This window comes from Paenibacillus agricola, assembly GCF_011440305.1.
In the GTDB taxonomy this organism is placed as follows: domain Bacteria; phylum Bacillota; class Bacilli; order Paenibacillales; family NBRC-103111; genus Paenibacillus_S; species Paenibacillus_S agricola.
In genome coordinates this window covers 346,028-403,698 of sequence record NZ_JAAOIW010000003.1, presented here as the reverse complement: position 1 = coordinate 403,698, position 57,671 = coordinate 346,028, and the positions used below count along the sequence as shown (strand labels likewise).

General features: G+C 46.4%; 56 protein-coding genes and 2 other annotated features (2 of these 58 running past the window's edge). Of the genes, 51 read left to right on the top strand and 5 right to left on the bottom strand.

Translation table 11 applies throughout. From position 1 onward, the window contains the following. A protein-coding gene (locus tag G9U52_RS09815) for a divergent polysaccharide deacetylase family protein (protein ID WP_166148841.1) crosses the window boundary here: on the top strand, nucleotides 1–513 show its 3' portion. Its footprint begins 276 nt before the window's first position; 513 of the gene's 789 nt are visible here — the last part of the coding sequence; its start codon lies off the left edge, out of view; the stop codon is at nucleotides 511–513. On the opposite strand, the gene G9U52_RS09810 is transcribed toward G9U52_RS09815, so the two are convergent. After that, entirely contained in the window at nucleotides 510–1,217 is a 708-nt protein-coding gene (locus tag G9U52_RS09810; RefSeq protein WP_166148840.1) for an N-acetylmuramoyl-L-alanine amidase family protein, read from the bottom strand. The genes G9U52_RS09815 and G9U52_RS09810 overlap by 4 nt on opposite strands. A 253-nt stretch (nucleotides 1,218–1,470) precedes the next feature. On the opposite strand from G9U52_RS09810, the gene lonB reads away from it, so the two are divergent. The 16 genes from lonB (at nucleotide 1,471) to hemG (ending at nucleotide 19,821) form a co-directional block, all read left to right on the top strand. Next, nucleotides 1,471–3,174 (top strand): ATP-dependent protease LonB, encoded by a 1,704-nt coding sequence (gene lonB, locus G9U52_RS09805; protein WP_166148839.1) that lies wholly within the window; start codon nucleotides 1,471–1,473, stop codon nucleotides 3,172–3,174. Between the two features lie 141 nt (nucleotides 3,175–3,315). Then, nucleotides 3,316–5,649 (top strand): endopeptidase La, encoded by a 2,334-nt coding sequence (gene lon, locus G9U52_RS09800; RefSeq protein WP_166148838.1) that lies wholly within the window; start codon nucleotides 3,316–3,318, stop codon nucleotides 5,647–5,649. 42 nt (nucleotides 5,650–5,691) lie between these two features. Beyond that, a complete protein-coding gene (gene yihA, locus G9U52_RS09795) occupies nucleotides 5,692–6,312 on the top strand; it encodes a ribosome biogenesis GTP-binding protein YihA/YsxC (protein WP_166148837.1) in 621 nt (206 codons plus the stop codon). Nucleotides 6,313–6,331: 19 nt separating this feature from the next. Continuing rightward, a complete protein-coding gene (locus G9U52_RS09790; protein WP_311764840.1) occupies nucleotides 6,332–7,036 on the top strand; it encodes a DNA alkylation repair protein in 705 nt (234 codons plus the stop codon). Nucleotides 7,037–7,312: 276 nt separating this feature from the next. Further along, complete coding sequence (locus tag G9U52_RS09785) at nucleotides 7,313–7,900, top strand: non-ribosomal peptide synthetase module (RefSeq protein WP_166148834.1); 588 nt, start codon at nucleotides 7,313–7,315, stop codon at nucleotides 7,898–7,900. A gap of 292 nt (nucleotides 7,901–8,192) precedes the next feature. Further along, nucleotides 8,193–8,594 carry an adenosylmethionine decarboxylase gene (speD, locus tag G9U52_RS09780; RefSeq protein WP_166148832.1) on the top strand — a complete coding sequence of 134 codons (402 nt, stop codon included), beginning with the start codon at nucleotides 8,193–8,195 and terminating at the stop codon, nucleotides 8,592–8,594. 316 nt (nucleotides 8,595–8,910) lie between these two features. Then, nucleotides 8,911–9,438, top strand: coding sequence for an S-adenosylmethionine decarboxylase (locus G9U52_RS09775; RefSeq protein WP_166148830.1), 528 nt, complete (start codon nucleotides 8,911–8,913; stop codon nucleotides 9,436–9,438). 172 nt (nucleotides 9,439–9,610) lie between these two features. Further along, entirely contained in the window at nucleotides 9,611–11,005 is a 1,395-nt protein-coding gene (gene hemA, locus G9U52_RS09770; RefSeq protein WP_166148828.1) for a glutamyl-tRNA reductase, read from the top strand. A 21-nt stretch (nucleotides 11,006–11,026) separates the two neighbouring features. After that, on the top strand, nucleotides 11,027–11,851 hold the full coding sequence (locus G9U52_RS09765; RefSeq protein ID WP_166148826.1) for a cytochrome C assembly family protein: 825 nt from the start codon (nucleotides 11,027–11,029) through the stop codon (nucleotides 11,849–11,851). 37 nt (nucleotides 11,852–11,888) lie between these two features. Next, complete coding sequence (locus tag G9U52_RS09760) at nucleotides 11,889–12,605, top strand: precorrin-2 dehydrogenase/sirohydrochlorin ferrochelatase family protein (RefSeq protein WP_166148824.1); 717 nt, start codon at nucleotides 11,889–11,891, stop codon at nucleotides 12,603–12,605. 13 nt (nucleotides 12,606–12,618) lie between these two features. After that, nucleotides 12,619–13,566 carry a hydroxymethylbilane synthase gene (gene hemC, locus G9U52_RS09755; RefSeq protein WP_166148822.1) on the top strand — a complete coding sequence of 316 codons (948 nt, stop codon included), beginning with the start codon at nucleotides 12,619–12,621 and terminating at the stop codon, nucleotides 13,564–13,566. A 1-nt stretch (nucleotide 13,567) separates the two neighbouring features. Beyond that, a complete protein-coding gene (gene cobA, locus G9U52_RS09750; RefSeq protein WP_166148820.1) occupies nucleotides 13,568–15,103 on the top strand; it encodes a uroporphyrinogen-III C-methyltransferase in 1,536 nt (511 codons plus the stop codon). Between the two features lie 36 nt (nucleotides 15,104–15,139). Next, nucleotides 15,140–16,132 (top strand): porphobilinogen synthase, encoded by a 993-nt coding sequence (gene hemB / locus G9U52_RS09745; protein WP_166148818.1) that lies wholly within the window; start codon nucleotides 15,140–15,142, stop codon nucleotides 16,130–16,132. A gap of 227 nt (nucleotides 16,133–16,359) precedes the next feature. After that, entirely contained in the window at nucleotides 16,360–17,424 is a 1,065-nt protein-coding gene (gene hemE, locus G9U52_RS09740; RefSeq protein WP_166148816.1) for a uroporphyrinogen decarboxylase, read from the top strand. Then, nucleotides 17,425–18,360, top strand: coding sequence for a ferrochelatase (hemH, locus tag G9U52_RS09735; protein WP_166148814.1), 936 nt, complete (start codon nucleotides 17,425–17,427; stop codon nucleotides 18,358–18,360). A gap of 6 nt (nucleotides 18,361–18,366) precedes the next feature. Continuing rightward, nucleotides 18,367–19,821, top strand: a complete 1,455-nt coding sequence (gene hemG, locus G9U52_RS09730) for a protoporphyrinogen oxidase (protein WP_166148812.1) — start codon at nucleotides 18,367–18,369, stop codon at nucleotides 19,819–19,821. 16 nt (nucleotides 19,822–19,837) lie between these two features. On the opposite strand, the gene G9U52_RS09725 is transcribed toward hemG, so the two are convergent. Next, nucleotides 19,838–20,521, bottom strand: a complete 684-nt coding sequence (locus tag G9U52_RS09725; protein ID WP_207952875.1) for a Crp/Fnr family transcriptional regulator — start codon at nucleotides 20,519–20,521, stop codon at nucleotides 19,838–19,840. A 98-nt stretch (nucleotides 20,522–20,619) separates the two neighbouring features. On the opposite strand from G9U52_RS09725, the gene hemL reads away from it, so the two are divergent. Beyond that, complete coding sequence (gene hemL, locus G9U52_RS09720) at nucleotides 20,620–21,924, top strand: glutamate-1-semialdehyde 2,1-aminomutase (protein ID WP_375790242.1); 1,305 nt, start codon at nucleotides 20,620–20,622, stop codon at nucleotides 21,922–21,924. A gap of 136 nt (nucleotides 21,925–22,060) precedes the next feature. Here hemL and G9U52_RS09715 read toward each other — a convergent pair whose 3' ends face one another. Continuing rightward, nucleotides 22,061–23,887, bottom strand: a complete 1,827-nt coding sequence (locus G9U52_RS09715) for a phosphodiester glycosidase family protein (protein WP_243767242.1) — start codon at nucleotides 23,885–23,887, stop codon at nucleotides 22,061–22,063. A 176-nt stretch (nucleotides 23,888–24,063) separates the two neighbouring features. Between G9U52_RS09715 and G9U52_RS40835 the strand changes: the two genes are divergently transcribed. From G9U52_RS40835 to G9U52_RS09675, 9 genes are all read left to right on the top strand, one after another. Continuing rightward, the gene (locus G9U52_RS40835) at nucleotides 24,064–24,186 is read left to right on the top strand and encodes a hypothetical protein (RefSeq protein WP_279538585.1); all 123 of its coding nucleotides are present in this window, start codon (nucleotides 24,064–24,066) and stop codon (nucleotides 24,184–24,186) included. A gap of 1 nt (nucleotide 24,187) precedes the next feature. Beyond that, nucleotides 24,188–25,069, top strand: coding sequence for an RluA family pseudouridine synthase (locus tag G9U52_RS09710; protein WP_166148808.1), 882 nt, complete (start codon nucleotides 24,188–24,190; stop codon nucleotides 25,067–25,069). A 94-nt stretch (nucleotides 25,070–25,163) separates the two neighbouring features. Beyond that, a complete protein-coding gene (locus tag G9U52_RS09705; RefSeq protein ID WP_311764839.1) occupies nucleotides 25,164–26,132 on the top strand; it encodes a LysM peptidoglycan-binding domain-containing protein in 969 nt (322 codons plus the stop codon). A gap of 164 nt (nucleotides 26,133–26,296) precedes the next feature. Further along, nucleotides 26,297–26,659 (top strand) — a binding site (T-box leader). A 57-nt stretch (nucleotides 26,660–26,716) separates the two neighbouring features. Continuing rightward, the gene (locus G9U52_RS09700; RefSeq protein ID WP_166148806.1) at nucleotides 26,717–29,386 is read left to right on the top strand and encodes a valine--tRNA ligase; all 2,670 of its coding nucleotides are present in this window, start codon (nucleotides 26,717–26,719) and stop codon (nucleotides 29,384–29,386) included. A 39-nt stretch (nucleotides 29,387–29,425) separates the two neighbouring features. Beyond that, nucleotides 29,426–30,808, top strand: coding sequence for a bifunctional folylpolyglutamate synthase/dihydrofolate synthase (locus G9U52_RS09695; RefSeq protein ID WP_243767275.1), 1,383 nt, complete (start codon nucleotides 29,426–29,428; stop codon nucleotides 30,806–30,808). 7 nt (nucleotides 30,809–30,815) lie between these two features. Further along, nucleotides 30,816–32,207: a UDP-N-acetylmuramate--L-alanine ligase gene (murC, locus tag G9U52_RS09690; RefSeq protein WP_166148804.1), complete on the top strand. Its 1,392-nt coding sequence runs from the start codon at nucleotides 30,816–30,818 to the stop codon at nucleotides 32,205–32,207. A 170-nt stretch (nucleotides 32,208–32,377) separates the two neighbouring features. Continuing rightward, a complete protein-coding gene (locus G9U52_RS09685; protein WP_166148802.1) occupies nucleotides 32,378–32,602 on the top strand; it encodes a DUF1450 domain-containing protein in 225 nt (74 codons plus the stop codon). Nucleotides 32,603–32,746: 144 nt separating this feature from the next. Continuing rightward, nucleotides 32,747–33,253: a ferritin gene (locus tag G9U52_RS09680; RefSeq protein ID WP_166148800.1), complete on the top strand. Its 507-nt coding sequence runs from the start codon at nucleotides 32,747–32,749 to the stop codon at nucleotides 33,251–33,253. A gap of 104 nt (nucleotides 33,254–33,357) precedes the next feature. Continuing rightward, nucleotides 33,358–34,749 (top strand): SPOR domain-containing protein, encoded by a 1,392-nt coding sequence (locus tag G9U52_RS09675; RefSeq protein WP_166148798.1) that lies wholly within the window; start codon nucleotides 33,358–33,360, stop codon nucleotides 34,747–34,749. A 1-nt stretch (nucleotide 34,750) separates the two neighbouring features. Here G9U52_RS09675 and G9U52_RS09670 read toward each other — a convergent pair whose 3' ends face one another. Continuing rightward, entirely contained in the window at nucleotides 34,751–36,061 is a 1,311-nt protein-coding gene (locus G9U52_RS09670) for an N-acetylmuramoyl-L-alanine amidase (RefSeq protein ID WP_166148796.1), read from the bottom strand. Between the two features lie 179 nt (nucleotides 36,062–36,240). On the opposite strand from G9U52_RS09670, the gene G9U52_RS09665 reads away from it, so the two are divergent. From G9U52_RS09665 to G9U52_RS09580, 18 genes are all read left to right on the top strand, one after another. Further along, entirely contained in the window at nucleotides 36,241–36,453 is a 213-nt protein-coding gene (locus G9U52_RS09665; RefSeq protein ID WP_243767241.1) for a DUF4321 domain-containing protein, read from the top strand. A 67-nt stretch (nucleotides 36,454–36,520) separates the two neighbouring features. Beyond that, complete coding sequence (locus G9U52_RS09660) at nucleotides 36,521–37,126, top strand: Maf family protein (RefSeq protein WP_166148794.1); 606 nt, start codon at nucleotides 36,521–36,523, stop codon at nucleotides 37,124–37,126. Between the two features lie 55 nt (nucleotides 37,127–37,181). Next, nucleotides 37,182–37,871: a RadC family protein gene (gene radC / locus G9U52_RS09655; protein WP_166148792.1), complete on the top strand. Its 690-nt coding sequence runs from the start codon at nucleotides 37,182–37,184 to the stop codon at nucleotides 37,869–37,871. Between the two features lie 32 nt (nucleotides 37,872–37,903). Further along, on the top strand, nucleotides 37,904–38,938 hold the full coding sequence (locus G9U52_RS09650; protein ID WP_166148790.1) for a rod shape-determining protein: 1,035 nt from the start codon (nucleotides 37,904–37,906) through the stop codon (nucleotides 38,936–38,938). Nucleotides 38,939–38,960: 22 nt separating this feature from the next. After that, a complete protein-coding gene (gene mreC, locus G9U52_RS09645; protein ID WP_446430477.1) occupies nucleotides 38,961–39,830 on the top strand; it encodes a rod shape-determining protein MreC in 870 nt (289 codons plus the stop codon). Between the two features lie 7 nt (nucleotides 39,831–39,837). Further along, complete coding sequence (gene mreD / locus G9U52_RS09640; protein WP_166148786.1) at nucleotides 39,838–40,362, top strand: rod shape-determining protein MreD; 525 nt, start codon at nucleotides 39,838–39,840, stop codon at nucleotides 40,360–40,362. A 69-nt stretch (nucleotides 40,363–40,431) separates the two neighbouring features. Then, nucleotides 40,432–41,082 (top strand): septum site-determining protein MinC, encoded by a 651-nt coding sequence (gene minC, locus G9U52_RS09635; RefSeq protein ID WP_166148784.1) that lies wholly within the window; start codon nucleotides 40,432–40,434, stop codon nucleotides 41,080–41,082. Between the two features lie 20 nt (nucleotides 41,083–41,102). Next, complete coding sequence (gene minD, locus G9U52_RS09630) at nucleotides 41,103–41,897, top strand: septum site-determining protein MinD (RefSeq protein ID WP_166148782.1); 795 nt, start codon at nucleotides 41,103–41,105, stop codon at nucleotides 41,895–41,897. Between the two features lie 7 nt (nucleotides 41,898–41,904). Further along, nucleotides 41,905–43,056 (top strand): FtsW/RodA/SpoVE family cell cycle protein, encoded by a 1,152-nt coding sequence (locus tag G9U52_RS09625; protein WP_166148780.1) that lies wholly within the window; start codon nucleotides 41,905–41,907, stop codon nucleotides 43,054–43,056. 145 nt (nucleotides 43,057–43,201) lie between these two features. After that, nucleotides 43,202–43,990, top strand: a complete 789-nt coding sequence (locus tag G9U52_RS09620) for a M23 family metallopeptidase (protein ID WP_166148778.1) — start codon at nucleotides 43,202–43,204, stop codon at nucleotides 43,988–43,990. Next, entirely contained in the window at nucleotides 43,983–44,876 is an 894-nt protein-coding gene (locus G9U52_RS09615; protein ID WP_166148776.1) for a M50 family metallopeptidase, read from the top strand. Before G9U52_RS09620 ends, G9U52_RS09615 begins: the two co-directional genes overlap by 8 nt. Before the next feature lie 22 nt (nucleotides 44,877–44,898). After that, entirely contained in the window at nucleotides 44,899–46,140 is a 1,242-nt protein-coding gene (locus tag G9U52_RS09610; RefSeq protein ID WP_166148774.1) for an Rne/Rng family ribonuclease, read from the top strand. A 98-nt stretch (nucleotides 46,141–46,238) separates the two neighbouring features. Next, nucleotides 46,239–46,328: a sequence feature (ribosomal protein L21 leader region), on the top strand. Between the two features lie 15 nt (nucleotides 46,329–46,343). After that, nucleotides 46,344–46,655, top strand: coding sequence for a 50S ribosomal protein L21 (gene rplU, locus G9U52_RS09605; protein ID WP_166148772.1), 312 nt, complete (start codon nucleotides 46,344–46,346; stop codon nucleotides 46,653–46,655). Nucleotides 46,656–46,666: 11 nt separating this feature from the next. Continuing rightward, on the top strand, nucleotides 46,667–46,999 hold the full coding sequence (locus G9U52_RS09600; protein WP_166148770.1) for a ribosomal-processing cysteine protease Prp: 333 nt from the start codon (nucleotides 46,667–46,669) through the stop codon (nucleotides 46,997–46,999). Nucleotides 47,000–47,013: 14 nt separating this feature from the next. Continuing rightward, on the top strand, nucleotides 47,014–47,325 hold the full coding sequence (gene rpmA / locus G9U52_RS09595) for a 50S ribosomal protein L27 (protein WP_166148768.1): 312 nt from the start codon (nucleotides 47,014–47,016) through the stop codon (nucleotides 47,323–47,325). Nucleotides 47,326–47,387: 62 nt separating this feature from the next. Beyond that, a complete protein-coding gene (locus G9U52_RS09590; protein ID WP_243767240.1) occupies nucleotides 47,388–48,059 on the top strand; it encodes a Spo0B domain-containing protein in 672 nt (223 codons plus the stop codon). A 12-nt stretch (nucleotides 48,060–48,071) separates the two neighbouring features. Further along, a complete protein-coding gene (gene obgE / locus G9U52_RS09585) occupies nucleotides 48,072–49,373 on the top strand; it encodes a GTPase ObgE (RefSeq protein ID WP_166148766.1) in 1,302 nt (433 codons plus the stop codon). Nucleotides 49,374–49,706: 333 nt separating this feature from the next. Next, complete coding sequence (locus G9U52_RS09580) at nucleotides 49,707–50,750, top strand: anthranilate phosphoribosyltransferase (RefSeq protein ID WP_166148764.1); 1,044 nt, start codon at nucleotides 49,707–49,709, stop codon at nucleotides 50,748–50,750. A 127-nt stretch (nucleotides 50,751–50,877) separates the two neighbouring features. Here the strand turns inward: G9U52_RS09580 and G9U52_RS09575 are convergent, their stop codons facing one another. Continuing rightward, entirely contained in the window at nucleotides 50,878–51,381 is a 504-nt protein-coding gene (locus tag G9U52_RS09575) for an NUDIX domain-containing protein (RefSeq protein ID WP_166148762.1), read from the bottom strand. A gap of 197 nt (nucleotides 51,382–51,578) precedes the next feature. Here G9U52_RS09575 and thrR point away from each other — a divergent pair, with 197 nt between their 5' ends. The 6 genes from thrR to G9U52_RS39205 form a co-directional block, all read left to right on the top strand. Next, nucleotides 51,579–52,052, top strand: a complete 474-nt coding sequence (gene thrR, locus G9U52_RS09570) for a transcriptional regulator ThrR (protein ID WP_166148760.1) — start codon at nucleotides 51,579–51,581, stop codon at nucleotides 52,050–52,052. 55 nt (nucleotides 52,053–52,107) lie between these two features. Further along, nucleotides 52,108–53,394 carry a homoserine dehydrogenase gene (locus tag G9U52_RS09565; RefSeq protein WP_166148758.1) on the top strand — a complete coding sequence of 429 codons (1,287 nt, stop codon included), beginning with the start codon at nucleotides 52,108–52,110 and terminating at the stop codon, nucleotides 53,392–53,394. Nucleotides 53,395–53,478: 84 nt separating this feature from the next. Continuing rightward, the gene (thrB, locus tag G9U52_RS09560; protein ID WP_166148756.1) at nucleotides 53,479–54,453 is read left to right on the top strand and encodes a homoserine kinase; all 975 of its coding nucleotides are present in this window, start codon (nucleotides 53,479–53,481) and stop codon (nucleotides 54,451–54,453) included. Beyond that, a complete protein-coding gene (pheA, locus tag G9U52_RS09555) occupies nucleotides 54,450–55,328 on the top strand; it encodes a prephenate dehydratase (protein ID WP_166148754.1) in 879 nt (292 codons plus the stop codon). The genes thrB and pheA overlap by 4 nt, the downstream gene beginning before the upstream one ends. An 8-nt stretch (nucleotides 55,329–55,336) precedes the next feature. Further along, entirely contained in the window at nucleotides 55,337–56,215 is an 879-nt protein-coding gene (ilvE, locus tag G9U52_RS09550; protein ID WP_166148752.1) for a branched-chain-amino-acid transaminase, read from the top strand. A 269-nt stretch (nucleotides 56,216–56,484) separates the two neighbouring features. Further along, on the top strand, nucleotides 56,485–57,671 hold the 5' portion of the coding sequence (locus tag G9U52_RS39205; protein ID WP_243767239.1) for a LysM peptidoglycan-binding domain-containing protein. Its footprint extends 649 nt past the window's final position; 1,187 of the gene's 1,836 nt are visible here — the first part of the coding sequence; the start codon lies at nucleotides 56,485–56,487; its stop codon lies beyond the right edge, outside the window.

Below are 57,671 nucleotides of genomic sequence, written 5' to 3'. Positions count from 1 at the left end.
GTATTGATCCATATGCCCATGGAGCCTTTGAAGGGTAAGAAGAGCTGGCTGGGTCCAGGGGCTATTACAACGGATATGCCAGACGAGGAAATACGGAAGCTGGTCCAGCAGGCAATAGCCGACGTGCCTTATGCAGTAGGTATGAATAACCATATGGGCTCTAAAGTGACGGCCGACAAAAGGGTAATGCGGATAGTATTGGAAGTGTGCAAAGACAACAATTTGATGTATTTGGATAGTAGAACTAATTACAAAAGTGTGGTCAAGCCAATAGCTGAAGAGCTGGGGGTGAGGGTACTGGAAAATCATATTTTTATGGATGATAGCTACAGCCCTCGCCATATACTCAAGCAGCTTCAGAAGGTCCATGATCATGTTTTAGAGCATAAGGCTACGATAGCTATAGGTCATGTCGGCACTCCAGGCAAGTATACAGCAGCCGCTTTGAAGCAGTCTTTACCCGCTCTGCAGCAAGTTGCTGAATTTGTAACGATCTCCAAGCAGACCCCTTAAGGGGTCTGCTTGGTTTGCAAATAAGCCATCACTCCTGCAGTTATCGATTCAGCCAATTGCTTTTGTTTTTGGGGCTGCATCATTTGCTCCCGATCCTGCGGATTGGAGATAAATCCCATTTCCACAATGACAGCAGGTACATGGACGTGCTTTAGCAAGAAATAAGTTTTACCATGGTGAGAGGCGCCTTGGGTAGCATAAAGCGTATTTAAAGATTGCTGCAAAGCCGCGGCTAATTGTTTGCTGGGCTCTGTATTTTGATGAAGAATTACAGGACCTCTTGCTTTGCTGTTGGTTGACCAATTCACATGAAGGCTAATTACAGCCTTGGGATGGATTTCATTGGCCAAATGGCTTCGTTGTGCCAGGTCTTTCAAATGGCGTGAACGGTGCCGATACCAGAGATTTTCACCACTAAGCGCATAGTCATCCATCCGGTTTAACAGCACCCGCAGCCCTTTTTCGCTTAACGAGCTGTAAATGAGCTTGCCCATTTCAAGATTGATATCTTTTTCATAAAGATCCCCATGGAGCGTTCCGCTATCTATGCCTCCATGGCCTACATCAATCAATACATCAACATGGGTTAAAAAAGGATTGAGCATATAAGGGTAAGGCTTGGCACTGGCGGATGTACTGATCCATGAAGAGCTTGTCATACCCAGCATTAAAACAAGTGTAAGCAACATAATTCTTAGTCGCATAGGGACCGATCACTCCTTCATTTGCATTCCTTCTATATCGTTCTCCCGCAAGATATTCTCATTCATGTTTGAAAACTTTCTCAGAAAGGATTAGCGGTTTCGAGAGAGGGGAATACTACCATGTATGCCAACACTTAAGCAAGTTTTGCTCCACGAACTCAGTGGATGCTTATCAAGTAAGTTTGCTTCACACAAACGCAGTGGATGCTTACGAAGTAAGTTTTGCTCCACAAAACTCATAGGAGGGACTCTAATGAATATTAGTGTGGTTTTGATGATTATTCAATTGTTTTTTGCAGCCGTTATCGGGATGTATTTCTGGAATTTATTGCGTAATCAACAGACGAATCGGAGCGCTATCGATAAGGAATCCAAAAAAGAGATGGAGAAGCTGCGCAAGCTGCGTTCCATTAGTTTAAACAAGCCTTTGTCTGAGAAAACAAGACCGGTTTCCTTGAAGGATATTGTGGGGCAAAAGGAAGGCTTGCGTGCCCTCAAAGCTGCTTTATGCGGAGCTAACCCGCAGCATGTGATCATTTATGGCCCGCCGGGGGTGGGTAAAACGGCTGCTGCACGCGTCGTTCTGGAGGAAGCGAAAGCCAACAAGGACTCACCTTTTCGTCCTGATGCTCTCTTCACTGAAGTGGATGCCACAACAGCACGCTTTGACGAGCGTGGCATTGCAGACCCGTTAATTGGCTCTGTCCACGACCCGATCTACCAGGGAGCTGGAGCGATGGGAGTCGCAGGCATTCCACAGCCCAAGGCTGGAGCGGTTACGAAGGCACATGGCGGCATTTTGTTTATTGATGAAATCGGTGAGCTGCACCCCCATCAAATGAATAAGCTGCTTAAAGTACTGGAAGACCGTAAAGTTTTTCTGGAGAGCGCTTATTACAATTCCGAGGATACCAGTATTCCGAGCTATATCCATGATATTTTTCAAAATGGGCTGCCTGCCGATTTTCGGATGGTGGGAGCGACAACGCGCAATCCTCAAGAGTTGCCGCCTGCCATTCGTTCACGCTGCTTGGAAATTTATTTTCGCCCCTTACTGCCCGATGAAGTTGGGAGTATTGCCGAGAAGGCCATCATGAAGATCGGCTTCCCTGTCCATGATGCTGCCGTTGAAGTGGTCAAGAAGCATGCGACTAACGGCAGAGAAGCGGTTAATATTATTCAGCTTGCAGCGGGAATGGCGCTAACGGATGGGCGTAAAGGGATAACGGCCGGTGATGTGGAGTGGGTTGTGAATAGCTCGCAGATTCCGCCAAGAGCCGAGAAGAAGATTGGCTCCAAGCCCGAGATTGGATTTGTTAATGGATTGGCTGTGTATGGTCCCAATCTGGGAACGGTACTGGAGATCGAGGTTATCGCTGTTCCGTTGGTACAATCGGGAATAGGGAGGCTGACCATTACAGGAATCGTTGAGGAGGAGGAAATGGGTGGCGGTTCAAGAACGATACGACGAAAAAGCATGGCACGTGGCTCAGTTGAAAATGTGATGACTGTATTGCGTAGGCTGGGGATTAATCCTTACAAGTATGACCTACACGTAAACTTTCCGGGGGGAACTCCTATTGATGGACCTTCAGCAGGGGTGTCGATGGCAGTTGCCATAGCTTCAGCGATTTTGCAAATTCCGGTAGACAATCATATAGCGATGACTGGAGAAATTAGCATTCATGGGAAGGTAAAGCCGGTTGGTGGTGTAGTTTCTAAGGTTGAAGCAGCCTTTCAGGCAGGCGTGACAAAAGTGATCATTCCTAAAGAAAATTGGCAGGAAATTTTCAGTGGGCTCCACGGCCTGGAGGTTATTCCGGTCGAGTCGATTGAAGAAGTCTTGCATGTAGCCCTCGGTGTACAGTTTACGCTGTTATCGGAGCCTAATGGTGTCCAGCCTGATTCTTTGCCTTCTGCATCCATTACCGTCCTGCACGCCGATTCGCTGGAGTGATAAGCAGCGGTCGGTGTTCTTTTTTTCTGCTATTTAGTACTGATTGGTGTTTTGATATCAATTTTGATAAAATGTAAACGTCAGCGAATGCTACGCAGTCGACTTTGCGTGCAAAGCAAAGTTCTCAGGAGGTGCTTCAAGATGGGACCGAATAAAATGAAGGTGCGGCGCTTGCCATTACTTCCGTTGCGCGGCTTGCTCGTTTATCCGAGTATGGTATTGCATTTGGATGTTGGCAGGGAGAAATCAGTAAGAGCGCTGGAGAAGTCCATGGTGGACGACAGCATGATTTTGCTTTGCTCGCAATCGGAAATAAATATTGAAGAACCTACCACAGAAGATATATACCGTATCGGCACTATAGCCAAGGTCAGGCAAATGCTCAAGCTGCCTAATGGCACGATTCGTGTACTGGTCGAAGGTGTTGTACGAGCGGAAATAACTGAATTTTTAAACAATGAAGATTACTATGAAGTACAGGTTAGGGAGCTTCCCGAGCAGCAAACGACTGACTCCGAGATTGATGCTTTAATGCGGACGGTGTTGCACCAATTCGAGCATTACATTAATTTATCCAAGAAAGTAACGCCGGAAACATTGGCAGCTGTTTCAGACATTGAGGAGCCAGGACGTTTGGCTGATGTCATATGCAGTCATTTATCTTTGAAGATCAAAGACAAGCAGGACATTTTGGAATTGATTCCGGTTAAAGAGCGTTTGGAAAAGCTGCTTAGCATTTTAAATAATGAACGTGAAGTGCTGGAGCTTGAACGTAAAATTAGCCAGCGTGTCAAGAAGCAAATGGAAAAAACACAGAAGGAATATTATCTTCGCGAGCAGATGAAGGCCATTCAAAAGGAGCTTGGCGACAAGGAGGGGCGTACTGGTGAGATTGAAGAATTACGCTCCTTGCTTGCAGAAACTCCAGTGCCGGACAAGGTGAAGGAGAAGATCGAGAAAGAAATCGATCGGCTGGAAAAAATGCCGGCAACTTCGGCAGAAGGCGGCGTTATTCGCAATTATATCGATTGGTTGCTGGGTATCCCTTGGTCGGATTTTACAGAGGATGACCTGGACATTATCCGCGCTGAGGAGATTTTGAACGAGGACCATTACGGCTTGGAAAAGCCGAAGGAACGCGTGCTGGAATATTTGGCTGTCCAACAGCTTGTCAAAAAGCTAAAGGGTCCCATTCTTTGCCTGGTAGGGCCGCCAGGAGTAGGTAAAACGTCAATAGCCCGTTCGATAGCCCGTTCTTTAGGTCGCCAATTTATCCGTATTTCGCTTGGGGGCGTACGGGATGAAGCTGAAATACGTGGACATCGCCGTACTTATGTCGGGGCGATGCCAGGACGGATCATCCAAGGGATGAAAAATGCCGGCAAAACGAATCCGGTATTCCTGCTGGACGAAATCGATAAAATGGCGATGGATTTCCGTGGAGACCCGTCTGCCGCGCTTTTAGAGGTATTGGATCCGGAGCAAAACAGCACCTTCAGCGACCACTATATTGAGGTGCCCTTTGATCTTTCGAATGTCATGTTTGTGACGACTGCCAATGCTGTGCATAATATTCCTCGGCCGCTCTTGGATCGGATGGAGGTTCTGTATATTCCCGGCTACACCGAGATTGAGAAGCTGAGGATAGCCCGGAACTTCCTGCTTCCGAAGCAGCAGAAGGATCATGGCCTTGAAGAAGAGCAGTTGGTTGTCGAAGAGGAAGCCCTAATGCGTATAGTCAGGGAATATACCCGTGAGGCAGGCGTGCGGAATCTGGAGCAGCAGGTATCGGCTATTTGCCGTAAATCGGCCAAAAGGCTAGTTTCCAAGCTGACGGATAAGGTGGTTATTACTTATGATAGTGTGAAGGACTTCCTGGGACCTTCCAAGTATCATTATGGCATGGCTGAGGAGACCGACCAGATCGGAGCTGTAACAGGACTTGCCTGGACGGAGGTTGGAGGCGACACCCTTGTTATTGAAGTGACCGTCATGCCGGGCAATGGCAAGCTGACACTGACAGGCAAGCTGGGCGATGTGATGAAGGAATCAGCCCAGGCCGCTTATAGCTTCACACGTTCACGCGTAGGGCAATTGCGTATTGCGCCTGATTTTCATGAGAAGGTAGATGTCCATATCCATATCCCGGAGGGCGCTATCCCTAAGGATGGACCGTCTGCGGGCATTACCATGGCGACCGCTTTAATATCGGCGCTGACGAATATCCCGGTTTCACGTGAAGTTGCGATGACCGGTGAAATTACACTGCGCGGCCGGGTGCTGCCGATCGGTGGTTTGAAAGAAAAAAGCCTGGCGGCGCATAGGGCAGGCATACGTACGATTATCATTCCGAAGGATAATGCCAAGGATTTGGAAGAAATTCCCGAAAGCGTCCGCAATGAGCTGAGATTTATTCCTGTGGCACATATGGATGAAGTATTGGAATATGCATTAGTCAAAACAGTAGGGGTTTAAGTAAAGGGCTTTTTAGCACCTTAAAGAGAGAGTGAATGAACAATGAAGGTCAATCAAGCTGAATTTATTATCAGTGCGGTTGGTCCGAGCCAGTATCCTGACGACGCCTTGCCCGAGATTGCTCTGGCAGGGCGTTCGAATGTCGGTAAATCATCATTGATTAATCGAATGATTCAGCGCAAAAATCTGGCACGTACCAGCTCCAAACCAGGTAAAACCCAGCAGTTAAATTATTATCGAATTAACGAGGACTTATATTTTGTCGATCTGCCAGGCTACGGCTATGCCCAGGTTTCGAAATCAAAACGTGAAATTTGGGGTAAATTTATAGAAGGCTATTTAATGCATCGCGAGCTGCTTAAGCTGGTGCTGCTCATTATTGACTTGCGCCATCCCCCTTCCAAGGATGACCAAACGATGTATGCATGGCTGAAGCATAATGATGTGCCAATGTGTGTAGTTACAACCAAAGCGGATAAAATCACGAAGGGCCATTGGGCCAAGCATGTCAAAATTGTTAGAGAAACGCTGCAAATGGCTAAAGATGATCCATTGGTAGTATTTTCTTCCGAGCTTGGTGTAGGTAAAGATGAGCTATGGGCAATGATTGAGAAGGAGATTGACTGGCCTCAGCCTGAGGCTCCTGAAATCGAAAATATTTAATTCAGGGAGTGGGTGCTATGTGCAATCAGCATGTGTTAACGAAATCGTGAACCGGTTTAATGATCAGGCTGATGCGCAAGCCGCGCTACCAATGAAGCAGTACATGCGTAACCAATTTGAATTTCTAGGAATCTCAAGCCCTGCAAGAGTAGCTTTAACGAAGCCTTGGGTGAAAGAGTTTAAAGGCATGGTGGAGGATCAGCTAGAGCAAGCTGTTAAGATGCTTTGGGATTTACCGGAGAGGGAATATCAGTATGCTGCTGTTTCTTTGCTGGAGGAACATAAAAAGAAGTCTGGCATCGACCATATCGACCTGTTGGAATGGCTCATGATAAATAAGTCATGGTGGGATACGGTAGATACTATAGCATCGCATTTGGTGGGTAGCTATTTCCTCCGTTACCCCGAGCAGGTTGCAGTCTATACAGAAAAATGGATGGTTTCCGGCAATTTGTGGCTGCAGCGTACTGCCTTGTTATTTCAATTGGCATATAAAAAGCATACCGACGTGGAGCGCTTATTTTCATATATAGCAATGTGTAAAGATTCCGAGGAGTTTTTCATTCGTAAAGCGATCGGCTGGGCATTAAGAGAGCTATCCAAATCGGATCCACAAGCGGTTCTTAGGTTTGTGAAACAGCATACTCTTTCTCCTTTGAGCTATCGGGAAGCACTAAAGGTTATCAACCGCGACCGCAATATTTCTGATCTTAACGATAAGTGATTTCGTGCTGTGGAAGTAGAAACTTTACATGCTGTTTCGTCCCCACGGTAGGGAAATGCAATACATTAGCAGGGAAACAGAGGGATTTCACTATAAACATGGAAATTTTCGAAAAAAGAGCGATATTTTCTTGAATACAGCGGAATTTAGTGAATTGAAGGCAGGAATATAAATAAATTATGTAGTATAATAATCGTATTAAATGATCGAACTCAATTTTGTTTTAAACTCAGGGGTAATTTTTACAGCTCGAAAATAAAGAATCGAGGGATTTTTATGGCAATGAGGTTAGCGACTGAATATGTCAAAACCTGCCTACAACTAACGGAAGCCGAAATGGCCATGTTTATTCAAATGTTTACAGATCAACAAACAACCCTGCAGGTCAAAATTCTCGACAATGGCAATCAAGAAGTTGTGCTGTTAGATGACGCTGGCCAAGAAATTGTCCTATCCTTTGAACGAAATCATAATGTTTATAAATGTATAGGTTCCTGCCGGATCCGCAATAAGACTCTGGTTAATTTAATGCGCAAAGCGGTATCAACCTTTAAGGGAAGCGCCACAGTACACCGTATTTATGAAACCTACATCATGATATATGAATATGATAAAGGCTCGGTTATTCGAATTGTTGAAAGCAAAAATGCCCATGAAAAAGTGATTTACGAATATAAAGATCCACTCGGACAGCTCGAACGCTTATTTAACAAGAATGAGGTTGAGCAAGAAATTGACCAGATTAAAGCCCAAATTAACAGCTTCCTTGATTTTAGAAATGACATTCATGAAGTTGTCGTGCATGATTTAATTGATGATAATTTAAAAAAATTGACCCATCGATTGTTCGTCCTCGAAGCTTAAGTTATATATAAGTTTGCCTATCCAACTTCCATTCCTGACAGGGATCGGAAGTTTTTTTGTTGGTCATATGAAAAAAATGTAAGGCTGCTAGGCGGATTGTTCGAAAAAAAAGTATTGCATTTATGTTCAAATGATGTTACTTTTAATCTCGTTGAAAATAAACAAAATAGGAACCAGGATTCACTCAGGACATTATTGTTGCGAGAGATTACTCCCTCGGGAAGTGAATGACGTAGGTCCTAGCGGATGAAATTTTTCAAACATTTTATTCCTAGGAAGGGGGAACCGAGAGATGGAATACTCAACTTTCGGAAGACACGTTGCTGTAGACACTTGGGGGGTTGATTTTAATCTTCTAAACAATGCAGAATGGTTACAAACACAAATGGTAGAGGCAGCAGAGGCGTGTGGAGCAACCGTAATGTCTGTTCAAGCCAAGCAGTTTGAGCCACAAGGCGCGACAGTGTTAGTATTGCTATCAGAAAGTCATCTGTCCATTCATACTTATCCCGAGAAAGGTTTTGCTGCATTGGATTGTTACACTTGTGGCGAGACGGTAGATCCGCAATTAGCTATTGATTATATGATTTCTGTTCTGAAGCCTGAGACCACACATGCGAAAAAGATTATTCGAGGCATGGGCGAGTTGATCGTTGAAACACCCGTTATTAAACAAGCGCAGTTGATAAAATAGAGCCATAATGAACTATCATAAAGCCATATATAAAATAATACCCCGGAGAAATCCGCGGGTATTATTTTTTTTGCCTTCTGCCCATACAATGTACAAGGCATGCATGGCTGTGAAGCTAGCTTGCTCTTTAAAATAATTTAAGTATGGCGGATGGGAGCGGAGTGGTCGGGGTGTTCTGGAGATAGCGGAGCGGTGCCTTTGTTTAAGGATTTTTACAGCTAATGTCTTATCTAATCAATAAAAACCTTGAACAATAGCAATCCGAGGAATATCCCGACCGCGCAGCAGCAATGTTCATACTTCAAAGGAGGAACTAATGAAACCAAAACGAAAAGTAATCGGAAGCATGCTTTTGATAGCCTTAATCGCTTGGATCGGCTATCAAATCCATGGTATGGGGCAAGACGCTGTAGAAAAGCAGGATGCGGGCAAGTTATTGTACCAAGTTTCTTTGTTCCAGATGGAAATATTGGGCGGCTATTTGTATAATATGGATAAGGTCAAGGATACCGAGAGCTTAAATCCGCTACAGCAGGCTATCTACACGGCTACATACACGCATGGACAGCTAGTCCTTGCCTATGGCACCAAAGACCTTGCACCTCTTCCAGGGCTGTCTGAGCTGATGCAGTTTATGCTACGGCTGCAGGTTGGTGGGCAGCGTCCGTTGAAATCAGACGAGGTGCAGACATTGATGGAGGTCCGCAAGCAATTTTCTATCCTTTTTGATGCGTACAGTAAGCTGCTTTCTTCATATGATGAGATGAATTCATCACAAAATGCATCAATGGCCAAAGCCGATAAAGCTATAATGGAGCTGCTTCGCAAAAAAATGCAGCTTTAACTTGTTTGAGGGATAACAAAGGAAGTATAATCCCAAAGGGATTGGTCGAAAATAAAACGATTAAGCTTGTCGAGAACGTTTCTTTCACACTTTATACAAAAATTTTGTCGGAGAATTTGTATGATATATGCTATAATGATCAGAGATTATATGGAGGGAGGCAGGTACCACTATGCATATTGTTGTGGCGGGCTTGAATTACCGGACAGCTCCAGTATCCATCCGGGAGCAATTTACATTTACTGAAAGAGATCTTCCGGCAGCACTTCATGAGTTGAAGGCAATGAAAAGTGTCATGGAATGTGTGATAGTGGGCACCTGCAACCGGACGGAATTATATATCGTAGTCGACCGCGAGCATGTATGTGGACATTACATTCGCGAGTTTATTGAAAAACGATTTGGCATTGCTAGGGATGAATTTAACAAACATTTATATATTTATGAAAATGAAAAGGCGATTGACCATTTATTTAGAGTAGCCAGCGGCTTGGATTCGATGGTGGTTGGTGAAACTCAAATTTTAGGTCAAGTGAAAGATGCCTTTTTGCTGGCACAGCAAAAGAAAACGACCGGAATTATGTTTAATACTTTGTTTAAGCAAGCTGTTACCTTTGCCAAACGTGCCCATACCGAGACGGGTATAGGCGATAATCCGGTTTCGGTTAGCTATGCCGCGGTTGAGCTTGGCAAACGAATTTTTGGCAGCTATGACCAGAAAAAGGTGTTAATTATTGGGGCGGGCAAGATGAGCGAATTAACGGTCAAGCACCTCTACGCTAACGGAGCAGATAAGGTGATCGTCGCTAATCGAACCTTAGCCCGAGCCCAGGAATTAGCGGAGAAATTCCATGGTGTAGCCTGTACCATGGACAAGCTTGGCGCCTGTTTGGATGAAGTGGATATCGTCATTAGCTCCACGGGAGCGGCTGAATTGGTATTAACTCGTGAGCAAGTAGCCCTTGCCCTCCAGAAGCGTCGATCACGTCCTTTATTTATGATCGATATCGCTGTTCCTAGAGATTTGGATCCAGCCATTGGTGATTTGCCGAATGTATTTTTGTATGATATCGATAATTTACAATCCATTGTCAACAATCATTTGCAGGAACGTCAGGAAACAGCTGTCCTGATTGAGGAAATGATAACGAAGGAACTGATCGCATTCGAGCAGTGGACCAAGACGCTTGGAATTAGCCCACTCATTCAAGCGCTGCAAACCAAAGCAAGCTCAATCCATGAAGAAACGATGGATAGCTTAACGAAAAAGCTGCCTGACTTGGACGAAAGAGAACTGAAGATTATACGAAAATTAACGAAAAGTATCGTGAATCAGATGCTAAAAGATCCAGTTAACCGTATTAAAGAAATGGCAGCTGAGCGGCATGGGGATGAAGCATTGGACTATTTCACTAAAATATTTGCATTAGAGGAGCAATTGGCGGAGCGAGAGCGCTTGGAATTAGCAGCCGAACAGCTGGTATCTGACCATGCAAAAAATCAGTGGAAAGAAGAGCTGCTAACGAAAGTCTCCATGACACCTATAGATGCCTTGGCCAAATCGTAATCGGAAGAGGTGACTTGGTCGATGGTAACGAAAAGCTGGTTGTACGATGCCATAATATATATATATGCCCTGAGCCTGCTGTTTTACTTCTCGGACTTTGTTGGTCCTAATCGAAGCGCAAAACGGATGGGTACAGGGTTGCTTTCTTTTGTATGGGTATTGCAAACGATATATCTCGTATCTGGTTTAATTTATCATGATCCGTTGGTCGCTTTTTCAATGTTCGAAACCTTGTTTATGCTGACTTGGCTGCTTGTTACTCTTTCGTTGATCGTGAACCGGTTTTTCCGAATAGAGTTTTTCGTATTTGTAGTGAACGTGTTAGGGTTTACGGTCTTGGCATTAAATTTTTTTAGCAATCCGAAGGTGTCGCCATCATTAGCTTCCTGGAATATTCAAGACGAGGTTCTTTTTATTCATATTTCTTTTTCGATTCTAAGCTATACGGCATTCGTTGCCGCGGCTGTATTCTCAGGTATGTATTTGTTGCTGCACCACCAGCTTAAAGAGAAGAAATGGTCTAAGTTGATGCAACGTTTGCCAAGTCTTGACAAAACCGATCAATATTCTTATGTATCCGTCATTATAGGAGCGCCACTGCTGCTCCTAGGCATGTCCATTGGTGTTGTCTGGATTGCATTAGAGGATAATCCTGCACTTTTTTTTGACCCTAAGGTTATTAATTCTTGGTTTGTATTATTGGCATACATTTTTTATTTGTTTCAAAGGGGCATGTTAAAAACCCCGGGGTATAAGCTTGCACTTTGGAATTTAGCTGCTTTTTTTATCATGGCGCTTAATATCGTATTTGCCAATTTTTATTCTTCCTTTCATCAATGGTCATGATAGATTGTGGCTTCTAGCAGGATTGGGGTAATGAAAGGTGACTATAAATAGTGATTCTATAGCTTATTATCCATTGTTTGCAAATTTAACAGGTAAAGCTTGTGCTATTGTTGGGGGCGGGGCTGTAGCCGAACGAAAAGCCGCTTCCTTACTGGAAGCGGGGGCATTGGTGACCGTTATAAGCCCAGCTTGCAGTGCACAGATGGAAAGCTGGGTACAGCAAGGTAAGCTGGCTTTAGTGCGTGAAGGCTACCGTGCTGGCATGTCAGCAGTAGCTCAGGCTACGCTCGTATTTGCGGCAACAGATAGCTACGAGATTAATGAATCCATACGTTTGGAAGCGGAGTCCTTGGGCAAGCTGGTTACAGTAGCTGATCATACCGCAGGCAGCGGCTTTATCGTACCAGCTGTTGTGCGTAGAGGGCGGCTGCTTATCGCCGTGTCTACAGGAGGCGCCAGCCCGGCTGTTGCGAAGAAAATTAAGCAGGAGCTGGAGCACACGTTCGGCAGTGAGTATGAGGACTACTTGGATCTGCTACAGGAGCTACGGCTGTTAATCCAATCGTTAGTAGGCAATACGGTTGTGCGACAGCATGTATTTAAGCTCATGCTTGAATGGGATCTTATCGGCTTTATCCGATTAGGTCATTTGAAGGCAGCTTGGAAGCGGGAGCTATTTGATCGTGTAACACAAACACCAACCCTTGATGGGATGGTGCGGATAGGGCTTTGGATTCAAGGCCACTTACATTAAAGGGGGTAGGCTGATGCGCAAGATAGTGGTGGGCACGAGGCAAAGCGCACTAGCTTTGACACAAACCGAGCAGGTGGTCGGCCATCTCCAAGAGATTAGCCGTAAGCACGGTCTCCAGTGCGAATTTGAATTAAAAAAAATTGTGACTAAAGGGGATCGCATCCTGGATGTTACCTTGTCCAAGGTTGGTGGCAAAGGCTTGTTCGTGAAAGAAATTGAGCAAGCTTTATTCGATCATGAAATCGATTTGGCTGTACATAGCATGAAGGATATGCCTTGGGAGCTTCCCGAAGGGCTTACGATCGGAGCTATACCTCTTCGTGAGGATGCGAGAGACTGTTTAATTACCCAAGAAAGCCTGCAGCTAGCTGACTTGCCCCAAGGTGCCAGAGTAGGCACCAGCAGCTTGAGGCGCTCCTCTCAGCTGCAGCATTACCGCCCTGACCTTCGCATAGAATCGATCCGTGGCAATATTGATTCGAGATTGAAGAAGCTTGAGGCTGAAGGCTTCGATGCGATATTGCTTGCCGCTGCGGGATTGCATCGAATGGGCTGGAAGGATCGGATTAGCGCTTACTTGCCAACGGATATTTGTTTACCTGCCGTAGGGCAAGGTGCCCTATGCATTGAATGCAGAGAAGGCGATACCGTGGTGCAGGATTTGCTCCATTATTATAACGATGAGCTGACTAAGCTTGCTGTGATGGCGGAACGAAGCTTTCTAGGAAAGCTCAATGGAGGCTGTCAAGTGCCTATCGGGGCCTATGCTACTATTGAACCGGATGCTTCTAGTGGAGCCCGAATGATAACCTTGACGGGAATGGTAGGCTTGCCGGATGGTACGGTGATGTTGAAAGAAACCAAAACAGGAACCGATCCTGAGCAATTAGGCCATGATTTGGCTCTTTTGTTAATTGAACGTGGTGCTTCTGATATATTAGATAGTTTTAGGGGTGAATAAAGTGAAAAAAGGCGTCGTATATCTGGTTGGAGCAGGACCTGGAGACCCCAAGCTTATCACCGTTCGTGGTTTAGAGGCGATTCAGCGTGCTGATGTTGTCGTATACGATCGCTTGGCAAGTCCACGGCTGCTAAGGCATATGAAGCCAGGTGCTGAGAAAATATTCGTCGGCAAGCTGCCGGACAAGCATATGCTCAAGCAATCCGAAATTAATCAGCTACTGGTTGATTTGGCACTACAAGGTAAAACGGTAACACGTTTAAAGGGTGGCGATCCCAGTGTATTCGGGCGTGTTGGTGAGGAAGCAGAGCTATTGGCGGACAATGACGTGACATTTGAAATTGTCCCGGGCATTACATCAGCGATTGCTGTTCCAACCTACGCGGGTATACCCGTAACCCATAGGGATTTCACTTCTTCCTTCTCTATCGTTACTGGACATGAATACCAGAATAAAACCTATAGCAGTGTAAACTGGGAGAATTTATCGCAAGCTTCGGGAACACTGATCTTTTTAATGGGCGTCGCCAATTTAGAGTTTATATGCAATAAGCTCATAGATGGCGGTAAAACGACTTCAACTCCTGTGGCCTTAATCCGTTGGGGAACGTGGATGGACCAGGAAACGCTGACAGGAACATTAAGTGATATTGTAGAGAAGGTACGAATTGCTGAATTCAAATCTCCTGCGATCATTATTGTCGGGGAAGTCGTCAAGCTTAGGGATAAGTTAGCCTGGTTTGAGAAAAAGCCGCTTTTTGGCAAACGAATTCTCGTCACAAGAGCCCGCAGCCAAGCTAGTGACCTCGTGTATACGATTGAGGATTTAGGTGGCGAGGCGGTAGAGTTCCCGGTTATTCGCATCCAAGCACCAACTGGAACTGATGCGCTACAAGAATTAGGAAATGCTTTAGCGCGTTTGGGTGATTTTGACTGGGTTATTTTTACAAGTGTTAACGGGGTCGAACATTTTTTTGAGCAAATCCGGGAGCGGCGTATCGATATACGTGTGCTGCATAAAGCGCGAATTGCGGCAGTTGGGCCGAAAACCTCAGAGGCTTTGCTACGGCGAGGGCTTCAGGTTGAATCCTTGCCTTCCAAGTTTCAGGGTGACGAGCTGCTCGCATCGATTGCCGAGAACATGCTGCCAGGACAGCATGTGCTGCTTCCGACTGCAGATATAGCTAAAGCTTATATTCCTGCTAAATTGAAGGAATTAGGCTTGCAGGTGACAGAGGTCGATGTTTATGAAACCGTACTGGAAACAAACGGCGGCGCCGAAGTTATAGAAATGCTGAAGCAAAAGATAATTCAAATTATTACATTTACAAGCTCTTCCACTGTCAATAATTTATTCCTTGCATTCAAAGAATTAGGAGTGGACGACCCACTAGAGCTGATGAAAGGCTGCCAAATCGCCTGTATCGGTCCAGTGACGGCTCAAACAGCAGTTGAGGCTGGATTAACTGTCGATTATTTGGCAGAGGAAGCAACTGTCGAATCACTTGTGGAAATTTTAACTAAGAATAAAGAATAAAGAATAAAGGCTTACTATTGTAGGAGGCAAAAGGTTATGGGTTTTCCCATTGTACGTAATCGTAGATTAAGAGGCTCAGCATCGTTACGCAATATGGTAAGAGAAACAACTGTTACCGTTCATGATCTTATTTATCCTATATTTGTTACCTATGGAACAGGCGTTAAGGAAGAGATTTCATCCATGCCAGGCGTTTACCATTTATCTTTGGATCTTTTGGAGCAGGAGCTACAAGAGATTGCTGCACTTGGTATTCAGTCGATCCTGTTATTCGGTGTTCCTGAGCATAAGGATGCACAGGGCAGCTCTGCTTTCGATACCAATGGTATTGTCCAGCAAGCGACCCGCCTCATCAAAAAACAGCAGCCACAAATTGTTGTTGTTGCGGATACCTGCTTATGCCAGTTTACAGACCACGGGCATTGTGGTGTTGTGCATTTCGACGAGTCCAAGCAACGTGCCGATGTGCTAAATGATCCATCGCTTGAGCTGCTGGTGCAAACAGCTGTCTCCCAAGCTGAAGCGGGCGCTGATATTATTGCGCCATCCAATATGATGGACGGCTTCGTGTACGCGATTCGCCAAGGCTTGGATGAAGCGGGCTTCGAGAATATTCCGATTATGTCCTATTCCGTTAAGTTTGCTTCTGCTTTCTACGGACCGTTCCGGGAAGCGGCACATTCAGCACCACAGTTTGGTGATCGCAAAACGTACCAAATGGATCCGGCGAACGGGCGCGAAGCACTCCGGGAGGCTGAGGCCGATGTGGTCGAAGGCGCGGACTTCCTGATGGTAAAGCCGGCATTGGCTTATATGGATCTTATTCGGCAGCTACGTGATCAATTCGACCTGCCGCTTGTGGCTTACAATGTGAGCGCCGAATACTCCATGGTAAAGGCAGCGGCACTGCAGGGATGGATCGATGAAAGGGCAATCGTTATGGAAATGATGATTGGCTTCAAAAGGGCAGGCGCTGATTTGATTATTACTTATTTTGCTAAAGATATAGCGCAGTGGTTGCGTGAATAGGTCTTGAAATTGGTATCGCCTTCGTTAAAAAGCTTTTCTTGTGCAACGGCAGTTGTGTGGGGAAAGCTTTCTTTTATAGGTGCTAAGCCAAGGAGAACGATCAAGAATTGCTAACGGTTCTTGTCATACATTTGTCGGATTCAAGATAGCCAATTGGTTGTTACACGTTACCAAATAGGGCATAATATGAATATGGACACAGGAGTATACGGAAATGAGGGAATGAAATGAGCTACAACGATACATTCATTAAAGCATGTAAAAAGCAGGAGGTAGATACACTTCCTGTATGGTATATGAGGCAGGCAGGACGCTATGATCCGGCTTACCGCAAGATCAAAGAGAAATACAGCCTGCTCGAAATTTGCCAGCAGCCTGAGCTTGCAGCTGAAGTGACGTTGCTGCCCGTGCATAAGGTTGGAGTGGACGCGGCCATTTTATATTCGGATATTATGAACCCCGTCGCCTCGATTGGTATCGACTTTGATATTGTCAAAAATATTGGACCGGTTATTCACAACCCGATTAAATCAAGCGCGGATGTCGAGCGGCTTCGCCCGATTCAAGTGGAAAAGGACTTATCCCACATTATCAAAACGATTGAGATTCTTGTAGGCGAATTGCAGGTGCCGTTGATCACATTTGCCGGCGCACCCTTTACGATTGCCAGCTATTTGATCGAAGGCAAGCCATCCAAAAGCTATATTCGCACTAAAGAGCTTATGTATAACGAACCGGCGGTATGGTTTAAATTGATGGATAAGCTAGGCGACATGGTCATTACTTATTTAAAAGCGCATATCGCCGCTGGTGCTAAGGCCGTGCAGCTTTTTGACAGCTGGGTTGGGGCTTTATCTCCTAAAGATTTTCAATATTATGTATTGCCAACGATTACGCGGATTTTCGCTGAGCTGAAGCATTTGGAACAGCCCAAAGTTTATTTCCCAGGCGTTAGCTCAGGAGAGCTGCTTCCGCACTTACAGCAAGTAGCGGCAGATGTGATTGGGCTGGATTGGCGTGTTTCCATTGCTGAGGGCCGTCAAAGATTAGGCTCGCGGTTTGCCGTTCAAGGCAATATGGATCCTTACATCTTGACGGCTCCCATGTCAGTTATTAAAGAACAGGCTAAGGTCATTATCGATCAAGGCATTAAGGAGCCGGGTTATATTTTTAATTTCGGGCATGGCTTATTTCCAGAGGCCTCTATCGACAAGCTTCATGAGCTAACTGAATTTGTCCACTCGTATTCGACGGCTGCAATTGCTGCATCCAAGCAAGGAAGTGGTGTGTAAATGTCACAGCAGCGTATTGGTGTACTCGTTATGTCCTATGGCACACCAGAAAGCCTTGACCAGGTCGAAGCCTATTATACCCATATTCGTAGAGGCCGACCGCCTACATCTGAACAGCTTAAGGATTTGACAGATCGGTATGAAGCCATTGTCGGAGGCTTTTTTCCGCTTAGAGAAAATACGAACAAGCAGGTACAAGCTTTTGAAGATCGTTTGAACGCCGACCATCCAGGCTATTCCTTTGTTTGCTACCAAGGCTTGAAGCACGCTTCACCTTATGTGGAGGATGGCGTGGAGCAGATGGTTAAGGATGGGATTACGCAAGCCGTGGGCATCGTTCTGGCGCCGCATTATTCCTCGATGAGCGTAGGTGGGTATATCAAACGCGCACAGGATAAAGCCGATGAGCTCGGATTGTCTATCCAATTCGTACAAAGCTATCATTTGCATCCGAAGCTTCTTCTTGCACTATCAGAGCGGGTCAACGAATCCTTGCAGCGCTTTGTAGGCACGCCAAGGAACAATGTTCGCGTCGTCTTTACGGCACATAGTCTACCAGAGAAAATACTGGAAATCGGTGACCCGTACCCAGAGCAGCTGCTGGAAACAGCTCGGGCAGTCGCCGCACAAACCAGTGTTGATAATTGGCAGTTTGGTTGGCAAAGTGCGGGCCGGACCGGAGTGCCTTGGCTTGGACCCGACATTCTTGATATTTTGCATACTGTCGTCAAAGATGATCAGGTGGAGAATGTACTGGTCTGTCCCATAGGCTTTGTATCTGACCATTTGGAAGTATTATATGACCTTGATATTGAAGCGCAAAAGGTAGCTCGTGAATTGGGAATCCATTTGGAGCGTACAGCTTCGTTAAATACGGATCCATTGTACATGGAAACACTAAGCGATGTTGTATTCGCGCTATGTGAGAGGAAATGATGTCGGGTGGACAATCAACCTAAACGCGTTGCGGTTATTGGCGGTGGGATTACGGGCTTAACAGCCGCTTATTATTTGAAGAAACAGATGGCGGAGCAGGGCATTCCGCTTGAATTGACATTGATCGACAAAAGTGGGGTATGGGGCGGCCGGATTAACACCTTACACAAAGAAGGGTTCGTCATTGAAAAGGGACCGGACTCTTTTTTGGCGCGAAAATTACCGATGCTGGAGCTAGCTCGGGAATTGGGGCTAGAGGACCAATTGACCGGCACGAACCCTAATGCTAAAAAAACATATATCATAAAAGGTAACCAATTTCACAGGATGCCGCCTGGCCTTGTACTGGGGATTCCTACTGAAATGGGTCCGTTTATGAAGACAGGTCTGCTATCTCCTATGGGTAAAGCCCGCGCGGCACTTGATTTATTGCTTCCCAAGCGGCAAAGCACGGAAGACGAATCATTAGGGGCTTTTTTGGAACGGAGGCTGGGCAAAGAGGTATTAACCCAAATTGCTGAGCCTTTATTAGCAGGCATATATGCCGGGGACACGTATGCGTTAAGTGTGAAAGCGACCTTTCCGCAATTTCACGCTTTAGAGCAGAAGCACCGCAGCTTAATTAAGGGAATGACCATTAATCGCAAGCAGGGTGGCGAGGAAAGTAAAACATTGCCTGAAGCGGTGCGAAATACGGTTTTTTTGACTTTTAAAAAAGGTCTGCAAACGGTCGTTGATGGTCTTGTGGATGCACTCGACGATATTCGTTTTGTGAAAAATAGGGAAATAAGCCGAATTAGCAAAGTACAAAACGGAGCAGGGCAGAGTTACGATTTGTATGATGGCAATGGTGAAGTTGAACGGTTTGACGGGGTCGTTATTGCTTTGCCTGCATATGCCATATCATCTTTACTTGATGGGATTCCGGTAGCGGAGGAGTTAAGCAAGATTACTTACGTATCGGTTGCTAATGTGATTATGGCTTTCGATGAGTTGGATATGGTGCGTGAGGTAGATGGCAGTGGGTTGCTCGTTCCACGCAGTGAAGGGCGGTTTATAACGGCATGTACCTGGACTTCCTCTAAATGGCTACATGCTGCTCCTCCGGGCAAAGTATTGCTGCGTTGTTATGTGGGGCGTTCGGGAGATGAACGGTGGATGGGAATGTCAGAGGCCGAAATCATCGATGGGGTACGCCACGATTTACGTGAGCTCATGGGTATTACGGCGCAGCCGCAGTTTACGGAAATAACCAAAATGCCGCGTTCCATGCCCCAGTATCCGGTTGGCCATCTACAGATGGTGAATCGGGTTCGTAGCAGCTTGGCTGAGCAAATGCCTGGTGTTCTAGTAACCGGTGCTGCTTTTCATGGTGTCGGACTTCCCGATTGTGTAAGGCAAGGCAAGGAAGCTGCTCAGACACTAGTAGCATGGTTGTCAGCCAATAAAGCACAAGGTTAAAATCAAGGATGTAAGATTATCCTCTTAGCTTTGCAAGGTCGAGCTTCATTTCGGATCCCAAAAAGGTTAAAATCTGTCTTTCCTGGAAATCCCGGATGACCTGCATCAGGATGGGCTTTTGCACACCTGCCATTTGCGAAACCTCATCATAATTAAGCATCATTTTGATCGTGACGATGTTTCCGGTGCGGATGCCATTTTTGTTGGCGAGCTTAATCAGGCTCTTAATCACTCGGGATCTGGCATCCAAAAAGGTAAGGTCATGGACATGCTGGTTCGTATCACGCAAGCGATTGCTTAGCTCCCGCATGATGCATAAGGAAATATCGAAATTGGATTTCAGCAGATCCAAAAAATTAGGTGCGTTAAGAACGATCATCGTGCTGTCTTCAAGCGTTTGCGCCGATGCAGAGCGTGGCTTGCCGTCAATCAATGAAAGCTCTCCGAAGCTGTCGCCGGACTTAAACAGCGAAAGTATCTTTTCTTCACCAGAGGTGGCTGCTGTATAAATTTTCACACTGCCGCTATAAACAATATAAAATACCGATCCCGGTTCTTTTTCTTGAAATAAAATCGTATGGGCTTTGAATGATTTTCTGGTGCAAATATTGGAAATAATAGATAGTTGTGGATTGGTAAGACTGGCAAATAAGGGTACTTTTCGTAAAAAATCGATCATCATTTTTCCCCACTTCTTCATTAAAAGTTGGTCGCACAGCACTACATAGATCGAATTATTATATATCGATTTTTGCCGGTTTTCAAGTTATTTTATCGCAAAGGAAGGGGAGCTACATCGTGAATTCGAACAAACGTAATGATCAACGTTCGGCAAAAGCATTTGCTGAAGCGAGGGAGGTTATCCCAGGAGGGGTAAACAGCCCAGTCCGTGCATTTAAATCGGTAGGCCTGACTCCACTTTTTATGGAAAGAGGGGTAGGCTCTCGCGTATACGATATTGATGGCAATGAGTTCATAGATTATATCGGATCATGGGGGCCACTAATTGTAGGCCATTGTCATCCTGAAGTCGTGGAAGCCATAAAAAAAGCCGCAGAATTAGGGACAAGCTTTGGTGCTCCTACAGAGCTAGAAACCTTAATGGCGAAGCTGGTTATTGAAAGAATGCCATCGATCGAAATGGTGCGGATGGTCAATTCCGGCACGGAAGCAACGATGAGTGCGCTAAGGCTGGCCAGAGGGTATACGCGGAGATCAAAAATTTTGAAATTTGAAGGGTGTTATCATGGACATGCCGATGCCCTACTTATAAAAGCAGGCTCAGGGGTAGCTACATTAGGCTTGCCCGACAGCCCAGGTGTTCCGGATAGCGTAGCTGCCAACACGATAACGGTTCCCTATAATGATTTGGAATCGATCCGTGTTGCTTTTGAGAAGTATGGAGAAGAAATCGCCGCGGTGATCGTAGAGCCGATTGCTGGCAATATGGGCGTGGTTTTACCGCTGCCAGGTTTTTTGCAAGGGCTTCGTGACATTACTACCCGCTATGGCAGCTTGCTGATCTTTGACGAGGTTATGACGGGCTTCCGCGTTGGCTTGGGCAGTGCACAAGGCTTATACGGGATCAAACCGGATCTTACCTGTCTGGGCAAGGTTATCGGCGGAGGCTTACCTGTGGGTGCCTATGGGGGCTCACGCGAGATCATGGAGCATATGGCGCCTAGCGGACCGATTTACCAGGCCGGGACGCTTTCGGGCAACCCGCTTGCAATGGCGGCAGGGTATACGACATTGCGCCTATTAGGGCAACCGGGCGTCTATGAGGAGCTGGAACGCAGATCCGCCCGATTGGAAGCAGGCTTTCTGTCTAATGCACAAGAGCTAGGGATTGCCTGCACGGTGAACCGCGTAGGTTCGATGATTTGTCCGTTTTTTACGGACCAGCAAGTCACCGATTATGAAACCGCGAAGACCGCTAATTTGCAGCAGTTTAATCAATATTTTGCCGCTTTGCTTGACCATGGGGTCAGCGTAGCGCCCTCCCAATTCGAAGGCATGTTTGTATCCACTGCCCATTCGGATGAGGATATCGAGCAAACGATTGAAGTTCATTATAAATCGTTGCAGTCCCTGTCCCAGTAAAAAGGAAGTGGGACAACAGCTACGGCACAAGGGATTACTAGATCAAGAAAAAAGGATCAAACGCTGTAGTAGTTGGCGTTTGATCCTTTTTCTTGCATAGATGTGCTGTAGCTGTAGGAAAGGATTAGTTAACCTTTCACGGCGCTGCTGGTGTTGTTGGAGCCACAGGTGTTACTGGTGTGACAGGAGAAACTGTAAGGGGTGCAGCATTGCTGGCTCCTGTCGGAGCATTTGCTGCTGGCGTTGTAGTTGTTGGAGCCGTCACTGGTGCTGTTGTCTTTACACTTGTATCAGCGGCTGGAGTCGTTTTGGTTGTCGAATCGCTAACTGGTGCTGTTACGGGTGCAGGGCTTTTGACATTGGCATCGCTAGACGCTGGAGGTGTAATTGGTGGCGCTATATTATCGGCAGGTGCCAGGGTGCCGCCTGCTGGTACCTTAATGCTTGGGTCAGCCGTTGTAGGGACAGTAGGACTGGTACCGGTCGGTGTGGCATTGGCTGGTGCTGTTGTACCGGCCGCTGGCATAGTGTTGGTGCCAGGTGTTGTTGCCGTACTGCCTGTGGAACCTGTACCTGCTGGATTATTGCCCTGCTGCGGATTCCCCGTGCTGGTCACCGGCTTTGTTACATCCTTTGCCGGATCTGTAGTGCTGTTTGGTGCAGGGGAAACCGACGTCTTATTATCCTTTTGTGCAGGTGTTGTTGTTTCCGTACTGCCTGCAGGCTTGCTACCTGCACCATTCGTAGTTGTCCCTGCTCCTGTTTGGGTAGGTTTAACAGGTTCAACTGGCTTTGTGGGCGTAGTGGTAGGGGTTGTAGCAGCCTTAGGATTCGTTTTACGGGCGGCTTGCTCCTTCAAAAAGTCAGGGTGGTCGAAGGCGCCTCCTGCATTAATAGTGGTTAAGCCGTCCCAAACCCGATTGGCTACAGCATCCTCGGGATGGTCATACACGAGATAAGCAGAGGGCAGCCTGCGCTCTCCGTAACGGCTGGAAGGCTTCGTGACAAGTTCGCCGTTTACGACTAGCTCGGACGAGGCACCGCCATCGAGAAAGCCTGCATTAATAACATTCTCGGCAAGAAAGATATCCTGTATTTCTTTTAGGGTAGCTCCAACGCTATGCGTTTGCCGGCCATCGACGATAATGAAGATGACCGTGCCGTCTGCCTTTTGGGCGATGGCCGTACGGGGCGCACGGCTTACATCATTGATCGGAAGCGGCTTCCCATTGGCGATAACGCGCGGATAGAAGGATGCAGCCTCAGAAATCCCCATCTCTTTGAGCTCAAACATATTGTATTTACCGATAACGAGCGTTCCGTCCTTAGTAAAGCCGACGATATGCTGGGGAGTATTGCTTTCTTGGTCGGTGTAAATCACTTCGCCCCCGGAGATAATCGCCCCGATAGCAGCAAATCCGTTGCCTAAGCCTTCAGGATCGTCAAAACCTCCGGCATTTACACCAGCTACAGCTCCTGTTCGCTTTACCATAGCAGAGATTTTTTCGCCCTCTCCAGCTTTGGCAGGAGTCATAAGACGAATGGATTTGGGGTCATACACATACATCCGTTTGCCTTTCCAGAAGGTTCCCGATATATCTTCTACCTTGATCAGCTCATCGATTGTGCGGTTTTTGCGTGTGGCTATTGTTTGCACTGGCTGATGCTTAATCAGGCTAAATTGTTGCTTTTCCTCGGCATTTTCTTCAATGAACTGATGCATTTCACTAACCATGCTGTCTCGTTGTGCCGTACCTACGAAGATCCATGCCCATTCACGATGCTGTGTAATAATAACGGAATTGGCCATCCAGATCCGGATGTCTGTTCCCGGGCTTGTCAGAAATAAAAAGCTAGAGACTAGGAAGGTCAATAAAGTGAATATCATTAGGGAGCGTTTAAACCAACTCCAATCCTGAAGCTGCTGCTTGGTGGACTGAAAGAATTGTAGGGCAGTGCTCAATGTGTAGTCCTCTCCTATTTCAAAGTGTAAAAATAAATAAATACATCTAATTCTAGCATAAATACGGTGATTTTAATAGATGAATTTACTTGACAGAAAGGGGAAATGCCTTTTGTAGTCACGGATTTTATTTGCTACAATGGGTATAGATATCCTGAGAATGAGGCGGTATAACGGTGGAAAAATACAGTGTTTACGGGATTACGTTAGAAACCTATGTGGTTATGTTTGTGTTTTTTTTAATATTCCTGGGGCTGGTTGCTTATGGAGTCTACCATATGAAAAAGGTGAATAAATAGCATGGTTCCATGGAAGAAAAAGGGAGAATGGTTGGAGCTTATACTACCGCGTCCACTCGAATCCGAGGTCGATATTGGCGCTTATATCCGAATATCCGATCCGTACCTGAAAAAGTTAGTCAGAAGTGGCGGATTCTCCAGTAAAGGGAACCGGGTCAGCTTAAAGCTATTTCCTAATGAACTCCTGCATGATATGCAGGAATGGGTGCCAGTAGAAGTGCTTTACGAAGACGATTTCTGTCTGGTTGTCCACAAGTCTGCTGGGGTGAAGGTGCATGGGGATGGCTCCGGGGCAAGCAACGCCGGGCCATCTACTTTATCCGAGGCAGTCGCTAGCTATTATGAGAGCACAGGGCAGGCATGCAAGGTACGGCATATCCATCGTCTGGATGAGGATACGACAGGACCTTTGCTGTATGCAAAGCATGAGTGGGCGCATTTAAGGCTTGATGAAGCGATGCGCGACAAGTCGATTAGGCGCGACTATGTGGCAATTGTGCAAGGGCGGATAACCAAACCTAAAGGAATAATGGATGTGCCGATAGGAAAGGATCGCCATCATCCAGCACGCAGGCGTGTATCGCCAACCGGAGAAAGTGCAGTGACCCACTATGAAGTTGTGGAGTCCTTTAAGCAAGCCACCTTAGTAAGGCTTCGGTTGGAGACAGGGAGGACCCACCAAATCCGTGTTCATTTGAGCCATCTGGGTTTTCCAATTTGGGGAGATCGCTTGTATGGTGGGCAAAATACGGGGATATCCAGGCAAGCGCTGCACGGTGAATGTTTATCTTTTAGCCATCCGTTGACTGGCGAGCCAATCGAAGTTTATGACCCTTGGCCCCTTGATTTTCAGGAGCTATTGGCTACTCTGCAAAAAATATAGTCATGCTCCTTCCTCACAAACCATATAAATCTAAAGACAACTAAAACAGCTTAACTGGGTTGGATGATTTAGTTTTTGAAGGGAGGACAAGACAGTGGCCGAGCAGCAAAATGGGTTGCGGTTTGATATCTATGAACGGGTGCATTTGTCGGAGGGCTTAGCCGGCATAAAAGAACTGGAGAATGTGGAGCTCGTTCCTCATATTCAGGTTGTTCCTCATGACGACCAAGCGTTGCTACGGGGCAATCTGCTGTTGACAGGCACTTATGTGGATGAACAGGGTATGGGGAACCGTACGCTCGAACACCTGATTCCGGTTGAGATTACATTGCCCATGAACCGTGTACAGCGCACCCAGGACATTGCCGTTGAGATCGAAAATTTTGATGTTGACATTCTTTCTACACGAAGCCTCAATATTACAGGTGTGCTTTCTCTAAACGGACTGGAGGAGGTGGCGCTGTCCGTGGAGCGGAATCCATGGAATGAGGATGAGGAGGAGGAAGTGGTGTTTGTAAATAACCATGCTGCACCTCCCATCCAAGAGCGATCTCCGTTGCCGCCTCCAGATCCATTAGTCAACGAATGGGCGTTAGAGAACCAGCAGGAAGAACAGCTGTGGCTGCAAGAAGAAGCACTAATGGAGGCTGCACAGCAGCAAGTAGACATATCCACAGATGAAGTTTTAGTCGATGAGAAGAAGGAAATGAAAATTGCCTTTACAGGCAAACAACCGGAAGAACTCAAGGCTCCCAAGCCGATCGGCTTAACATCATTGCTAAGCAGCTCAGCTTCAGTCACAGCGGAGCAACGTACCGAGCAAGCCGGAGCCGGAGCCGGGGCTATCGCTCCAGGCGACAGGTTGGAATGGAAAAAACTATTATTGAATACCACCAATGACCAGCAAGAATTTCGCAGGCTCCGTTTATGTATCGTCCAAAAGGAAGAAACATTGGATACAATTGCGAAGCGTTACGAGTTAAACCCACGTGAGATCGCCTTATTCAATCGATTGCCGGAGCAGGAAGTAACCGAAGGGCAAATTGTATACATCCCTCGATAACTCGATAAGTTCCCGTACGGTATGAATAAACGCCCCTAAGCTGGCCCGAAATAGGGTTGGCTGGGGCGTTTTTCGGTTATAATGAAGAAGAAAGGGCTGATTGCAGGCCATCCTCATATTGACTCGATCGATAATGTTGTTTATCATAGGAATCATCATATGTTTCAATAACTTGGAAAGGGAATAGTAGGCAGCTAACCCATCAGAGAGCGGAATTGTTACGCTGAGAGGTTCCGTAGGATGTAACTTGCCGAAGTCGCCCTGGAGTTGCGATATTCAAGGCTTGCAGAAAAGCCCATCATCTCTTCGAAGGAACAAGAAGGTTTCGAAGGCTGAAGTGTGGGGTGGACTCTCAGGTATATAGATATTGCCGGTATCAGCCGTTATCTGTTGAAGTGCCGCATTTCAGAAGGAAGCAAGCTACTAGGGAAGGGAAAGCCGCCAGTTTTCGGCAGCATCCAGCTCAAGGCTTCGTTCTTATGCGGAATAAAGGTGGTACCACGGAAGCATATCCTTTCGTCCTTTGCGGCGGAAGGATTTTTTGTTGTTCAAAATAGTATGTATATGTCATGGAGGAACCAGCGATGGAAGAAGCAAAAATAGAAGCAAACACAACTGAAATGCCAACAACCTATGACCCAAAGGAAGCAGAAAAGAAATGGTATGATTATTGGCTGAAGGGCGAATATTTTAAAGCAGGCAAACGCAAGGATGCAGAGACGTATACGATCGTGATTCCACCGCCGAATGTAACCGGTATGCTGCATATCGGCCATGCACTGGACTGCACATTGCAAGATATTATGATCCGGACGAAAAGGATGCAGGGCTATGATACATTATGGCTGCCGGGCTCCGATCATGCAGGTATAGCTACCCAGACCCGGGTGGAGCAGAAGCTGCGTGAGGAAGGCATTACCCGTTATGACCTAGGCCGTGAAAAGTTTCTGGAGAAGGTATGGGAATGGAAAGCTCTTTATGCCGAATCCATCCACGAGCAGTGGGCGCAAATGGGATTTTCCCTGGATTATTCCCGTGAGCGTTTCACGTTGGATGAAGGCCTCTCGAAGGCTGTCCGCGAAGTTTTCGTAACGATGTATAACAAAGGCTTGATCTACCGCGGCAACTATATTATAAATTGGGATCCTGCGGCACGTACGGCGATATCGGATATTGAGGTTGAGCATAAAGAGGTACAGGGACATCTGTATCATTTGAAATATACGGTCAAGGACAGTGAGGATTACATCGTTGTGGCAACAACACGCCCAGAAACCATGCTTGGCGATACAGCCGTTGCTGTACATCCGGAGGATGACCGTTACAAGCATCTGATCGGCAAGATGATCACCTTACCATTTGTTAACCGTGAAATTCCGATTATCGGCGACGAGTATGTGGATAAGGAATTTGGAACGGGTGCAGTTAAAATTACGCCGGCCCACGATCCGAATGACTTCGAGGTTGGCAAGCGCCATGATTTGCCGCAGGTATTGGTAATGGATGAAACTGGTACAATGAATGATCTTGCAGGGGCATATAAAGGGCTGGACCGGTTCGAATGCAGGAAGCAGATCGTTGCCGATATGAAGGAAAACGGTGTCCTTGTGAAGATCGAGGATCACGTACACCAGGTTGGGCACAGTGAGCGCAGCGGCGCGGTGGTTGAGCCTTATTTATCTACACAGTGGTTCGTCAACATGAAGCCACTGGCTGAGAAAGCAATCGAATCACAAAAATCAGGTACAGGGGTTCATTTTGTCCCCGACCGCTTTGAGAAGACTTATTTATATTGGATCGAAAACGTCCGGGATTGGTGTATTTCCCGCCAGCTGTGGTGGGGGCACCAAATCCCTGCTTGGTATTGCGAGGATTGCAATGAAATCCATGTAGCACATGACTTGGTGGAGGTATGCTCGAAATGCGGCAGCACAAATCTGCGACAGGACGAGGATGTACTGGATACATGGTTTAGCTCCGCGTTATGGCCCTTCTCGACACTGGGCTGGCCCGATGAAACCGAGGATTTAAGCCGCTTCTATCCAACTAGCTTGCTTGTAACAGGTTACGACATTATTGGCTTTTGGGTTTCGCGGATGATCTTCACGGCATTGGAATTTACCGACCAAATTCCTTTCAAAGACGTGCTTATGCATGGCTTGGTACGTGATGCGGATGGTCACAAGATGTCCAAATCGCTTGGCAATGGTGTAGATCCGCTGGAGGTTATTGAGAAGTATGGCGCCGATGCAATGCGGTTTATGCTCTCCACAGGCTCGACATCCGGCCAGGATTTGCGCTTCCGCTGGGAGAAGGTAGAGCAGGCACGTAATTTTGCTAATAAAATTTGGAACGCCTCCCGATTTGTCTTGATGAACCTGAACGGCTTTTCTATCAAGGATATCGATTTGACAGGTACGCTCAGCACAGCAGACCGCTGGATTCTGCATCGCTTGAATGAAACGGTACGCGATATTACCAGGCTGATTGATTCTTACGAATTCGCGGAAACCGGGCGTTTGCTGTATAACTTCATTTGGGATGACCTCTGTGACTGGTATATTGAATTTAGCAAGCTTTCTCTATATGGTACTGACGCACAAGCAAAAAAAACGACACAGTCCGTTCTTGCTTATGTAATGGATCAAACTCAACGCCTTATTCATCCGTTTATGCCTTTCCTCTCCGAAGAGATTTGGCAGCATCTTCCTCATGAGGGCGAAACGATTACACTTGCACCTTGGCCGGTATATAAGGAAAGCTGGGAGGCCGCGGAAGCGGTACGCGAGATGGATCTGCTGATGGATGTGATTCGTGCCGTACGCAATATTCGTGCTGAAGTTAATGTGCCGATGAGCAAAAAAATTGAGCTGCTCGTAAAGCCGGCAAATGCTGAATATTTGGCCATCCTTAAGCGCAACGAGGAATATATTCGCCGTTTTAGCAATACCTCCTTGCTTGAGGTCAGCTTAACGATCGTGAACCCGGACAAAGCGATGACGGGCATCGTTACAGGTGCTGAGCTGTATTTGCCGCTTGCTGGCTTAATCGATATATCGCAAGAATTGGTACGTTTGGAAAAAGAATTGCAATCGTTGCATGGTGAGGTTGAGCGGATCGAGAAGAAGCTTGGAAATGCAGGCTTCGTCGCCAAGGCTCCTGCCAAGGTGATTGATGAAGAAAAAGCGAAGCTGGCCGATTACGCTGATAAGCGTGATAAAGTAATTGCCCGCTTGGCAGAGCTGAGAGGGTGAGTACAAGTGAGTAATGAGGCGAAGGAAACACAACTAAATTTGGATGGTAATTCCAATGCTGCTGATAGGGTAGATGCATTTCAAAGTGCGGCAGAGGCGATAGATTGGATCGTCAACCTGGTGAAATTCGGGATTAAACCAGGTCTCAAGCGGATGGAGCGGTTGATGGAGCTGCTGGGCAATCCAGAACGCCGTCTGAAGTTTATTCATATTGCCGGGACTAACGGCAAAGGCTCGGTATGCGCATATCTGACCGAGGTGCTCAAGCAAAGCGATTATGGGGTGGGCACCTTTACTTCTCCGTACATTGAGAAATATACGGATCGAATCCGCTGGAACGGATCGAACATGGCTGACGAGGATCTGCTTTTCACGGTGAACAAGCTCAAACCATTAGTCGACCAGGTTGCTGCGTCTGAATTGGGCCAGCCTACTATGTTCGAGGTATCGACTGCGGTAGCGATCGATTATTTTGCCAAAACGGCTTGTGTAGATTACGTAGTGTGGGAGACGGGTTTGGGCGGACGGCTGGATTCGACGAATATCGTCAAGTCCATTATGACGGTAATTACAAATGTAGGCCATGACCATATGGAAATACTGGGGAATACGCTGGAGGCGGTGGCTGCAGAAAAGGCAGCGATTATTAAAGCGGGCATGCCTGTAGTGAGCGCGGTTGACCAGCCAGGCTTGATCGATATCCTTGCACAGGAAGCCAAATCCAAAAACTGCACGCTTTACTTAAATAACCGGAACTTCCGCTATGAGGTCCTTTCATCGCAAGAGAATGAACAAATTTTCAATTTTGAAGGGCCCTTTCGCTCGATTAACCAAGTATGTATATCTATGAATGGAACACATCAATTACAAAATGCCGCAGTTGCGCTGATGACCCTTGAACTGCTGCGCCAATACTATGCATTAATCATCGAAGATGATGTGCTATTACGTGCGATGAAAGAGACCCGTTGGGCTGGACGGTTAGAGATGGTCTCTACGGAGCCTCGCATCCTGATAGACGGAGCCCACAATCCGGAAGGCGGCGCGGCGCTGGCGCAAGCGCTTAGGGATACCTACCGCTATGACCAGCTACATTTTGTTATGGGAATGCTGTCAACCAAGAATCATTCCGGTTATTTGCGGCATATACTACCATTGGTGAACACTTTAATTGTTACGGAACCAGTGTGGTACAAAAAAGAAGAGGCAACCAAGCTAGCTGAGCTAGCTGCAACGATCGCTAAGGAAATGAACCTGCCTGATATTGAAATCATTGCAGAGCCGGACTGGAGGGTAGCTTTAGAGCTGGCAAAAAGCAGAACAACAGAGAAAGATTTGGCCGTTGTGTCCGGTACCTTATATTTAATAGGGGATGTCCGTTCCTGGATCCTTTATCAATCCGATTCTGAAAAAGGCTGGTGAGAGCGGCTTGAATACATCTGAGCACATCCATTTTATCGGTATAGGCGGATATGGGATGAGCGCCATTGCCAAGGTGATGCTGGAAATGGGCTACCAAATATCAGGCTCCGATTTAGCGCCTCAGGAGCTGGCGGAGAAGCTGGCCGCTAAAGGGGCCAAAGTATTTGTAGGGCATGAGGCTGGCAATGTAAAAGGGGCAGACCTTGTTGTTTATTCAACGGCGCTGTCTAAAGACAATGTGGAGATCAAGGCCGCCGAAGAGTCGAATATACCGATCCTGCACCGTTCACAAATGCTGGCACGGCTGATGGACGCCAAAAAAGGGATAGCTATAGCCGGTGCCCATGGAAAGACGACAACGTCCTCGATGATTGCTTTGGTGCTGGAAGAATGCCTGATGGACCCTACCTATATCATTGGTGGAGAAATTATGAATGTCGGAAGCAATGCCAAGGCTGGCAAAGGTGACTGGGTGGTGGCTGAGGCTGATGAGAGCGACGGCTCCTTTCTGCAATATCATCCTTTTATTGCTTTAGTCAACAATATTGAAGCTGACCACTTGGAAAATTACAACGGTGATTTTGAAAATTTGAAGAAGGCGTACGCCCAGTTCTTAAGCCAAGTCAGCCTACAAGGTAAGGCTGTTGTTTGTAATGATGATATGTACCTCCGAGAGCTGATTCCGAGCATTAAAAGCGAAGTGATTACTTACGGTATTGAAACCGATGCCGATTATACAGCCTGCAGCATAGAGCTGGGTGACCGTAAGGTGTGCTTTGAGGTTAAGCATCATGGCAAGCGATTGGGGACGCTTCAGCTGTCTGTGCCAGGCAAACATAATGTATATAACGCATTGGCAACTCTAATTACTTGCCTGGAGGCTGGCTTAACGTTTAAGCAGATTGCTGAAGCTATCACAGTTTTCCGAGGTGCTAAACGTCGGTTTCAAGTGCTCGGAGAAATCAATAATATTCTGGTCATCGATGACTATGCGCACCATCCAACAGAAATTGAAGCAACGATCAGTGCTGCCAAAGCAACGGGCAAAAAGATTATTGCTGTTTTTCAACCGCAAAGATATACCCGCACTTATTTTTTGTTCGAGCAATTTAGCCTTGCTTTTAAAGCTGCCGATGAGGTCATAATTACTGACATTTATTCGCCCGCCGGCGAGCAGCAGATCGCGGGAATAACCTCGGCAAAGCTGGTGGATTTAATTCGCCAAAATAGCAATCCACATGTGCGTTATATTCCAAGCAAAGAGGAAGTACAGGCTTATTTGCTGGCTCATGTACAAAGCGGCGACCTTGTCATTACCATGGGTGCAGGCGATATATGGAAAGCGGCGGATGGATTGGTACGAGCCCTAAATGAACGTACAGAATTGAAACAGCTATAAGGATATGATAAAGTCGTGCAGGTCTCTTTGGAGGCTTCACGGCTTTTTTGTATGTGTTACAAGCACAGGTGATGTTAGTATAACCTTAGTGATAACTTTTCTCATTGACAATGATAATGATAACTATTATCATGGTTGGTAACGCAAACTTAGTGGTAAAGGAGCAGCATATGAAAAAAATAAATTACTGCTGTAAAAACTTGAAGCTTGGTTCTAAAAAGGTGTATAAATCGATTAAAGCGCGTTTTCCTGATATTAAACAAAAAAAGCGGGATTGCTTGGGCAATTGCAGGCTTTGCTCAAAGCAATGTTTTGTAACCGTTGGCAAAACGAATGTGATCTATGCCTCCACACCTCGCAAATTATATAAAGAATTGGCGCAACTGATGGGATAAATGAACAAATTTGAAGGGACTGTTTAACTATGAGCTTGAGCCTGTTGTGGATTCTTTCCCCAGTTTTGTGTATAGTGGTGATATTACTCCCTCTATACTTTTGGGGATTAAAACAAAAATAATCCATGGAAGGTGCGTGTAAAGATGTTAAACGATTCCTTAAGCGAAGCATTAAACGACCAAATGAATTTCGAGTTTTACTCCTCCCATGTGTACTTGGCGATGGCGGCTTACTGTTCCGGTGAAAGCTTGGATGGATTTGCTAATTTCTATATTGTTCAAGCTGAAGAAGAACGATTCCATGCAATGAAAATTTATAAATTTCTCAATGACCGCGGTAGAAGAGCCGTTGTTATTGGAATGGATAACCCGAAGAATGATTATGTAACGATGCTCGAAGTATTCGAACGGGCATATGAGCATGAGCAGATTGTAACAAAGCGTATTTACGATTTATCAGATATAGCGATGAACGAGCGTGAGCATGCGACCATCCAGTTCCTCAAATGGTTTATTGACGAGCAAGTGGAAGAAGAAGCGATGTTTGATACGATTATTAACAAGCTCAAGCGTATTGATAAGGATAGTAATGCGTTTTTTATGATGGATACCGAGTTTTCACAAAGGGTATTTACGCCGCCAACTGTTTAATAACAGCAGGGTAAGGCAACCAGGGCGTCTAGCTAATTGTTCTATTTATCTTCATCCTTTCATAGTCTAGTTATATGAACTTGGACAAGGGGAGAGAAGTGGATATGAATAAAGCCAAGATGACCTTTAGATTCGACCAACCACATAGAAGAGATACAGGGCTAGTAAGAAAACCTATGGAGCCGCAAGTGATTCCGCTCCATCAAGATGAGTATAAGGTTTCGCTTATCGATGCCCAGACCTTAAATCCATATACGAATGATTTTGGAGGCTGGCAAAGCTCCTTTGATACGGAGACGTTGCGTGTAGAGAAGCTGATTCGTGAATCAGGCAACCCCACCGCACCTCCAGCCCCGCCCTTCTCCAGCCATGAGGAACTGCTCATGCCGGGAGAGGGTATTCGTCGTGGGCCTGCTGAGCCCATTCGTGACCACTACGGATATGTACCAGAGGAGCGCAGCTATGTAAGGCACCGAATCGGCACCTCCTGGCTGAAGGTTGCGGCAGCTGTAGCAGGCGCTGTGGCAACTGGGGCTGCTTTCGGCTTTCTGGTGCTTTCTATGTTCTCGGACGAATCACAAGCTAACCAAGAGCTGGTGAAGGGTCAAGCTCCTGCGAGCCTTGCAGCGCAAGTACAAGTGAATACGTCCAAAGCTGGTGCAGCAGGGGCGGGAGCGGCGGCAACAGAGCCGGCTGCTCCCGCTGGGGGAGCTCCAATCGCTAAGGCAGGAGCTGCTGGCAGCGATAAGCCGCTTGCTGTCGACGCCCCTTCGATGCCAGCCTCGGCAATGGTATCCGCACCTGTATCAACAACAGCTACCGCGTCGACGTTGGAGCCAACAGCTGCGTCAACAGAAGCAGCTGTTTCGGTCAGCATTCCTGCAAAGACATTGATATTATTGCAGAGCGGTGTATTTAGCACGTCGCAAGGGGCGGAGGTTGCCTTGGGTGACCTGAAGAAGCAGGGACTGGCGGCTGTCAGTGATTCGGGTGACAAATATCCGGTTTATGTGGCGTTAGCTTCGAATCGTGAGGAAGCTGTGGGGCTTGCCCAATCATTCCAGCAAAAAAAGATTGAGGTTATCGTGAAAAATGTGGAGCTCCCTGCGTTAACAAAAATAAAGTGGAGCGGCAAGCAAATAGATGCGATACCTGCTTTTATTGCACAAAGCGATAAGCTTGTCCAATTGATCGCACCACTTACGTCCAAGCAGCTTTCAGAATCCATGCTAGCTGCTCTGGATGCCTCGACGCTTCAAAGCGTAAAGGCGGCACACCAAGCGTGGTCTGGGACGATAGCGGGTGTGAATGAAGGGCTTAACGACGAGGGCAGGCTTGCCGTCCAAAAAATCAACAGTGCAATGAATGCAGCAATTGCTTCATTGGATGAGTATAAGAAAAGCCCAGCGGCAACGCATCTTTGGCAAACACAAAATGCGCTTATGCAGGCAACGCTTGCCCAAAAGGAATTAAGAAAAATGATCGCGGCACCTTAAGCTAACTCTTGCTTTGGACGTATCGGTCCAACAAAGCTGCAGCTTCAGCGCGAGTCATTTTTCGGTCAGGCATAAAGCTGTCTGCGGAAATGCCTTCGATCCAGCCAGCATTTTGGAGGCTGGCTACGGAACCCGCCGCCCAATGGCTGGCTGGCAAATCAAAGAATTGACTGCCGGCTGTTTCGGCGGCTAGCTTTTGCTCTGGCAGCGGCAACGCCAGGCGCTGGAAGGTTGCTGCGACCTCTGAACGTGTAATAGGCTGGTCCGGGCGTAAGGTAGCATCATCATAGCCTTCTAAAATTCGGGCATCAACGGCTTTGGTTAAGGCAACACTTGCCCAATGCCCTGCCGTATCGTAGAAGACAGGAGAAGGCAGGGTTGTGCAGCTCTCTCCATTTTTGTAGATAGCACTTGTCACTGTAGCCGAGCCTTTATTCTCGTTAGTGCAGCTAACAGAGCTGGCACTTGGCAACGGTTGAGAGGTCTTCGTTAAATCAAATACACGATCCAGCAAGGTCATCCACTCGGCACGCGTTAGCTCGCGGTTCGGCTTAAACAACCTACCCACCCCATCGACAATTCCCTGCGATTTTAACCGCAGCACCGCCTCGCGTGCCCAATGGTCACGCATGTCCGTGAACGCTTCACTGGGTGCATCAGGTGGCATATAAGCTTTGATGCCTTGCGCAATAGCCTCTGCCATCCCTGTTCTTACTTCGTCAGTAGCAAGCAAAGCCGCATCTTGGCGGTTCGTAAGGAAGCCGGTCTCCACTAAGATGCTGGGGATCGTCCCCATTCGGACTACATAGACCGCGCTTTTTACTAGTCCACGATTTTCCATGCCTGTAGCATCCACGAAATGGCCCAGTACGACTTGTGCAAATTCCCGGCTTTGCGGAGTCAGCTCTGTCATTTCTGGGCTGGCCGGGTAATCCTCTTGCTGGTAGCTATTATCATGATACAAAATCAAGGCACCGCGAGTTTTAGCATTGCCCGGCATGGCATTGGCATGAACGGAAACGAATAAATCCGCTTGCTGCTGGTTGGTGAACTCCACACGTTCTTGCAGGGTTAGAAAGGAGTCATCTTCTCGGGATATAGCTGCTTCATAACCATGCTCAATAAGCATGGTTTTTAATTTTGCCGAAATGTCTAAATTCACTGTTTTTTCGTAAAGGCCGTTGACGCCAACTGCACCTGAATCAGATCCTCCATGGCCGGGATCAATAACTATTTTAATAGCCCATGACGAGGTAGGAAAAGCAAGCAAGCAAAAGATCGTGAAAATAGTAGCTGCATAAGACCGTCGCATAAAAATAGATTCCTCCTTCAAAATATTCGTGGTGTTCAATGAAAATGAGTTGTTGGACAAGCTAAAGCGTATGATATAATACGAGAAGCTTAAACTCCGGCAACTGGTTAGATGAGGTTATTTAATTATGTAAAGGAAGTGCAACGGCTATTAAAAAAAATACATTTACTTTCATCTTATTGCTGATCATAGGATTGGTGGCGGGCAGCCTTGTTGGGCAGTTGTTGGTCTCTGTGCCTGCGCTATCCTTCCTAACCAAGTCGGTGAATTTATCATGGGAGCCGAAAGCAGATTTGCTGGTTATTAAATATGACCTTCAATTTCAAATGAAGCTTAATCTGATTAGCTTGCTTGGCCTGATAGCAGCTTTCTGGGTCTATCGCAAGATGTAATTTTTTTTATTCCGACAGATCTGATCGTTATTTTCACTTTAACCTATTCGAGACAAGGAGTCTATATATGTCGATACCTGTAACTAAAACATTGATTTTGGCATCCTCATCACCACGCAGGCAAGAATTAATCCAAACCTTTGGGCTTCCTTATGAGATAAAAGTTAGTGATGTCAATGAGGATACTGAGCCTGGCATGAGCCCCGCTGATATTGTGGAGCAGCTCTCTGGTCGCAAAGCGGGAGCCGTTTACGAAATGTATAAAGCCGAACAGCGGGAGCACGGCATTGTCATCGGTTCGGATACGATTGTTGTATTGGGTGATGTAGTGCTTGGCAAGCCGAAGGATCGAGAGGATGCTGCACGGATGCTGGATGCTTTGCAGGGAAATGTGCACCACGTTTTCAGCGGGATTTCCTGTATAGATCTTACAACTGGGCGTGAGCTGCGTGCTCATTGCAGGACGGCGGTTTATATGAAGGCTTTGACCTCCAGCCAGATTGAACGTTATATTGCAACCGGTGAGCCCTTAGACAAAGCGGGTGCGTATGGCATCCAAGGAATTGGAGCGACTATGATTTCGCGAATTGAAGGGGACTATTTTAATGTGGTAGGGCTGCCTTTATGTTTACTTAGCGAAATATTAGAACAAATGGAGGTTGTTGTTCTTTAAGTCGGCATCATGCTATAATATAAGTTCATAACTTGTCATAGAATGGGGGGAATCAATGGAATCGCACAACTTGACATTGCGCGATGTCCCAAACGAAGAACGTCCTAGAGAACGCATGATGCAGGTTGGGGCTCAAGCTTTAAGCAATGCTGAACTTCTCGCCATTTTGTTGCGGACAGGCACTTATCAGGAGTCGGCTGTGCATTTAGCGCAGCGGATGTTAAGCCAAGCCGGTGGATTGCGCAGTCTGGTCGATATGAGTTTACAGCAACTAACCGAGATCAAAGGAATTGGCTCGGCAAAAGGTCTGCAAATCCAAGCAAGCATTGAACTCGGCCGCAGATTGGCACGTAGCGTGATGAATGAAACGGTCACGGTTCGTTCGCCCAAGGATGTAGCGGATTTAATGACGGAGGATCTGCGCTATTTGCAAAAGGAGCATTTTGTATGCTTGTTTTTAAACACTAAAAATCACGTCGTTGGCCAGGAAACACTGTCTATGGGCAGCCTGAATGCATCGATTGTTCATCCAAGGGAAGTATTTCGCGCGGCAATAAAGCGGAGCAGCGCTTCGATTATATGTGTACATAATCATCCTAGTGGGGATCCAACCCCCAGCTCTGAAGATATTCAATTGACACAACGTCTGGTAGAAGCCGGCGAGATTATTGGCATTGATGTGCTTGATCATATCGTTATTGGTGACCAATCGTTTGTCAGCTTGAAGGAGCAAGGGTTGATGTAATAGAAATGGGACAAACGAGGGGAGTACCAAGCATGTTTGGTGGTTTTACGAAAGACCTGGGAATTGATCTGGGTACTGCAAATACACTGGTGTATGTAAAAGGAAAAGGGATCGTTGTAAGGGAGCCATCTGTAGTGGCGATCCGTACGGATACCAAAACCATTGAAGCCGTAGGTAACGACGCAAGGAATATGATAGGTCGTACCCCAGGCAATATACGTGCTATAAGGCCGATGAAGGATGGCGTTATTGCTGACTTTGACACGACATCGACGATGATTAAATATTTTATTAGACAAGCCCAGAAGCAACGGTGGCTGTTTGCACGACATCCAAGCGTGATGGTATGTGTCCCGTCAGGGATTACAGCTGTTGAAAAAAGAGCCGTTGAGGACGCTACCCGTCAAGCTGGTGCACGTGATGCTTTCACGATTGAAGAGCCATTTGCTGCTGCTATTGGCGCAGATTTACCCGTTTGGGAGCCAACAGGCAGTATGGTCGTTGATATTGGTGGCGGTACTACCGAGGTAGCCGTCATTTCACTGGGTGGCATTGTTACAAGCCGTTCGATCCGCGTAGCCGGTGATGAAATGGATGAGGCAATTACACAATACATCAAACGAACCTATAATTTAATGATCGGTGAGCGTACGTCAGAGCAGATCAAGATGGAAATTGGCTCCGCGTTGCTGATGGATCCTCCTGTGCGTTTTGAAATCCGTGGTAGAGATTTAGTGAGTGGTCTGCCCAAAACGATGGCGATCACTTCGGATGAGATTACTGAGGCGTTGGCGGATACAATGAACAGCATAGTAGAAGCGGTTAAAGTAACCTTGGAAAAATGCCCTCCAGAGCTTTCGGCTGATATTATGGACCGGGGTATCGTTTTAACTGGTGGTGGTGGCTTGTTGCTTAACCTGGACAAGCTGCTGCAGCGTGAAACGGGGATGCCTGTGATCGTAGCCGAAAATCCTCTGGATTGTGTGGCACTAGGGACAGGAAGAGCGCTTGAGCATCTCCATTTGTTCAAAATGAAGTCAGGTCCAACAAGTAGATCGAGACGTTAAATCCATACGGTTACACTAGAAGGTGGTTGCATTGAAATTATTAGGGAATAAACGGTTGCTAATTTTATTGCTGGGTTTTATTTGTTTTATCGCATTGATGGGACTTACTTTGGGAAAGCGGGAACAGATGACCTGGCCAGAAAAATTTGTCATGGACTCGCTCTCTTGGACACAAGGAATTTTTTATAAGCCCGCTGGCTATATAGCGGGTTTCTTTGAGGATATTGGACAACTGCGTACTATTTTCGAAGAAAATAAAGTGCTAAAGCAAACTCTGACGAAATATGCCCGGGATACGACAAGGCTAAATGACCTGGAGCAACAAAATAAACGGCTTCAGGATGCTTTGGGCTTCACAGAACGCCAGAAACAGGCAGGCCTCTATACATTCCGTATAGCGGAGGTTGTAGCGGTTAACCCGGATCTGCTCAATAATACGGTGCGTATCAATCTAGGCGAGCAGGATGGTATTAAGCCGAATATGGCTGTAATGTCCGTGGAAGGGCTTGTAGGCAGAGTGAAATCGGTATCTTCTTTTTATTCCAATGTCCAACTGCTCAAAGGAATCGACGATACCGGAAATGATTCGAAAGCCATAGCTGTAACAGTAAAGAATAGAGAAAATGAAACCTTCGGTATGCTGGAAAGCTATAGCCGCGAGGATCAAACGCTGTTAATGACGAAGATTAATCCCAACGATAATATGGAGGTAGGCGATATTGTGATTACCTCCGGTTATGGGCAGATATTTCCTAGGGGCATTGAAATTGGTAAAGTGGTTTCCCGAAAGCAGGGAAGCTTCGGTATTGCCCATGAAGCGGTTATCGAACCTTTTGCAACTTTTGACCACCTTCGCGAGGTATTTGTCGTAATCGTTCCAGAGCAGGAGTGACCTCAATATGCGCAATTGGCTTTGGTTAATTTTGTTGGCTTTGTTTATCATGGAGGGAACCTTACTGCAGTGGCTGATACCTGTTGCATGGCAATCTAAAGTTTATGTGGCGCCCCATTTCATTTTGGTGATTGTTATTTACATCGGCTTATATGTGAATCGCCATACTTCTTTAATTTATGGACTGATTTTTGGGCTGCTCCAGGATTTTATGTACTATTCGCCGATGCTCGGACCTATTTCTTTTGCTATGGGTCTAACTGGGTATTTAACAGGTCTGCTCCATCGTCGTCTCCACTCTAATATTATTGTTAGCATGTTTGTAATAGGGGTCGGAAATTTGTTTTTTGATGGTATGATCTATGGTTTATATAGGCTGTTCCAGATTAACCACCTTGACCTTCAATGGGTGTTTTTCTATCAAATGCTTCCTAGCATGTTGATTAATCTCCTATTCGCTTTGCTTGTCTATGTTCCAGTCAGGAAATTATTCGAAAGTATACAGGCCGCAAAGACGGACCAACAAGAATAATTTTTCGTGGAACGTGCAGGAGTTAGATGAAAAAACGCCGAATTGTATAGGTCAGGAGGTAGTTCGGGTATGGCAGTTACCAAGCATCATGTGATGATCAAAGGGGTTAAAGATGGACTTGTATTTCTTCTGGATGACAACTGCTCATTTGAAGAGGTTATTCAAGAGCTTCATCATAAATTGGAAAAAACGCATCAGAAAATCCTAACCGGCCCTATTATTCATGTCCATGTTAAAGTGGGCACTAGAATGATTACTAACCAGCAAAAAGAAGAGATTCGTAGTATTATAGGCCAAAAGGGCAATCTGTTAATTCAATCGATTGAATCCCAAACGGTGGCACCTTCAGAGATTCCCTCTAATACCAATGATGTGAAATTGATTAAAGGGATCGTTCGCTCAGGGCAAACCTTTGTAAATGAAGGCAATATTTTGTTTCTTGGCGATGTGAATCCCGGGGGTGAGCTGATCAGCTCGGGTAGTATATATATAATGGGTTCACTCCGTGGAATGGCTCACGCTGGTGTGAATGGGGACCATAAGGCAATTATTGCCGCCTCCCACTTAAGACCGACACAATTGCGTATAGCCTCGATCATTAGCCGTCCACCGGATGAATGGGGCATGAGTGAGGCTTTCATGGAATTTGCTTATGTCAAAGATGGAAAAATGGAAATCGACAAGATTCACCATTTGAATAAACTAGATATAGAGCAGTAAGGTGAAGGAGGTATAACACAATGGGTGAAGCAATTGTCATAACCTCGGGAAAAGGGGGCGTCGGTAAAACGACCACCTCTGCCAATATTGGAACGGCATTAGCACTTCAGGGCAAAAAAGTGTGCATGGTGGATACGGATATTGGATTACGGAATCTGGATGTTGTGATGGGTTTGGAAAATCGGATTATATATAATTTGATCGATGTTGCCGAAGGACGCTGTAGATTGGCGCAAGCGTTAGTTAAAGATAAACGCTTTGAAGAGCTGTACATGCTGCCTGCTGCACAAACTCAAGATAAAAGCGCGATCTCTCCTGAAGCGGTAAGGGATATTATCCTGGAGCTCAAACGTGATTTTGAATACGTCATTATCGATTGCCCTGCCGGTATTGAGCAAGGCTTTAAAAATGCGGTTGCAGGTGCGGATAAAGCGATCGTGGTGACGACTCCAGAAAATGCGGCGGTACGTGATGCAGACCGAATTATCGGGCTGCTCGAAAATGAAAAAATATTTTCACCCAAGCTTGTGATCAACAGGATTCGCGCAAGTATGGTGAAAAAAGGCGAAATGCTGAGCATCGACGAAATCACCTCGGTTCTGGCTATTGACCTCCTCGGCATCGTTCCTGATGATGAATATGTGATTAAAGCTGCCAATATGGGCGAGCCAACCGTTATGAACCCTAATTCTCCGGCAGCCATTGCTTATCGCAACATTGCGCGGCGTATTCTTGGGGATACGGTTCCTTTGATGCTGTTGGATGAAAAGTCCGGCATGATGAGTAAATTCAAGAAGTTTATCGGGATGGGATGAGCGTGTTTTGCTGCAAAAATTTAAAAGAATAGATTTGTTGATCGTAGCTATCTTGATAGCGTTTATGGTCATCAGTGCATTGCTTGTTTATAGCGCAACGATGGATGATCCCGTTATCGAGTTTGATCTACGAAAAACGATTACCATTTATATCATTTCTATAATTGCCTTTATTGGTGTAACCTTAGTAGATTTTCGCATTTTATTGAAAATATCCCCGTATTTTTATATTACCGGGCTTGCACTGCTAGTGGCTGTATACACATATGGTGACACATTAAATGGAGCTAAGAGCTGGTTTAAGCTGCCAGGCAACCTTTTGTTCCAACCAGCGGAGTTTATGAAGCTCATGCTAATTATAGCGCTCGCTGCGTTTATGGCTAGGAGGCAGGGGGAACCCCTGTATTTCTTTACGGATGTAGTCCCGATAGGAGGAATGGTACTTGTTCCTTTTATTTTGGTGCTCATCCAGCCTGATTTGGGGAATGCCATAATTTTCTTGGTTGTGCTCATAGGTATGTTATGGATTGGGAATATAAAATATTTACATTTTCTCATTGGATTTCTTATAGCGGCAGCAGGGCTTGTGCTATTTTTTTATCTGTTCACGCATTATCATGAACCGATTCAAAATTATTTGAAAAGTCAGGATAAGGGTCATTGGGTTACCCGTATAGATACGTTCATTAGTCCAGATAGCGCTACGAAGGACCAAAAATTTCAGGTTGATAATTCCATAAAAGCGATTGGCTCCGGCGGTCTGACTGGTGAAAACTATCTCAAAGGTACATCTGTACACCGAAATTTCATTCCGTACGCTTATTCAGATTCAATTTTTGTCGTATTGGCTGAGGAGTTTGGGTTCGTAGGTTCCTCGATTTTGCTTCTGCTCTATTTTGTGCTTATCTATAGAATGATACTCATATCGATCCAATGCAATGATAAGGCTGGTTCTTATATCATTGTAGGTGTCGTATCGATGTTCGTATTCCAAATATTCGAAAATGTTGGTATGCTGCTTGGAATAATGCCGCTAACGGGTATTACGCTCCCATTTATTAGCTATGGGGGGACCTCGTTACTACTCAACATGTTAAGTATTGGCTTAGTTGTCAGCATTCATGTCCACCAGGAAAAAGAGCCGATGTTCCACTCATAAATCCTATAATGTTAATGGGGACGCATCCTTCGGGATGCTTTTTGTGTTGTTATGATCCGCTCCAGGATGAATAGAAGTTATATTCAAGTGTCCGAGCTCATAGGATGGAGTATACAAGCCCCAGCTTATCCAGGAGGATCATGCGATGGAAATCCGAGACTCGGCAAGACAACAGCAAATTGAACAGATGAAGCAATTGCAGCAGCTGCAGGAAGCCACGAAACAATGGGAAGACCCTGAATATGTGTGGAAACGCAAGTGGCAAGAGGAATATGCCAATTCGAAGGATGAAGAGTATACGCATGGTGGGGGACCCTTTTTACCTCGATTAAATTCCTTTCGCACGAAATTGTGGATGAGCTGTTGTCTGTTTGCCTTAATTTGGGGAGTGTTCCAGCTAAACCATCCTCTAGTTAACCAAGCCAAGTCCCAGATTGCTTCGGCGCTGAATAAGCCCTTTGATTTTCAAAATGTAGCTTTCTGGTACGAGCGCCAATTTGGCGGTAATCCTTCTTTACTGCCAGCTTGGATTCCTGCGATGCAGCAGGAGGCGCAGAAGGTGACGGCGCATAATAAGCCATATTTTTCGCCTGTACAAGGGAAGGTTATTGCTCCGTTTGAATCAAGTCGGCTAGGCGTAACCTTGGAGACTAAAGGGGATGCAGTCGTATCAGCTATCGACACCGGGTTGGTTATCTATAAAGGAAACAAGGATGATACCGGATACACGATTATTATACGCCATGCTGATGGGATGCAATCGAATTATGGCTGGATTGAGCAAGCGAGTGTTGAGCTCAACGACTGGATCAAGGGTGGGGAAAAAATCGGGACAGTATCGAAAAATGCAGCAAAGCAGGCTGGTTATTTGTATTTTGCCGTTTCCAAGGATAACCGATTTCTAAATCCGGTGGATGTGGTTGCTTTTGATTAAATGGAACCGATGGAACCGGTGGTTTGGGATTACCTTTCGATTTCATCCCTTATTTTCGGTGGTGATGCTTTTATCGGTGGTGGGTGGATATTTTATAGAAATGGCGACTTTGTTTGGCATTGTGCTTGTTCATGAAATGGGGCATGCTATAGCCGCCAAAGGGTTTGGGTGGCGAGTGAAGGAAGTGCTGCTGCTACCCTTTGGTGGTGAGGCTGTTGTTGAAGAGCTGGGGAATGTGCCTGTATGGCAGGAAATTGTCGTAATCATCTCGGGTCCGCTGCAAAATGTCTGGATGATTCTTATCGCACATATGTTGCAGTGGATGGGATTGATTTCTGAGCAATGGGCCGCCTATTTTATTCAGGCTAACCTGTTTATTGCCCTGTTTAACCTGCTGCCGATTTCACCATTGGATGGCGGCAAACTGCTGCAAGCCGTTATGGGTCTATGGCTGCCTTACTACAGGGTTATTTCGATTAACCTTACGCTTGGCCTTATGCTAAGCCTAATACTAACATTAGGCTCTTTGCTGCATGTGCTCCGTGGTGGGATCCAGATGAACCTATTTATCATTGGCGTGTTTTTGATTGGCTCCAACTGGTATGCCTATAAAGGGAGATCCTATCATTTCATGCGTTTTTTGCTGCATCGCGAAACGGCTGTGGCGCGGCTAATAGGCAGGGGGACCTTGGCCTGTCCCATTGTTGTGAGCGGCGAGCGGCGGGTGACGGATGTTGTTCGTCTCTTTATGCGGGAGAAAGTGCATTTGATTTATATACTGGATCCGCATGGGTCGATTAGTGTCGTTGTACCCGAACGACCACTGCTGCAATCCTATTTTAATGAGTCTAAGCGTGGATGTGCGATTTCTGAGCTTTTCATGTAAAATGAAAGGCGAGGTGGAAAAAATGAAGCAAATTCTGGTTCAATGCGGACAAGACCGAATTGAAGTAGCTGTCTTGGAAAATGGCAAGCTAGCTGAATATGACAATGAATCTCGTGGAACCGAGCAATTGGCTGGCAATATGTACCTTGGACGTGTCATGCGTGTGTTGCAGGGGATGCAAGCCGCATTTTTAGATATAGGGCTTGAGAAAAATGCTTTTTTATACATTGATGATATGCTTCCGGCCCACTTGGACAAGCAGCCAAAGGAGAAGCCGCCTGTAACGGAGCTTGTACAGCCGGGGCAAATCCTGTTGGTTCAGGTAGTGAAAGAGCCGGTAGGGACCAAAGGGGCACGTGTGACTACCCATCATTCGATTCCAGGACGATGGGGGGTGTATATGCCTAAGGCTGACTATATTGGAGTTTCACGCAAAATCGCCAACGAGGAAGAGCGAAACCGGCTGAAGCGGGCTGCTGAAAGTCAAGTGCTGCCGGGAGAGGGCTTTATTGTCCGTACCGCAGCACAGGGGGTTCCAGATTCAATAATTTCAGCCGATTTGGAGGAGCTGCGTGAGCGCTGGCGCACGGTTGAAGAGCTGATCGAAAAGCCAGGCCCCTTGCCCCGCAAGGTATACACCGATTTCGGGCTGCTGTCGAGATGGGTACGCGACGGATTTAGCGAGGATGTTAATGAGCTGTGGGTTGATGATAAAGAGGTACATGCCTCTATCGTTACACTGCTGCGAACAACAGCTCCGGTTTTATGTGAGCATATACGCTTATTTGATAACAGGGCGATTTCTTTATTTGCCACCTACGAGGTTGACGACCAGCTGCAAAGCGGATTCAAACGAAAAATTTGGCTAGACAACGGCGGCTACCTGGTTATTGACCACACGGAGGCTTTAACAGTGTTTGATGTAAACACTGGCAAATATACGGGCAGTGTTAGCTTGGAGCAAACAGCCTACGATACGAACCTGATGGCGGCTAAAGATATTGCAAGGCTGCTGCGGCTGCGTGACATCGGCGGATTGATCGTCATTGACTTTATTGATATGGGGATTGAAGCGAATAAACAGCAGGTTTTGGATATGCTTGCCCAAGAAATCAAAAAGGATCGGACCAAAACTGTTGTGGTCGGTTGGACCAAGCTTGGATTGGTGGAAATGACCCGCAAAAAAGTGAAGGATGGCACTCATAAGCTTCCGGTTATCCGCTGTGTAGCCTGCGATGGTAATGGCTGGATTTGGCCTAAATAGGAGCAAAAAATGAAGGCATTAATAGGGTTCCAAATGGCATACAGAATAAATATTGCATTGCTGTTATCATTGTGGTAGAATATTCAGGTATGTTGCAAAACATGCTGTAACCGCACGAAGCGGGTTATAAGTATATGTTGCTTGTATGGACATATCACCTTGGCTTATAGGCGAGTCTGAGACATGAGGGAGGTGCAACAAATATGTACGCAATTATGATTACAGGCGGTAAGCAATACAAGGTTCAAGAAGGCGATGTTCTTTACATCGAGAAATTGAATGCTGGTGAAGGCGATTCCGTTATTTTTGATCAAGTATTAGCTGTGTCCAAAGAAGCTGGTTTAGTTTTTGGCGCTCCACTAATCGCTGGAGCTTCGGTTTCTGCTAAAGTGGAAAAGCACGGTAAAGGCGAGAAGATCATCGTTTATAAATATAAAGCGAAGAAGAACTACCGCCGCAAGCAAGGTCATCGTCAGCCTTACACTAAAGTAGTGATTGAAAAAATCGAAGCTTAAGGATCAGATATATGATTCGTGTAAAGATTAGGCGCAAGCCCGACGGTCGTATCCTTTCGTTCCAAGTTAAAGGACATGCCATGTATGATGATCCAGGTAAAGATATTGTTTGTGCCGGTGTATCGGCGGTTACTGTTGGTACGGTTAATGCGGTTGAAGTATTGTTGGGGATAGAGCTCAAAGCACGCCATAAACATGGCTTCCTTGATGTCGAAGTTGCTGATTCTATAGACAACGCATTGAATGAAAAGGTTCAGATGTTATTGGAATCCATGGTTGTCATGCTGCAAACTATTAAACAATCGTACAGTGCGTATATAGATTTGCAAGAAAATAAGAAATGAAGGAGGTTGACACCATGTTACAATTAAATCTTCAGATGTTCGCATCCAAGAAGGGTGTAGGTTCCACAAAAAATGGACGTGACAGTATTGGTAGACGTCTTGGCGCTAAGCGTGCAGATGGTCAAGCTGTTACAGCTGGAAGCATTTTGTATCGCCAACGCGGAACTAAAATTCATCCAGGAAATAACGTAGGTATCGGTTCCGATGATACGTTGTTTGCTCTAATCGAAGGCTCAGTAAAGTTCGAACGTTATGGCCGTACTCGTAAAAAAGTTAGCGTCTATCCATTCGAAGTCGCTCCAGTGGCTGCATCCGTAGAGGCTTAAACCATTACCCGACGATAACCCCGGCGATTCAGGTTCGCTGGGGGTTTTTTGTATATTTGTATATGGATGAATGGATCGGAGAGGTTGGCATGGGTTCAAATCGGCTTAATGGCGAAGAAAAATTCGAGGGACAGACCGAGAATGAATACAGTTTGCTGCACAGTCAGAGTGAAGCGGATCCTAATCTCCGGTTGATTCACTTATTTAACCATTACCGGCATGATTGGATGAATGAAATTCAATTGGTTTTCGCCTATGTAAAGTTGAAGAAGTATGATAGGCTGGAAGCTCTGATGGAGAATATAAGAGTTAAGGTACAGCAGGAAAGCCATATCTCAAAACTTGGACATCCGGAATTGATCGTTTACTTATTTTCATCCCAATCTGGGGATAATGAATTGAAGTTGGAGATCGAGATGGAGCAAGAAATACACTTGGATAAGCTGCCCATTGCTGGTGAACAATTGAGCCGCTTGCTAATGGGAATTATCGATGTAATCAAACACGAAGCCAAGCAACACCAAGATAGCGAGCATACATTGCTTATAAAACTGGCCCAAACCTCCAGCGTATTGCAGTTAGATTGTACGTACCGTGGGGAATTGACAGGAGATCAGATATTACCAGGCTTGAAGCAGGTTAAGCTTCAACTGGGCTCCAATATAACTTGGAAAACTAATCAACGGGACGGAAGCCTTATTAAGCTAAGTGTCGAAGTGCCGTTGAATATATAAAGAGGTGCATGGATGTTTATAGATAAAGCGAAGATTTATGTTAAAGGCGGCGACGGAGGCGATGGCTTAGTTGCTTTTGTAAGGGAGAAATACGTGCCTGATGGTGGTCCTGGTGGTGGTGATGGCGGCAATGGCGGCGACGTTATTTTTCGTGTAGACGAGGGCTTGCGTACGCTGGTTGACTTTAGGTACCAGAAGCATTTTAAAGCGGATCGTGGAATCAAGGGCCGCAATAAGACACAGCATGGGGCAGCTGCGGAAGACATGATCGTAAGGGTACCGCCCGGTACTGTAGTCATTGACGATGACACCCAAGAAATTATTGCCGATTTAACGCGGCATGGCCAGGAAGTCGTAGTGGCAAAAGGCGGCCGAGGTGGTCGGGGTAACGCTCGGTTTGCAACGCCTTATAACCCGGCTCCCGAAATTGCGGAGAATGGTGAAGAGGGCGTCGAGCGTTGGCTGGTGCTTGAGCTTAAAGTAATGGCGGATGTAGGCTTGGTTGGCTTTCCGAGTGTTGGGAAATCAACGTTGCTATCCGTTGTTTCGGCAGCACAACCTAAAATTGCTGCTTATCATTTCACTACGCTGACCCCTAATTTGGGTGTCGTTGATGTGGGAGATGGTCGCAGCTTTGTAATGGCGGATTTGCCGGGGCTGATCGAAGGAGCCCATGAAGGCGTAGGCTTGGGGCATGAGTTTTTAAGGCATGTCGAGCGTACCCGGATTATCGTCCATGTGATCGATATGGCGTCTACCGATGGGCGTGATCCTTTTGATGACTGGATAAAAATCAATGAAGAGCTACGATTGTACAGCGCGAAGCTTGGAGAGCGTCCGCAGATTATTGTCGCTAATAAAATGGATATGCCGGACTCTGAATTTTACCTGGAGGAGTTCAAGAGCCAACTTGCAGAGGTTGATCCTTCAATCCAAATTTTATCGGTGTCGGCAGTTACGAAAAAAGGGGTACAGGAGCTGCTGTACAAGGTTGTGGACTTGCTGGAAACCATTCCAGATATGCCATTGCTTGAAGACATTGTAGACTTAGCTGAACGCAAAGTGTACAAGTTTGAGCCAAGGGATGCGGAAGAGTATACGATTAAGCGTGAGAACGATACCTTTATTATTGAAAGTCCAAGTATTGAAAAGCTGATTAAGCGAACTAATTTCAGTACCCAGGAATCGATAGAACGGTTTGCCCGGATTTTGCGTAAAAAAGGTATTGACCAGGCGCTTCGTACTCGCGGCGCCGTAGATGGCCAAACGATCCAAATCGGTGATTTTGAATTCGAGTTTGTGGAAAAAGAATAAATGCCGCACAATTAAAAAAGAAGTGTCATCCCAGCAGTAATGGAGGGGGTGATGCTTCTTTTTTATTTCTTGAAGGAGGAAAAGACGGACAAAATGTAAGGATTTATATCAATCGTTCGTACTTCCAATGAAGCGCGCTTGAACTTTTTATTTAACACATGTATATTATAGTTATGTCAGTAAAACTAACATAAAATATTATTTATATAATTCGTGTGAGTTTAATGTTAGATATGGGTTTGGGTTTATGGAACGATAGGTGCTTATATGTATTCGTAAGCAGTATTCGGCTTGCGAATTTGTCTTTATAGTCTTTTAAGAGGAGCTGACACCATGAAGCAATGGATCAAAGTGATTGGAGCTGGTAAAACGGGATCGCGTGATCTGACTTATGATGAGGCAGTTGCTGTGGCTCATACCATTGCTCGTGGCGAATCGACGGATACACAAACAGCGACATTTCTAACTGCGATGCGGATGAAGGGCGAAGCGGATGAAGAAATGATGGGTTTTATCGATGTATTCCGTAAATATTCGCTGCCTTACCGTTCTTTCTCCAACTCCTTAAATTGTGCGGGACCTTATGAAGGCAGGCATTATTTTCCCGTGACAATTCCGGTTAGTCTACTGATTGCCTCTGTGGGATTCCCGCAAGTACTGCATGGCAGCGAATCTTTTCCGCTCCAAACGGGTGTATCTTTGAAGGAATTGCTAGAGGGGCTAGGCATCGAGATGGATATAGAAACAAAGGAATGGGAAAAAAATTTCCTCGGCGTGAACATCGGTTTTATTTGGACGGACCAGATTTGCCCGCCTTTTGCCCATGTTCGGCAGGTGCGGGAGCAGATGGGGCTTGGTACTTTTTTTAATACCGTGGAAAAAGTAATTAACCCGGTTCACTCCCATAATATGATTATCGGTGTTAGCCAAAAAACAATGATGGATCATTTGATTCAGTTGCTGCCACGCTCCGGGTTTGACACTGCTTATATCGTACAAGGTATCGATGGCTCTGAGGATTTGCCGATTTATAAAAGCAGCTCGATTCGCAAGGTGACGCCATGGGGCGATGAATCCAACAGTATTGATCCTCTTACCTTTGGGTTTCGAGGCGAGCCGCTGGAGAAGTGTGGCAAGGATGAGCAAATTCGTTTATTACAACGGGTGATTGAAGGGGATGATTCGGATGAGATACACAACGAACGAGAGCATGTGGTCTTTAACGCAGGGCTTCGCCTGTACTGGTTTGATAAAGTAGGCTCGTATGAGGAAGGCTTTCAGCTAGCACGCTCGCTGCTGCAACGTAAAGAAGCATTTAAGATACTGGAGAAATGGCGTGACTTGAGCAAACGTAGCGAGCTTCGCCCAAGCAAGTAGCTATCATACCATCTATGATGGAGATTTGCAGCTATAAGGTATGACTTTATGAGTTTGCCCCGAATGATAAACCAAATAACCTCCTTGTCCACTATTTAAGTGGGATGGAGGTTATTTGGCATGGTATTTACTTCATCTCTGGATCTACCAAAGCGGTCCAATGCACCTCTGGCTCGGCCTGCTGGTTATAGCCTGCTGTGCCGACCCAAATATGTTCCGCCGAGCCGTGGAGAAAATAATGCTCAAGCAAGCTATGATAAATAAATGGGATGTCACGCTGTAGCACCTGGTCGCGGGGAATCCAATACAGGTCGCCCTCTTCGGTTTGCAGGACATCCTTGCGCGTGGTTTGCGCTGTATAAATAAACTGCTGGCGAACCTCCTGCTGGTTCAAGCGCAATAAAATATATTGCAGCTTTAAATCGATAATATCTTCTTCCAGCAGACCGGTTTCTTCGTAAATTTCACGCAGGCAGGCATTTCGCGGAGAACTAATTTCCGCAGGCTCGACATGGCCGCCTACCGCCGCCCACATGCCAGGGCTTAGTGTCCGAGTAGGCGACCTTTTCATCATCAACAGCTCGTTATTGTGAAATAGCATGGCGGTCGCCATAATGCGTGCTCGAATCATGGAAGGGCTCCTTTGTATCAACATTTGGTTTCACTTTACCATGAATGTACGGAATTAAGAAAGGTGCAGTTGCTCAAACAGGTCAAGTAAAACCAGCTACTTGTACAAAGATACATAAATGCCCCTTGCCTGTTCGGTCTAATTTCGATATAATGTCCACTAGGTGGAAACAATCGTCTACTTGGAGTGGATTATGGATGCCGAATAAAAAAGCTGCTGAAAGTAAGCCAGGTACTATCGAGCGCTACTATTTAGTTAGAGAAGATATTTTGCCTGAGGCTTTGGTCAAAACCGTCCATGCGAAGGAGCTGCTTGTGCGCGGTGATGTAAGGACCATCCATGAGGCTGTAGAGTTGGTCCAGCTGAGTCGAAGCGCTTTTTATAAGTATAAGGATGGGATCTTTCCATTAAGCAAGCTGGACCGCGAACGAATCGTGACGATTTCTATGGATCTTGAGCACCGGTCGGGGATATTGTCAAAAGTGCTCGGCATGATTGCAGAGCTAGAGGGCAATGTATTGACCATACACCAAACCATTCCCTTACAAGGAATAGCTAACGTGATTATTTCTGTAGAAACCTCTTTAATGGGGGAGAATGTAGCTTTCCTGTTGGAAAGACTAACTGAGCAGGATGGTGTAAGCCGGGCTACATTGATTGGGCAGGGCTAGCTAGTTTGGGTCCAATGAGGAAATGGATATCGTGATACCAAGAGGAGGAAAACATATGAAACCAATTAAAGTGGGCTTGTTAGGACTAGGGACTGTGGGAGCAGGTGTTGTCCGGATTGTAGAAGGACATCAGCAGGATCTGCTTAGCCAGACTGGAGCTTCTATCGAGATTGCCCAAATTCTCGTCCAAGACAAAAGTAAAAATCGGGGCGTGGAGGTTGACGCTGATAAGCTGACAGAAGATCCTCGTGACGTTATTGAAAATCCGGAAATAGATATTATTATTGAAGTGATGGGTGGCATCGAGCTGGCGAAATCCTATATACTCGAGGCATTGGATAGAGGCAAGCATATCATTACGGCGAATAAGGATTTAATGGCGCTACATGGACCGGAAATATTAGCGAAAGCTGCTGAAAAAGGCTGTGATGTGCTGTATGAAGCAAGTGTAGCAGGTGGTATCCCCATTATCCGGACGCTGGTGGAAGGCTTCTCGTCTGACCGGATTACGAAGATTATGGGGATTGTTAACGGGACTACCAACTATATTCTTTCGAAAATGAGCCAGGAGGGTGCGGCTTATGGAGATGTCCTGAAGGAAGCACAGGAGCTTGGCTATGCTGAATCCGATCCAACTTCTGATGTTGAGGGCTTTGACGCAGCGCGCAAAATGACCATTCTCGGCACACTTGGCTTTCATGCCAATATTTCCTTAAGCGATGTTGAGGTGCGTGGAATTAGCCAAGTATCTAAAGAAGATATCAATTATGGCAAGCAGCTTGGTTATGAAGTGAAGCTTCTAGGAATTGCTGAGCGCCAGGATGAGCATATCAGCATCAGTGTACAGCCAACCATGGTGAAGAAGTCCCATCCATTAGCATCCGTAAACGGAGTTTTTAATGCGGTTTATGTGTACGGCGAAGCAGTTGGGGAAACGATGTTTTACGGTCCTGGAGCAGGCGGCATGCCTACAGCAACCTCCATTGTGGCAGACCTAGTCGCGGTTGTTCGCAATTTGAAGCTGGGCATTAATGGGCAACGCGCCTTTGCTCCTTATAAAGAAAAGAAGCTGAAAACCGATGAACAGATTGTATCGAAAAACTTTATTTTGCTGCATGTGCAGGATAAAGCTGGTGTCCTTGCGAAAATTACACAGGTTTTTGCCGAGCACGAGGTTAGTTTGGAGTCGGTGCTGCAGCACCCCAATGAAACCAATCCCAATGCGGAGATTATTATTATTACACATGATGCGAATCAAGCTGCAATGAAAAAGGTGTTAAAGCAATTTGGGGATTTGGAAGTTGTCCATGCCGTGAAAAGCGTATACCGCGTAGAAGGTTAATTTCAAGCAGCAAATCCAAACTAAAATAAGCTAAATCCAGACTAAATCAAGCTAATTCATGCTAAAGTCAAAAGGAGTCATACGATGGGTATAAACAGCGATAAAGTGCGCGTCAAGGTGCCGGGAAGTACGGCCAATCTGGGGCCTGGATTTGATACGCTGGGTATGGCACTGGATCTTTTCACATGGATAGAGATGAGTACAGCAGCAGAAACCCGCATTCATTTATTAAGTGATGGCATGGATGGCTTGCCCCAGGATAAAACCAACCTGATTTATGAGGTTGCCCAGCTAGTTTTTGATAAAGCAGGTGTGCAGCACCCAGAGCTTGAAATCTCGATGTACAGCGATGTTCCACTGACCCGCGGGCTTGGCAGTAGCGCAGCCGCAATTGTAGGCGGCTTGGCGGCAGCCAATGCTTTGATCGGCAGCCCCTTGTCCGACGACACGCTGTTTCAAATGGCAACAGCGCTTGAAGACCACCCCGACAATGTCGGGGCTTCGTTATTCGGCGGCCTCGTCGTCGCCTTCTGGGACGGCAATCGCGCGGAATATATCCGCGTCGAGCCGAATGAGCAGCTGGAAGTGCTGGTGGCGATTCCCCACTTCCAGCTGTCAACCGAGAAGGCACGGCATGTCCTGCCGCGCGAGCAAAGCCTGGCGAATGCCGTTTTCAACGTGGGGCATTCGTCCGTGCTTGTAGCGGCCCTCTGCACCGGGCGGCTCGACATGATCCCGCTCGCGATGAAGGACGCGCTGCATCAGCCTTACCGCGCCCCGCTGGTGCCGGGGCTTGAGCAGATCCTCGCCGAAGCGACGGACCATGGCGCGCTTGGCGTTGCCTTAAGCGGCGCGGGTCCGACGATGCTCGCGCTCGTGGATCGGTCCAGCTCCCGCAAGGCGGAGCTGGAGGGCTTCCTGCAGGGCACGTTGCAGGCTGCTGGGATCGAAGCGACGCTGATGTGGCTACAGCCGGCGCTCAGTGGCGTGCAGGTGTTGACACACTTGGATGAAGGGTGTACATTATTTGAAAACATCAAAGGAGACGTTCGCGCATGAAGCGAATAGCACTTTTGGGTCCAGGCACGTATACCGAGGAATCGACGCGCCATTTTTTGGACGATGGCGACTATGAATACGTCCATTGCAAACTAATTGACGAAGTGTTTATGTCAACGGTTAACGGACTCACCGACTATAGTGTAATACCGATCGAGAATACGTTTGATGGTTCGGTCAGCCTGCATTTGGATTGGCTGGTCCACGAGGTTGACCTTCCGATGCAGGCAGAATGGATTTACCCGATTTCAATCCAGCTGATGGCGTTAGGATCACCAGGGGCGACGCTTGCGGAAGGCTGCAGCAGGCTGCGGAAGATTGTTTCCCACAGTGTAACGCTAACCCAATGCCGCAAGTTCCTAAGGCAGCATTTGCCCCATGTCGAGCTTGAGCAAGTGAGCAGCAACGGTGAGGCAGCAAGGCTTGTCCAAGAGCTGGGCCGAGCCGATGTGGCAGCACTGGCTCCACGTTCTGCCGGAGCCTTGTATAACCTGGATACCTGGGCGCGGGACGTGCAGGACCACCAGGAAAACTTTACGCGCTTTGTGCTGGTAGGACAGGCTCCTATCCAACTGAAAAACAATTACCGGTCCGACAAAACAACCATTCTGGTGACACTGCCAGAGGATTACCCGGGTGCGCTTCACCAGGTGCTTTCGGCCTTTGCTTGGCGAAGGATTAACCTATCCAAGATCGAATCCAGGCCAACGAAGAAAAAGCTGGGCAATTACTATTTTTATATTGATATTGAAGCCTCATTGGATTCGGTCTTGCTGCCCTCAGCCATTCAGGAAATTCAGGCGATCGGCTGCCAGGTTCGCATCTTGGGCTGTTATCCTACCTATTCTTATAAACCCGTACACTCGGAGGTGTAATTGTTGTTATGGCACAAGTGATTTATTTAAACGGCAAATATGTAAGCAAGGAAGATGCAACAGTTTCCGTATATGACCATGGTTTTTTGTATGGCGACGGAATTTTTGAAGGAATTCGGCTGTATAACGGCAATATTTTTAAATGCAAAGAGCATTTAGACCGTTTGTATGACTCCGCCAAATCGATAATGCTTGAAATCCCGATTTCGCAAGAAGAAATGCAGCAGGTATTGGTTGAAACGATTCGCAAAAACGAGCTTGCTAACGGCTACATCCGTTTGGTCGTATCTCGTGGTCCTGGTGACCTTGGTTTGGACCCGCGCCGTTCGCCAAAAGCGAATATCATTATTATCGTAGAGCAATTGTCGATTTATCCGGAGGAAGCTTATATCAATGGGCTAAAAACCGTTTCGGTCTCAACCCGTCGCAATGTGCCGGATGCTTTGAACCCTAAGATCAAGTCTTTAAATTACTTAAATAATATATTGGTTAAAATTCAAGCTAACCTGGCTGGTGTGGGCGAAGCGATTATGCTGAATTCACAGGGGTATGTAGCAGAAGGTTCCTCGGATAATATTTTTATTATCAAAAGAGGTGTTGTTTTTACTCCTCCTTGCTATTGTGGTGCTCTTGAAGGCATCACCCGTGCAGCAATTATCGAGATTTGCGAAAAGGTTGGCTATAAGGTTAAAGAAGAACCGTTTACGTTGCATGATGTTTATGTGGCCGATGAGGTGTTCTTTACAGGTACGGCAGCTGAAGTTATCGCTGTTCGCGAAGTGGATGCGAGAACGATTGGGGAAGGCAAAGCAGGTCCTATTACGACCCATTTGCTGAAGGAATTCCGCAAGCTGGTTGATATCGACGGTGTAAAAATTAACGAATAAGCGGAAGCTGCTTCTGCTTGGCCCCAAGCGGGAAGCTACTACGGACTTGATTCAAGTGCCGCGGTTAGCTCCCGTTTTTTTGTTGTTCCATCAACGATTTAGCAAACACCCGTGCACTGCGGCTTCTTGGCTCGCTTTGTGCCGCGCTGGGCAAAGAATTAAATTTTCGCAAGATGATGGTCAAATGCCTACCTTGCTGCATAAACTGTAAGGTCATTTTAATTTAGCGCGTGAGTGGCTATCAGGATCATGCCGAGGAGGTTTTTGATTTGAAAATTCATATGGTTAAAAGTGGCGATACGCTTTTTGAAATTGCCAAAAAGTACAATGTTGACCTGGAGAAGCTAATCGCTAGCAATCCGCAAATTTTGGATCCCAATGTAATTGAAGTAGGGATGAAGGTGAAAATTCCGAATGCGCCCATCCCCGTTATACCGCCAACCGATTATTTGCATAAGCATGTTGTTGTGCAGGGCGATACGCTTTGGAAGCTAGGTAAAGCATGGAATGTACCGCTCCAAACGCTGATCACGGCCAATCCACAACTGAAAAATCCTAACATTTTGATGACGGGCGAAATTGTGTATATTCCTAAAATAAAACCAACACATGGAGCCCAAGGGCACGGGAACGCACAACAAGACACTTCCGAGATGCAGCATCCTGCCCAACTAGGCCCTCATGGGAAACCAAATACGGCACCCATGCCCATGCCGACACCGATGCCGACACCGATGCCTGCTATGCCTGAACCACAGGCTGAACAACAAGAAGAAGCCGTTATGCCGCCCTATACACCCATCCCCATGCCTGTTCCGATGCCAGCACCCATGCCGATCCCAGAACCTATGCCAACTATTGAATATGAACAAGTACAAATCACTTATCAACCATACCAAGAGCCTATGCAGCAACACATGGACTACAGCTTTCCTATGCAACCTCAATCCATGATGCCAAGTGCACCTATGCCTAATTATCCATGCGAGGATGGCCAGATGGGAGGCATGCATTCCATGCAGCCTATGCAACACATGCATTCCATGCAGCCTATGCAACACATGCAGCCCATGCAGCCCATGCAACACATGCAAATGCCATACATGCAGCATGCACAACCGGATAGCTGGGGCGCTCAGCAGCCTTCTATGGATTTGTTCCAGCAATTCGAGATGCCTGCGACTGAAGCCTTTACTTACAATGCCATGCAGGCTCCAGACCCATCGATGTGGGGAGAACCTCTTTCTTACCCCCATGTCGACCCTTGCATAGATCCATACGCTAAGACGATGCCTTATGCTGGATTTGCGCCAACAGAGGCACAGGTGTATCCGTTCTACCAACAGCAGGCCCCTATGCATGATTGCGGCTGCGGAGGACCTGCGATGTCCGCTCACAACCAAGTTATGCCTTACCCGTATGGAACGAATATGTACACCAATCCTATTCAACAACC

Excerpts from the sequence above, each read along its gene's own strand:
- G9U52_RS09620 (WP_166148778.1), top strand. The coding sequence starts at position 43,202 with ATGGAAATCCGAGACTCGGCAAGACAACAGCAAATTGAACAGATGAAG.
- G9U52_RS09600 (WP_166148770.1), top strand. The coding sequence starts at position 46,667 with ATGATTCGTGTAAAGATTAGGCGCAAGCCCGACGGTCGTATCCTTTCG.
- G9U52_RS09680 (WP_166148800.1), top strand. The coding sequence starts at position 32,747 with ATGTTAAACGATTCCTTAAGCGAAGCATTAAACGACCAAATGAATTTC.
- hemE (WP_166148816.1), top strand. The coding sequence starts at position 16,360 with ATGAGCTACAACGATACATTCATTAAAGCATGTAAAAAGCAGGAGGTA.
- hemB (WP_166148818.1), top strand. The coding sequence starts at position 15,140 with ATGGGTTTTCCCATTGTACGTAATCGTAGATTAAGAGGCTCAGCATCG.
- G9U52_RS09810 (WP_166148840.1), bottom strand. The coding sequence starts at position 1,217 with ATGCGACTAAGAATTATGTTGCTTACACTTGTTTTAATGCTGGGTATG.
- lon (WP_166148838.1), top strand. The coding sequence starts at position 3,316 with ATGGGACCGAATAAAATGAAGGTGCGGCGCTTGCCATTACTTCCGTTG.
- G9U52_RS09650 (WP_166148790.1), top strand. The coding sequence starts at position 37,904 with ATGTTTGGTGGTTTTACGAAAGACCTGGGAATTGATCTGGGTACTGCA.
- G9U52_RS09610 (WP_166148774.1), top strand. The coding sequence starts at position 44,899 with ATGAAGCAAATTCTGGTTCAATGCGGACAAGACCGAATTGAAGTAGCT.
- G9U52_RS09565 (WP_166148758.1), top strand. The coding sequence starts at position 52,108 with ATGAAACCAATTAAAGTGGGCTTGTTAGGACTAGGGACTGTGGGAGCA.
- ilvE (WP_166148752.1), top strand. The coding sequence starts at position 55,337 with ATGGCACAAGTGATTTATTTAAACGGCAAATATGTAAGCAAGGAAGAT.
- G9U52_RS09675 (WP_166148798.1), top strand. The coding sequence starts at position 33,358 with ATGAATAAAGCCAAGATGACCTTTAGATTCGACCAACCACATAGAAGA.
- radC (WP_166148792.1), top strand. The coding sequence starts at position 37,182 with ATGGAATCGCACAACTTGACATTGCGCGATGTCCCAAACGAAGAACGT.
- obgE (WP_166148766.1), top strand. The coding sequence starts at position 48,072 with ATGTTTATAGATAAAGCGAAGATTTATGTTAAAGGCGGCGACGGAGGC.
- G9U52_RS09785 (WP_166148834.1), top strand. The coding sequence starts at position 7,313 with ATGGCAATGAGGTTAGCGACTGAATATGTCAAAACCTGCCTACAACTA.
- thrB (WP_166148756.1), top strand. The coding sequence starts at position 53,479 with ATGGGTATAAACAGCGATAAAGTGCGCGTCAAGGTGCCGGGAAGTACG.
- hemH (WP_166148814.1), top strand. The coding sequence starts at position 17,425 with ATGTCACAGCAGCGTATTGGTGTACTCGTTATGTCCTATGGCACACCA.
- hemC (WP_166148822.1), top strand. The coding sequence starts at position 12,619 with ATGCGCAAGATAGTGGTGGGCACGAGGCAAAGCGCACTAGCTTTGACA.
- G9U52_RS09725 (WP_207952875.1), bottom strand. The coding sequence starts at position 20,521 with ATGAAGAAGTGGGGAAAAATGATGATCGATTTTTTACGAAAAGTACCC.
- yihA (WP_166148837.1), top strand. The coding sequence starts at position 5,692 with ATGAAGGTCAATCAAGCTGAATTTATTATCAGTGCGGTTGGTCCGAGC.
- minC (WP_166148784.1), top strand. The coding sequence starts at position 40,432 with ATGGCAGTTACCAAGCATCATGTGATGATCAAAGGGGTTAAAGATGGA.
- G9U52_RS09765 (WP_166148826.1), top strand. The coding sequence starts at position 11,027 with ATGGTAACGAAAAGCTGGTTGTACGATGCCATAATATATATATATGCC.
- rplU (WP_166148772.1), top strand. The coding sequence starts at position 46,344 with ATGTACGCAATTATGATTACAGGCGGTAAGCAATACAAGGTTCAAGAA.
- minD (WP_166148782.1), top strand. The coding sequence starts at position 41,103 with ATGGGTGAAGCAATTGTCATAACCTCGGGAAAAGGGGGCGTCGGTAAA.
- G9U52_RS09700 (WP_166148806.1), top strand. The coding sequence starts at position 26,717 with ATGGAAGAAGCAAAAATAGAAGCAAACACAACTGAAATGCCAACAACC.
- thrR (WP_166148760.1), top strand. The coding sequence starts at position 51,579 with ATGCCGAATAAAAAAGCTGCTGAAAGTAAGCCAGGTACTATCGAGCGC.
- G9U52_RS09580 (WP_166148764.1), top strand. The coding sequence starts at position 49,707 with ATGAAGCAATGGATCAAAGTGATTGGAGCTGGTAAAACGGGATCGCGT.
- hemA (WP_166148828.1), top strand. The coding sequence starts at position 9,611 with ATGCATATTGTTGTGGCGGGCTTGAATTACCGGACAGCTCCAGTATCC.
- G9U52_RS09775 (WP_166148830.1), top strand. The coding sequence starts at position 8,911 with ATGAAACCAAAACGAAAAGTAATCGGAAGCATGCTTTTGATAGCCTTA.
- G9U52_RS09710 (WP_166148808.1), top strand. The coding sequence starts at position 24,188 with ATGGTTCCATGGAAGAAAAAGGGAGAATGGTTGGAGCTTATACTACCG.
- speD (WP_166148832.1), top strand. The coding sequence starts at position 8,193 with ATGGAATACTCAACTTTCGGAAGACACGTTGCTGTAGACACTTGGGGG.
- G9U52_RS09670 (WP_166148796.1), bottom strand. The coding sequence starts at position 36,061 with ATGCGACGGTCTTATGCAGCTACTATTTTCACGATCTTTTGCTTGCTT.
- G9U52_RS09685 (WP_166148802.1), top strand. The coding sequence starts at position 32,378 with ATGAAAAAAATAAATTACTGCTGTAAAAACTTGAAGCTTGGTTCTAAA.
- G9U52_RS09590 (WP_243767240.1), top strand. The coding sequence starts at position 47,388 with ATGGATGAATGGATCGGAGAGGTTGGCATGGGTTCAAATCGGCTTAAT.
- mreD (WP_166148786.1), top strand. The coding sequence starts at position 39,838 with ATGCGCAATTGGCTTTGGTTAATTTTGTTGGCTTTGTTTATCATGGAG.
- pheA (WP_166148754.1), top strand. The coding sequence starts at position 54,450 with ATGAAGCGAATAGCACTTTTGGGTCCAGGCACGTATACCGAGGAATCG.
- G9U52_RS09660 (WP_166148794.1), top strand. The coding sequence starts at position 36,521 with ATGTCGATACCTGTAACTAAAACATTGATTTTGGCATCCTCATCACCA.
- rpmA (WP_166148768.1), top strand. The coding sequence starts at position 47,014 with ATGTTACAATTAAATCTTCAGATGTTCGCATCCAAGAAGGGTGTAGGT.
- G9U52_RS09575 (WP_166148762.1), bottom strand. The coding sequence starts at position 51,381 with ATGATTCGAGCACGCATTATGGCGACCGCCATGCTATTTCACAATAAC.
- lonB (WP_166148839.1), top strand. The coding sequence starts at position 1,471 with ATGAATATTAGTGTGGTTTTGATGATTATTCAATTGTTTTTTGCAGCC.